55 protein-coding genes (2 of these 55 only partly in view) are annotated in these 55,396 nt (G+C 67.5%); 41 read left to right on the top strand and 14 right to left on the bottom strand.

The genetic code is table 11. The features are described from left to right. Positions 1-804, top strand: partial view of a hypothetical protein gene (locus ACYVKR_RS08210; protein ID WP_460480319.1) — the 3' portion only. The gene continues 603 nt to the left of window position 1, outside the view; 804 of the gene's 1,407 nt are visible here — the last part of the coding sequence; its start codon lies beyond the left edge, outside the window; its stop codon occupies positions 802-804. A gap of 268 nt (positions 805-1,072) precedes the next feature. Here ACYVKR_RS08210 and ACYVKR_RS08205 read toward each other — a convergent pair whose 3' ends face one another. Next, positions 1,073-1,984, bottom strand: a complete 912-nt coding sequence (locus ACYVKR_RS08205; RefSeq protein ID WP_460480318.1) for a LysR family transcriptional regulator — start codon at positions 1,982-1,984, stop codon at positions 1,073-1,075. Between the two features lie 111 nt (positions 1,985-2,095). Between ACYVKR_RS08205 and ACYVKR_RS08200 the strand changes: the two genes are divergently transcribed. From ACYVKR_RS08200 to ACYVKR_RS08185, 4 genes are all read left to right on the top strand, one after another. Beyond that, a complete protein-coding gene (locus tag ACYVKR_RS08200) occupies positions 2,096-3,082 on the top strand; it encodes a tripartite tricarboxylate transporter substrate binding protein BugE (RefSeq protein WP_460480317.1) in 987 nt (328 codons plus the stop codon). Further along, positions 3,082-3,972, top strand: a complete 891-nt coding sequence (locus tag ACYVKR_RS08195) for an N-formylglutamate amidohydrolase (protein WP_460480316.1) — start codon at positions 3,082-3,084, stop codon at positions 3,970-3,972. The genes ACYVKR_RS08200 and ACYVKR_RS08195 overlap by 1 nt, the downstream gene beginning before the upstream one ends. Positions 3,973-4,032: 60 nt before the next feature. Further along, positions 4,033-5,148, top strand: coding sequence for a 2Fe-2S iron-sulfur cluster-binding protein (locus ACYVKR_RS08190; RefSeq protein WP_460480315.1), 1,116 nt, complete (start codon positions 4,033-4,035; stop codon positions 5,146-5,148). Positions 5,149-5,278: 130 nt separating this feature from the next. After that, positions 5,279-6,253 (top strand): Bug family tripartite tricarboxylate transporter substrate binding protein, encoded by a 975-nt coding sequence (locus ACYVKR_RS08185; RefSeq protein WP_460480314.1) that lies wholly within the window; start codon positions 5,279-5,281, stop codon positions 6,251-6,253. A gap of 146 nt (positions 6,254-6,399) precedes the next feature. Here ACYVKR_RS08185 and ugpQ read toward each other — a convergent pair whose 3' ends face one another. The 5 genes from ugpQ to ugpB all read right to left on the bottom strand — a co-directional run bounded on the left by ugpQ (position 6,400) and on the right by ugpB (position 11,436). Continuing rightward, on the bottom strand, positions 6,400-7,173 hold the full coding sequence (gene ugpQ, locus ACYVKR_RS08180) for a glycerophosphoryl diester phosphodiesterase (RefSeq protein ID WP_460480313.1): 774 nt from the start codon (positions 7,171-7,173) through the stop codon (positions 6,400-6,402). After that, positions 7,170-8,177, bottom strand: coding sequence for a P-loop NTPase family protein (gene ugpC, locus ACYVKR_RS08175; protein ID WP_460480312.1), 1,008 nt, complete (start codon positions 8,175-8,177; stop codon positions 7,170-7,172). Before ugpC ends, ugpQ begins: the two co-directional genes overlap by 4 nt. A 50-nt stretch (positions 8,178-8,227) precedes the next feature. Beyond that, positions 8,228-9,076 carry an ABC transporter permease gene (gene ugpE, locus ACYVKR_RS08170; protein WP_460480311.1) on the bottom strand — a complete coding sequence of 283 codons (849 nt, stop codon included), beginning with the start codon at positions 9,074-9,076 and terminating at the stop codon, positions 8,228-8,230. Between the two features lie 2 nt (positions 9,077-9,078). Continuing rightward, entirely contained in the window at positions 9,079-9,960 is an 882-nt protein-coding gene (ugpA, locus tag ACYVKR_RS08165; RefSeq protein WP_460480310.1) for an ABC transporter permease, read from the bottom strand. Between the two features lie 168 nt (positions 9,961-10,128). Next, positions 10,129-11,436 carry a type 2 periplasmic-binding domain-containing protein gene (gene ugpB, locus ACYVKR_RS08160; protein WP_460480309.1) on the bottom strand — a complete coding sequence of 436 codons (1,308 nt, stop codon included), beginning with the start codon at positions 11,434-11,436 and terminating at the stop codon, positions 10,129-10,131. Between the two features lie 462 nt (positions 11,437-11,898). On the opposite strand from ugpB, the gene ACYVKR_RS08155 reads away from it, so the two are divergent. The 18 genes from ACYVKR_RS08155 (at position 11,899) to ACYVKR_RS08070 (ending at position 30,818) form a co-directional block, all read left to right on the top strand. Further along, positions 11,899-15,807 carry a DUF3683 domain-containing protein gene (locus ACYVKR_RS08155; RefSeq protein WP_460480308.1) on the top strand — a complete coding sequence of 1,303 codons (3,909 nt, stop codon included), beginning with the start codon at positions 11,899-11,901 and terminating at the stop codon, positions 15,805-15,807. Beyond that, entirely contained in the window at positions 15,804-16,247 is a 444-nt protein-coding gene (locus ACYVKR_RS08150) for an HIT family protein (protein ID WP_460480307.1), read from the top strand. The genes ACYVKR_RS08155 and ACYVKR_RS08150 overlap by 4 nt, the downstream gene beginning before the upstream one ends. Positions 16,248-16,256: 9 nt before the next feature. Then, entirely contained in the window at positions 16,257-16,670 is a 414-nt protein-coding gene (locus ACYVKR_RS08145; RefSeq protein ID WP_460480306.1) for a gamma-butyrobetaine hydroxylase family protein, read from the top strand. Between the two features lie 125 nt (positions 16,671-16,795). Further along, the gene (gene ubiE, locus ACYVKR_RS08140) at positions 16,796-17,527 is read left to right on the top strand and encodes a class I SAM-dependent methyltransferase (protein WP_460480305.1); all 732 of its coding nucleotides are present in this window, start codon (positions 16,796-16,798) and stop codon (positions 17,525-17,527) included. A gap of 141 nt (positions 17,528-17,668) precedes the next feature. Then, a complete protein-coding gene (locus tag ACYVKR_RS08135) occupies positions 17,669-18,685 on the top strand; it encodes a Tim44 domain-containing protein (RefSeq protein ID WP_460480304.1) in 1,017 nt (338 codons plus the stop codon). A 50-nt stretch (positions 18,686-18,735) separates the two neighbouring features. Continuing rightward, positions 18,736-19,323: a hypothetical protein gene (locus ACYVKR_RS08130; protein ID WP_460480303.1), complete on the top strand. Its 588-nt coding sequence runs from the start codon at positions 18,736-18,738 to the stop codon at positions 19,321-19,323. After that, positions 19,320-20,885, top strand: coding sequence for a ubiquinone biosynthesis protein UbiB (gene ubiB, locus ACYVKR_RS08125; protein WP_460480302.1), 1,566 nt, complete (start codon positions 19,320-19,322; stop codon positions 20,883-20,885). The genes ACYVKR_RS08130 and ubiB overlap by 4 nt, the downstream gene beginning before the upstream one ends. A 119-nt stretch (positions 20,886-21,004) precedes the next feature. Continuing rightward, positions 21,005-22,489: a high affinity choline transporter 1 gene (locus ACYVKR_RS08120; protein WP_460480301.1), complete on the top strand. Its 1,485-nt coding sequence runs from the start codon at positions 21,005-21,007 to the stop codon at positions 22,487-22,489. A 47-nt stretch (positions 22,490-22,536) separates the two neighbouring features. Then, positions 22,537-22,836, top strand: a complete 300-nt coding sequence (locus tag ACYVKR_RS08115) for an FmdB family zinc ribbon protein (protein WP_460480300.1) — start codon at positions 22,537-22,539, stop codon at positions 22,834-22,836. Positions 22,837-22,866: 30 nt separating this feature from the next. Further along, positions 22,867-23,484, top strand: a complete 618-nt coding sequence (locus tag ACYVKR_RS08110; RefSeq protein ID WP_460480299.1) for a DUF502 domain-containing protein — start codon at positions 22,867-22,869, stop codon at positions 23,482-23,484. Between the two features lie 48 nt (positions 23,485-23,532). Beyond that, complete coding sequence (aspS, locus tag ACYVKR_RS08105) at positions 23,533-25,332, top strand: aspartate--tRNA ligase (protein ID WP_460480298.1); 1,800 nt, start codon at positions 23,533-23,535, stop codon at positions 25,330-25,332. Positions 25,333-25,431: 99 nt separating this feature from the next. Next, positions 25,432-26,259, top strand: a complete 828-nt coding sequence (locus tag ACYVKR_RS08100) for a CsgG/HfaB family protein (RefSeq protein ID WP_460480674.1) — start codon at positions 25,432-25,434, stop codon at positions 26,257-26,259. A gap of 5 nt (positions 26,260-26,264) precedes the next feature. Further along, positions 26,265-26,723: a dihydroneopterin triphosphate diphosphatase gene (nudB, locus tag ACYVKR_RS08095; protein ID WP_460480297.1), complete on the top strand. Its 459-nt coding sequence runs from the start codon at positions 26,265-26,267 to the stop codon at positions 26,721-26,723. Then, positions 26,723-27,493 (top strand): endonuclease/exonuclease/phosphatase family protein, encoded by a 771-nt coding sequence (locus ACYVKR_RS08090; RefSeq protein WP_460480296.1) that lies wholly within the window; start codon positions 26,723-26,725, stop codon positions 27,491-27,493. Before nudB ends, ACYVKR_RS08090 begins: the two co-directional genes overlap by 1 nt. 110 nt (positions 27,494-27,603) lie before the next feature. Beyond that, positions 27,604-28,335, top strand: a complete 732-nt coding sequence (folE, locus tag ACYVKR_RS08085) for a GTP cyclohydrolase I (RefSeq protein WP_460480295.1) — start codon at positions 27,604-27,606, stop codon at positions 28,333-28,335. Positions 28,336-28,382: 47 nt separating this feature from the next. Further along, the gene (locus ACYVKR_RS08080; RefSeq protein ID WP_460480294.1) at positions 28,383-29,273 is read left to right on the top strand and encodes an EamA family transporter; all 891 of its coding nucleotides are present in this window, start codon (positions 28,383-28,385) and stop codon (positions 29,271-29,273) included. Then, positions 29,270-30,127: a DUF429 domain-containing protein gene (locus ACYVKR_RS08075; RefSeq protein WP_460480293.1), complete on the top strand. Its 858-nt coding sequence runs from the start codon at positions 29,270-29,272 to the stop codon at positions 30,125-30,127. The genes ACYVKR_RS08080 and ACYVKR_RS08075 overlap by 4 nt, the downstream gene beginning before the upstream one ends. Positions 30,128-30,158: 31 nt before the next feature. Then, on the top strand, positions 30,159-30,818 hold the full coding sequence (locus ACYVKR_RS08070) for a LysE family translocator (protein WP_460480292.1): 660 nt from the start codon (positions 30,159-30,161) through the stop codon (positions 30,816-30,818). 7 nt (positions 30,819-30,825) lie between these two features. On the opposite strand, the gene ACYVKR_RS08065 is transcribed toward ACYVKR_RS08070, so the two are convergent. Next, on the bottom strand, positions 30,826-31,740 hold the full coding sequence (locus ACYVKR_RS08065; protein ID WP_460480291.1) for a LysR family transcriptional regulator: 915 nt from the start codon (positions 31,738-31,740) through the stop codon (positions 30,826-30,828). A 115-nt stretch (positions 31,741-31,855) separates the two neighbouring features. On the opposite strand from ACYVKR_RS08065, the gene ACYVKR_RS08060 reads away from it, so the two are divergent. Further along, positions 31,856-33,190 (top strand): nucleobase:cation symporter-2 family protein, encoded by a 1,335-nt coding sequence (locus ACYVKR_RS08060; RefSeq protein WP_460480290.1) that lies wholly within the window; start codon positions 31,856-31,858, stop codon positions 33,188-33,190. Between the two features lie 41 nt (positions 33,191-33,231). Then, positions 33,232-33,738, top strand: coding sequence for a nucleoside deaminase (locus tag ACYVKR_RS08055; RefSeq protein ID WP_460480289.1), 507 nt, complete (start codon positions 33,232-33,234; stop codon positions 33,736-33,738). 31 nt (positions 33,739-33,769) lie between these two features. Here ACYVKR_RS08055 and queF read toward each other — a convergent pair whose 3' ends face one another. From queF to ACYVKR_RS08035, 4 genes are all read right to left on the bottom strand, one after another. After that, positions 33,770-34,630 carry an NADPH-dependent 7-cyano-7-deazaguanine reductase gene (gene queF / locus ACYVKR_RS08050; RefSeq protein ID WP_460480288.1) on the bottom strand — a complete coding sequence of 287 codons (861 nt, stop codon included), beginning with the start codon at positions 34,628-34,630 and terminating at the stop codon, positions 33,770-33,772. 51 nt (positions 34,631-34,681) lie between these two features. Beyond that, entirely contained in the window at positions 34,682-35,563 is an 882-nt protein-coding gene (locus ACYVKR_RS08045) for a prolyl 4-hydroxylase family protein (RefSeq protein WP_460480287.1), read from the bottom strand. Between the two features lie 43 nt (positions 35,564-35,606). Next, the gene (gene yaaA / locus ACYVKR_RS08040; RefSeq protein WP_460480286.1) at positions 35,607-36,395 is read right to left on the bottom strand and encodes a YaaA family protein; all 789 of its coding nucleotides are present in this window, start codon (positions 36,393-36,395) and stop codon (positions 35,607-35,609) included. A gap of 130 nt (positions 36,396-36,525) precedes the next feature. After that, the gene (locus ACYVKR_RS08035; protein WP_460480285.1) at positions 36,526-39,552 is read right to left on the bottom strand and encodes an Rne/Rng family ribonuclease; all 3,027 of its coding nucleotides are present in this window, start codon (positions 39,550-39,552) and stop codon (positions 36,526-36,528) included. Positions 39,553-40,112: 560 nt separating this feature from the next. Between ACYVKR_RS08035 and ACYVKR_RS08030 the strand changes: the two genes are divergently transcribed. The 4 genes from ACYVKR_RS08030 to ACYVKR_RS08015 all read left to right on the top strand — a co-directional run bounded on the left by ACYVKR_RS08030 (position 40,113) and on the right by ACYVKR_RS08015 (position 43,335). After that, positions 40,113-41,177 carry an RluA family pseudouridine synthase gene (locus ACYVKR_RS08030; RefSeq protein WP_460480284.1) on the top strand — a complete coding sequence of 355 codons (1,065 nt, stop codon included), beginning with the start codon at positions 40,113-40,115 and terminating at the stop codon, positions 41,175-41,177. Positions 41,178-41,271: 94 nt separating this feature from the next. Beyond that, complete coding sequence (locus ACYVKR_RS08025) at positions 41,272-41,928, top strand: HAD family hydrolase (RefSeq protein ID WP_460480283.1); 657 nt, start codon at positions 41,272-41,274, stop codon at positions 41,926-41,928. Positions 41,929-41,930: 2 nt separating this feature from the next. Next, on the top strand, positions 41,931-42,320 hold the full coding sequence (locus tag ACYVKR_RS08020) for a Rieske (2Fe-2S) protein (RefSeq protein ID WP_460480282.1): 390 nt from the start codon (positions 41,931-41,933) through the stop codon (positions 42,318-42,320). 1 nt (position 42,321) lies between these two features. Further along, positions 42,322-43,335 carry a S49 family peptidase gene (locus ACYVKR_RS08015; RefSeq protein WP_460480281.1) on the top strand — a complete coding sequence of 338 codons (1,014 nt, stop codon included), beginning with the start codon at positions 42,322-42,324 and terminating at the stop codon, positions 43,333-43,335. 79 nt (positions 43,336-43,414) lie between these two features. On the opposite strand, the gene ACYVKR_RS08010 is transcribed toward ACYVKR_RS08015, so the two are convergent. The 3 genes from ACYVKR_RS08010 to ACYVKR_RS08000 all read right to left on the bottom strand — a co-directional run bounded on the left by ACYVKR_RS08010 (position 43,415) and on the right by ACYVKR_RS08000 (position 45,567). Continuing rightward, on the bottom strand, positions 43,415-44,017 hold the full coding sequence (locus ACYVKR_RS08010) for a hypothetical protein (RefSeq protein WP_460480280.1): 603 nt from the start codon (positions 44,015-44,017) through the stop codon (positions 43,415-43,417). 183 nt (positions 44,018-44,200) lie between these two features. Next, positions 44,201-44,983: an SAM-dependent methyltransferase gene (locus ACYVKR_RS08005; RefSeq protein WP_460480279.1), complete on the bottom strand. Its 783-nt coding sequence runs from the start codon at positions 44,981-44,983 to the stop codon at positions 44,201-44,203. Continuing rightward, on the bottom strand, positions 44,980-45,567 hold the full coding sequence (locus ACYVKR_RS08000) for a Maf family protein (RefSeq protein ID WP_460480278.1): 588 nt from the start codon (positions 45,565-45,567) through the stop codon (positions 44,980-44,982). The genes ACYVKR_RS08005 and ACYVKR_RS08000 overlap by 4 nt, the downstream gene beginning before the upstream one ends. 28 nt (positions 45,568-45,595) lie before the next feature. Here ACYVKR_RS08000 and ACYVKR_RS07995 point away from each other — a divergent pair, with 28 nt between their 5' ends. The 12 genes from ACYVKR_RS07995 to ACYVKR_RS07940 all read left to right on the top strand — a co-directional run. Beyond that, the gene (locus tag ACYVKR_RS07995) at positions 45,596-46,147 is read left to right on the top strand and encodes a YceD family protein (protein ID WP_460480277.1); all 552 of its coding nucleotides are present in this window, start codon (positions 45,596-45,598) and stop codon (positions 46,145-46,147) included. A 147-nt stretch (positions 46,148-46,294) separates the two neighbouring features. After that, complete coding sequence (gene rpmF / locus ACYVKR_RS07990; RefSeq protein ID WP_460480276.1) at positions 46,295-46,477, top strand: large ribosomal subunit protein bL32; 183 nt, start codon at positions 46,295-46,297, stop codon at positions 46,475-46,477. Positions 46,478-46,573: 96 nt separating this feature from the next. Then, positions 46,574-47,617, top strand: a complete 1,044-nt coding sequence (plsX, locus tag ACYVKR_RS07985) for a phosphate acyltransferase (RefSeq protein ID WP_460480275.1) — start codon at positions 46,574-46,576, stop codon at positions 47,615-47,617. 5 nt (positions 47,618-47,622) lie between these two features. Next, positions 47,623-48,600 carry a beta-ketoacyl-ACP synthase III gene (locus ACYVKR_RS07980; RefSeq protein ID WP_460480274.1) on the top strand — a complete coding sequence of 326 codons (978 nt, stop codon included), beginning with the start codon at positions 47,623-47,625 and terminating at the stop codon, positions 48,598-48,600. Positions 48,601-48,651: 51 nt separating this feature from the next. Next, positions 48,652-49,602, top strand: a complete 951-nt coding sequence (fabD, locus tag ACYVKR_RS07975) for an ACP S-malonyltransferase (RefSeq protein WP_460480273.1) — start codon at positions 48,652-48,654, stop codon at positions 49,600-49,602. Further along, positions 49,599-50,345, top strand: a complete 747-nt coding sequence (gene fabG / locus ACYVKR_RS07970; RefSeq protein WP_460480272.1) for a beta-ketoacyl-ACP reductase — start codon at positions 49,599-49,601, stop codon at positions 50,343-50,345. Before fabD ends, fabG begins: the two co-directional genes overlap by 4 nt. Before the next feature lie 113 nt (positions 50,346-50,458). Then, positions 50,459-50,698: an acyl carrier protein gene (acpP, locus tag ACYVKR_RS07965; protein ID WP_460480271.1), complete on the top strand. Its 240-nt coding sequence runs from the start codon at positions 50,459-50,461 to the stop codon at positions 50,696-50,698. Positions 50,699-50,858: 160 nt separating this feature from the next. Continuing rightward, entirely contained in the window at positions 50,859-52,103 is a 1,245-nt protein-coding gene (gene fabF, locus ACYVKR_RS07960) for a beta-ketoacyl-ACP synthase II (RefSeq protein WP_460480270.1), read from the top strand. A 131-nt stretch (positions 52,104-52,234) separates the two neighbouring features. Next, complete coding sequence (locus tag ACYVKR_RS07955) at positions 52,235-52,687, top strand: hypothetical protein (RefSeq protein WP_460480269.1); 453 nt, start codon at positions 52,235-52,237, stop codon at positions 52,685-52,687. 121 nt (positions 52,688-52,808) lie between these two features. Beyond that, complete coding sequence (rpoE, locus tag ACYVKR_RS07950) at positions 52,809-53,450, top strand: sigma-70 family RNA polymerase sigma factor (protein ID WP_460480268.1); 642 nt, start codon at positions 52,809-52,811, stop codon at positions 53,448-53,450. Positions 53,451-53,484: 34 nt separating this feature from the next. Then, the gene (locus tag ACYVKR_RS07945) at positions 53,485-54,192 is read left to right on the top strand and encodes a sigma-E factor negative regulatory protein (RefSeq protein ID WP_460480267.1); all 708 of its coding nucleotides are present in this window, start codon (positions 53,485-53,487) and stop codon (positions 54,190-54,192) included. A 199-nt stretch (positions 54,193-54,391) separates the two neighbouring features. Then, positions 54,392-55,396 carry the 5' portion of a Do family serine endopeptidase gene (locus ACYVKR_RS07940; RefSeq protein WP_460480266.1) on the top strand. Its footprint extends 468 nt past the window's final position, so only the first 1,005 of its 1,473 coding nucleotides appear in the window; it begins with the start codon at positions 54,392-54,394; the stop codon falls past the right edge of the window.

Genomic DNA, 55,396 nt, shown 5'->3' with positions numbered 1-55,396 from the left:
GTGCCGGCGCTGGTGCTGGCCTGCGTGTGGGGGGCGGGCCGCTGGCAACGCCTGGTGCCGGACAAGCAGCTGCTCAGGCGCCTGCTGCTGGTGCAGGTGCTGTGTCTGGTGCCGCTGCTGATGGGCAAGCACGCGGCCCTCAATGCCTACCATGGCGTGTACCTCGGCTCGTACATGGTGCTGTCGCCCGCGCAGCTGGACGTGATTGGGGTGCCGGCTGATTTGCGCAGCTGCATTGGCGTGGACGCCTGGGGCCACGAGCTTTCGGGCCCGGGCGGCACCCAGGTGCGGCACGTCGATCGCCTCTGCCGCCCCAAGATCCTGAAGCTGAGCAAGCGCGACGTCGTGTGGCCCTACCTGCGGTTTCCGGAGACCTTCTTCCACCTGCTTCAGTACGCGCTGCCATACCACTTCACGGTGCACTATTTCCATGTCTATCCCGACAGGCGCTACCTAGAGCGGCTGGATGGCGGCACGCAGCCGGTGACCAGCCTGCTGGTGCGCATGACGGAGTTGCGCGAGAGGCTCGTCACCCCGCTGGCGCCGCTGTTCCTGCTCGGCAGCCTGGTGTTCTTTGCCGCCAGCCGCCGTGCCGGCGACGGCCTGCGTCGCCTGGCCCTGGCCGGGCTGGTGCTGGGCCTGTTCATGGTCACCCAGGTCGTCATCGCGCTGCTGGGCGAAGGTGTGCGCGACCTGAGCAAGCACCTGTGGGGCGCCCAGCTGGGGTTGGACATGCTGGTCGTGCTGACCGCGCTGCAAGGCCTGGGCTGGCTGTGGCGGCGGCGCGGAGAGCCCGCCGCCTAGGGCCTGTTCACCTAAAACTGGGAGTGCGAAGGACGGATGCCGGGATGCAGCGCTAGGCGCGGTGCCCAGCCAATAGCCGTAGCTATTGGTTGGGTGCCGCAACGCCGCAATGCGCCCGGCATTCGTCCTTCCCTTCGGGTTGCCCCGCCGTGGGGCGCCTGCTTTGTCGCCCGGTATGCCCCATAGCTACGGCTATGGGGAATACCGGGCTTCGCGCATCCATCCCCACGGCGGGGCAACGCATCTCCCAGTTTTAGGTGAACAGGCCCTAGGTTGTGGAAGGCACCGCCTGCGGCGCGGCCTGCTGCAGCACCCAGGCGCGGAACTGCTCCAGGGCGGCGGACGGCGCGCGCGCCGCGGGACGGCACAAAAAGTAGCCGCGCTCGATGTGCACCGGCGCATCCAGCGCCAGCGCCACGCGGCCGCCGGCCAGGTCCTGTTCGACCAGGCAGCGCTGCACCACGGCCACGCCCAGCCCGGCGGCCACGGCCTGCGTCAGCAGGGCGACGGTCTCGAAATCGGCCGCCGGCGGCGGCAGCGCCGCATCCACGCCCATGTGGGCGAACCAGCGCGCCCAGTTGCCGGGGTAGTTGGTGTGGAACAGCAGCGGGCGCTGCAGCAGGTCCTGCGGCGTGCGGATGGGCTGCGGCTCCAGCAGCTCGCACGGGTGGCAGATGGGCACCAGGTCGCGGCCGATCACATAGTCCGCCGCCACCGGCGCGGGCCAGGGCTCGCTGCCCACGCGGATCCAGCCGTCGATCTCGGGCGCGGTCAGCGGGTCGTCGCGGCGGTAGGGCGCGAACGACAGCAGCACCTCGGGGTGGCGGGCGCGGAAGTCGGGCAGGCGCGGGATCAGCCAGTGGCTGAACAGCGTGGGTGCCACCGACAGCCGCAGTTGCGGCCCCGCCTGGCGCCGGCGCGCCGCGGCTGAGGCGGCCTCGATGGCCTGGATGGCCGGCTCCACCGCCTGCAGGTAGTCGCGGCCGGCCGGCGTCAGCACATTGCGCCGGCCCTGGCGCTCAAACACCGCGAAGCCCAGGTGTTCTTCCAGCCGCGCGATGGAGCGGCTGATGCCGCCCTGCGTCACATACAACTCCTGCGCCGCCAGGGAGAAGCTGCCCAGCCGCGCCGCCGCCGCGAAGGCGTGCAGTTCGGACAGCGAGGGGGAGTGCATGCGCATGATGGCGCGAATTATGACGGCTGGTAATACCTGCGTGCCGTCTTGTCGCTTTTCAGCGGGCTCGGCGCTGCGCAGAATGCGCGCCATCGATCAATGAAAGGAAACCCACCCATGGTGATGCGCCGCGTCGTCCTGTCCGCCCTGGCTGCCTGCGCAGCCGGCCCCGTGCTCTCCACTGCCGCCTGGGCGCAGGCCGACGACTACCCGGCGCGCCCGATCCGCCTGGTGGTGCCGTTCGCGCCTGGCGGCTCGACCGACATGGTCGCGCGCCTGCTGGCCGAGAAGATGAGCGGCGTGCTCGGCAAGTCGGTGGTGGTGGACAACAAGGGCGGCGCCGGCGGATCGATCGGCGCGGCCGAGATCGCCCGGGCCGCGCCCGACGGATACACCATCGGCATGGCCACCGTGAGCACGCACGGCTCCAACCCGGCCATCTTCCGCAAGCTGCCCTACGACGCCGTCAAGGACTTCGCGCCCATCACCAACGTGATGAGCGTGCCCAGCGTGTTCGTGGTCAACCCCAGCGTGCCGGCCAAGACCATGAAGGAGTTCATCGCGCTGGCCAAGGCCCACCCTGGCAAGTACAGCTTTGCGTCGCCGGGCACGGGCTCGCTGGGCCATGCCAACATCGAGAACTTCATGAACCTCGCCGGCATCGACCTGCTGCACATCCCCTACAAGGGCGCGGGCCAGGCCATCACCGATGCGCTGGGCGGCCAGGTGAATGCGATGACCGACAACCTGCCGTCCACGCTGCCCCACATCAAGGAAGGCAAGCTGCGCCCGCTGGCCGTGCTGGCCTTGAAGCGCACCGAGGTGCTGCCCGACGTGCCCACCTACACCGAGCTGGGCTTTGCGCCCATGGGCGACGGCGGCTGGTTCGGCCTGGTGGCGCCCGCGGGCACGCCGCGCGCCATCATCGACAAGCTCAACGCCGCGGCCCACAAGGCCATGGCCATGCCCGACTACCTGGAAAAGCAGAAGTCCATCTCGGGCGAATCCATGGGCAACACGCCCGAGCAGTTCGCCAAGCAGATCAAGGCCGCCATCGAGCGCTACACCGCCGTGGCCCAGCGCGCCAACATCAAGCTCGACTGATGGAGCGCGCCGACTTCCTGCGCCCGCGGCCGGACGAACCGGTCGTGGTGCACCTGCCCACGGCCGACGCGCTGCCCCTGGTCTGCGATTCGCCGCACAGCGGCACGGCCTATCCCGAGGACTTCGGCCATGCCGTGCCCCTGCGCCTGCTGCGCCGCGGCGAGGACACGCATGTGGCCGCGCTGTGGGACCGGTGGCCGGCCTTCGGCGCCACGCTGGTCGAGGCGACCTTTCCGCGCACCTACATCGACCCCAATCGCAGCGAGGCCGACCTGGACCCCGCGCAGATCAATGGCGAGTGGCCCGTGCCGCTGGCGCCCAGCGCCAAGACCCAGCAGGGCCTGGGCCTGATCTGGCAGCGCATCAGCCAGGCGGGCGTGGCCACGCCGCTGTACGAGCGCAAGCGCACGGTGGCCGAGATCGAGCGCCGCATCGCCGGCTACTGGCGCCCCTACCACGCGGCGCTGGCGCAGGCCATAGACGCCAGCGTGCAGCGCTTCGGCCGCGTCTGGCACGTCAACCTGCATTCCATGCCGAACGACGTCTACCAGCGCCTGGGCCGCACCGATGCGCCGCCGCTGGCCGACTTCGTGCTCGGCGACCGCGACGGCACGACCTGCGCGCCGGAGTTCATACGCCTGATCGGCGACACCCTGCAGGGCTTTGGCTACAGCGTGGCCTACAACGAGCCCTACAAGGGCGTGGAGCTGATCGGACGCATCGGCCAGCCGCAGCTCGGACGCCACAGCCTGCAGATCGAGATCCGCCGCCCCGTCTACATGGACGAGGACACGCGCGAGCCCAACGCCGGCTTCGAGCCGCTGCGCCAGCACCTGCGGCAGCTGATGCAGGTCGTGGCCGACCATGTGCGCGGGCAGATGAAAAACTAGGGCGCGCGGCCGTTTGCAAACAGTAACATGTCGGCTCCAACAACAGAGAGGGAGACCCACATGGATATTCACCTGCATTACGGCGGCCAGCGCGTGGCGCCGCTGGAGGGCGAAAGCGCGCTCGATGCGCTGCTGCGCGTGGGCATCGCCGCGCCTTTCTCGTGCAAGGGCGGCTCGTGCCACACCTGTTTGATGCAATGCACCGAAGGCAGCATCCCGGCGCGGGCGCAGCGCGGCCTGCCCGAACACCTGGCGCGCATGCACTACCTGCTGCCCTGCCAGTGCCAGGCCGAGAGCGACATGCACCTGCGCCCGCCGCAGCCGCAGGACCTGGTCACGCCCTGCATGCTGTGCGAGGCCACCGGCCACGATAGCGGCGTGGTGCAGCTGCTGTTCGAAGCGCAGGCCACGCTGCGCTACCACCAGGGCCAGACGCTGCGCGTGGTGACGGACGGCGGCGTGGAGCCCGAGATCGTGCTCACCTCCAACCCCGACACCGACCTGGTGCTGCAGGGCGAGCTGCGCCTGCCCGATGGCGCGGTGCTGCCGGCCGCGCTGGCGCCGGATGCCGAGTTCGGCACCGAGTTCCAGGTGCGCGGCCCCTTCGACGGCCGGCCCGCGCAGGAGCTGCCGGCCCCCGGCACCGACCCGCAGCTGTGGCGCGAGCTGGGCGACGGCGCCACGGTGCGCGCCGTGCTCGAGGCCTTCTACCCCAAGGTCTATGCCGATGCGCGGCTGGCGCCGTTCTTCAAGGGCACGACGATGCAGCGCGCCATCGACAAGCAGTACGTCTTCCTGCGCCAGGGCATGACTGGCGAGAAGACCGATTTCGTCGACACGCCGCGCAACACGCACCACTGGATGATCGTCACGCACGAGCTGTTCGAGCTGCGCCAGTCGCTGATGGAGCAGACCCTGCGCGAGCACGGCCTGAGCGAGGCCCAGCTGCGCCGCTGGACGCGCTTCGAGGAGCACTACCGCCCCGACATCGTCAAGAGCAGCGTCTGGCCGCGGCTCGAAGGCGGCGTGGAGGTGATGAACGAGGGCTTTGCCCGCGAGGTGCTGCTCGAGGCCACGCTGTGCGACCATTGCGGCGCCGAGGTGGACCGCGGCGTCGAGGTGCTCTACCACCGGCGCACCGGCGCCGTGAGCTGCCCGGAGTGCGCGCCGGCCTGAACCAGCCTTGCGAAAAAGTGAGCTGCTTGCGCTCGCACCTGCTGGATTTCAGCGAGTTTTGTATTGCAAAATAAGGCAGAGCAAGCGCTACCAGCTTCCTTTTTGATAACAACCCAGAGGAGATACCTTCATGCACAAAATCCTGCGCGCCTGCATCGGCGCCGCCGCCGTCCTGTCCTGCGCCTTCGCCGCGCAGGCGCAGCAGCCGTTCCCTTCCAAGCCGCTGCGCGTCGTTGTCGGCTTTCCGGCCGGCGGCCCGCTGGACCAGCATGCCCGCCTGCTCACCGACAAGCTGCAGGGCGTGCTGGGCCAGCCCATCGTCGTGGACTACAAGCCCGGCGCCGGCGGCGCCGTGGGCGCGCAGGACGTGATGAAGTCGCCCGCCGACGGCTACACGCTGATGCTGGCCAACACCGGCGTGATGGTCATCAACCCCGCGCTGTATCCCAAGCTGCCCTACAGCACGCTGAAGGACTTCACGCCCGTGGCGCGCACGGCCATGCAGCCGCTGGCGCTGCTGGTCAACAACAAGGTGCCGGCGCAGAACCTGGCCGAATTCATCGCCTACGCCAAGGCCAACCCCGGCAAGGTCAACTTCGGCTCGGCCGGCAACGGCGGCATCAGCCACCTGGTGCCCGAGATGTTCAAGAGCGCCGCCGGCGTGGACCTGGTCCACATCCCCTACAAGGGCAGCGCGCCGGCCTTCACCGACCTGATCGGCGGCCAGGTGCAGTTCATGGCCGAGAGCATTCCGCAGGCCGCGGCCTACCACAAGCAAGGCAAGGTGCGCGCGCTGGCCGTCACCAGCAGGCAGCGCAACCCCGCGCTGCCCGAGGTGCCCACCGCCATCGAGAGCGGGCTCAAGGGCTTCGAGGTCGTGGGCTTCTACGGCTTCCTGGCGCCGGCCGGCACGCCCCAGGACGTGGTGGCCAAGCTCAGCGGCGCCTTCCAGCAGGTGATGAACCTGCCCGAAGTGAAGAGCCGCATGGTGGAGCAGGGCGCCGATCCGGCCTTCCTGGGCGCTCAGGACTTCGCCAAGTTCCTGGCCGGCGAGCTGCCGCGCTGGGCCGATGCCGTGAAGGCTTCGGGCACGAAGATGGATTGAGGCGCGGCGCCCAGCAAAAAGAAAGCCCGGCGGTGCCGGGCTTTTTGTTGCTATCTTATGAGGAGCTGTTTGCGCTCATCACAGGCTGCTTTCAAAGGTGTTTAGTATTTAATATGCCGTGAATCAAGCGCCAGCAGCTTCTGTTTTCATAGCGCCGGGCCATCCTGCGCGGGGCTGAACAGATCCACGCGGTCGGTGATGATGCCGTCCGTGCCCAGATCGATCAGGCGCTGCGCGGCCCATTCGTCGTTGACGGTGTAGCTGCTGCAGTACAGGCCCGCGCCATGCACCTTGGCGACCAGCGCGGCATCCCATAGCGCATGGTTCAGCACCAGGGCCACGCAGCCCAGTTCCCGGGCGATCTTCAGGTCTGCATCACCCGTGCCATCGGCAAGCTTGTCCACCAGCAGGCCGCGCGGAATGTGCGGCGCCGCGTCGCGCGCGCCCTGCAGCGCCTCGGGCTTGAACGAAGTGAACAGCGGCTGCACGATGTCCCGGGGCCAGATGCGGTTCATCAGCGTGCCGCAGGCGCGGCCGGTGGCTGCTTCCTCGCCGGGCGTGGGCTTGATCTCGACGTTGAGCTGCAGGCGGTTGGCCAGGCACCAGCGGGCCAGGGCTTCGAGCGTGGGCAGCGGCTCGCCCGCATAGGCGCGCGAATGCCAGCTGCCGGCATCGAGCTGGGCCAGCGCGCCCATGGCCAGGTCGCCGCCGGTGCCGCGGCCGTTGGTGGTGCGCTCCAGCGTGGCGTCGTGCATCAGGAAGAGCACGCCGTCCTTGGACAGCTTGGCGTCGCATTCGAACATGCGGTAGCCGTGCAGCGCGCCCAGGCGGAAGGCGGCCAGCGTGTTCTCGGGCGCGAGCTTGCCCGCGCCGCGGTGGGCCACCCAGCGGGGGTAGGGCCAGGGGGCGGGCGTGCTCATGCGCGCTTGCCCGTCTCGGCGTGGAACCAGTGCAGGCGGTCGGGGCGCGGCGCCACGCGCAGCGTCTCGCCGGGCTGCGGGTAGGGCTTGCCTTCCTCGATGCGCACGGTGATGGCGTCGCCGCCCACGCTGCCGTAGACCAGGCGCTCGGCGCCCAGCAGCTCGACGGTGTGGACCTGCACTTCCCAGCCGTCGCCGGCGGTGACATCGATGTGCTCGGGGCGGATGCCCAGGATGTGGCCGGCCTTGCCGCCGGGCGCGTTCTTCAGCAGGTTCATCGGCGGCGAGCCGATAAAGCTGGCCACGAAGGTGGACGCGGGCTGGTGGTAGACCTCCTCGGGCGTGCCGAACTGCTCGACATAGCCGCCGTTCATCACGATCATGCGCTGGGCCAGCGTCATGGCCTCGACCTGGTCGTGGGTCACGAACAGGCTGGTGATGCCCAGGTCGTGGTGCAGCTTCTGGATCTCGATGCGGGTCTGCGCGCGCAGCTTGGCGTCCAGGTTGGACAGCGGCTCGTCGAACAGGAAGACCTTGGGCTGGCGCACGATGGCGCGGCCCATGGCCACGCGCTGGCGCTGGCCGCCCGACAGCTCGCGCGGCTTGCGCTCGAGCAGGTGCGACAGCTCCAGGATCTTGGCGGCCTTGTCCACGCGGCGCTTGATCTCGTCGGCCGGCACCTTGGCGATCTTCAGGCCATAGGCCATGTTCTCGTAGTTCGACATGTGCGGGTACAGCGCGTAGTTCTGGAACACCATGGCGATGTCGCGCTTGGCCGGTTCCACGTCGTTGACCACGGCGTCGCCGATCAAGAGCTCGCCGCCGGAGATTTCCTCCAGCCCGGCCACCATGCGCAGCAGCGTCGATTTGCCGCAGCCCGAGGGCCCGACGATGACGATGAACTCGCCGTCCTTGATGTCGGCGTTGACGCCATGGATGACCTGGTTGGCGGCTGGGCCCTTGCCGTAGCGCTTGATCAGGTTGCGAAAGGAGATGGATGCCATAGGAAAAACCTGTTTCTTGTAGATATGGTGCTTGCGAGGTGCTATGGAAATTACTTTTCCGTATCGACCAGGCCCTTGACGAACCAGCGCTGCATCAGCACCACCACCACGGCGGGCGGCAGCATGGCGAGCAGGGCGGTGGCCATCACCACGTTCCAGTCGTTGCCGGTGTCGCCGCTGGCGACCATGCGCTTGATGCCGATCACCACGGGGTACATGTCCTCGGTGGTGGTGACGAGCAGCGGCCACAGGTACTGGTTCCAGCCGTAGATGAACTGGATCACGAACAGCGCGGCGATCGAGGTCTTGGACAGCGGCACCAGCACATCCTTGAAGAAGCGCATCGGGCCGGCGCCGTCGATGCGCGCGGCCTCGACCAGCTCGTCGGGCACCGTCAGGAAGAACTGGCGGAACAGGAAGGTGGCCGTGGCCGAGGCGATCAGCGGCACCGTCAGGCCCGCGTAGCTGTTGAGCATGCCCAGCGTGGACACCACTTCGTACGTGGGGCCGATGCGCACCTCGACGGGCAGCATCAGCGTCACGAAGATCAGCCAGAAGCACAGCTTCTTGAACGGGAACTTGAAGTACACCAGCGCAAAGGCCGACAGCAGCGAGATCGCGATCTTGCCGACGGTGATGATCATCGCCGACACGAAGCTGATCCACATCATGCGCGCCACGGGGGCGCTGGAGCCGGGGCCCGAGCCGCCGAACAGCGCGGCCTTGTAGGTCTCCCAGAAGTTGCCGCCGGGCACCATGGGCATGGGCACGTTGATGATGTCCTGCGGCGTATGCGTGGACGCGACGAAGGCGAGGTAGATCGGGAAACCGACGATCACCACGCCCAGCACCATGATCAGGTGCGAGAAAAAGGTCAGGAGGGGACTGCGTTCGACCATGATCAGTATTGAACCTTCTTCTCGACGTAGCGGAACTGGAGCACGGTGAGGCCGATCACGATCAGCATCAGCACCACCGACTGCGCGGCCGAGCCGCTCATGTCCATGGCCTTGAAGCCGTCGTGGTAGACCTTGTAGACCAGGATGGAGGTGTCCTGGCCCGGGCCGCCCTGGGTGGTCGCGTCGACGATGCCGAAGGTATCGAAGAAGGCATAGACCACGTTCATCACCAGCAGGAAGAAGGTGGTGGGCGACAGCAGCGGCACCTGGATGTCCCAGAAGCGGCGCACGGGGCCGGCGCCGTCGATGGCAGCGGCCTCGATCAGCGACTTGGGGATGGATTGCAGGCCGGCCAGGAAGAACAGGAAGTTGTAGGAGATCTGCTTCCACACGGCGGCGATCACGATCAGCGTCATCGCGTTGGTGGAGTTGAGCAGGTGGTTCCAGTCATAGCCCGTCTGGCGCAGCAGGTAGGCCACCACGCCCAGCGACGGCGAGAACATGAAGGCCCACAGCACACCCGCGACGGCCGGCGCCACCGCATACGGCAGCAGCAGCGCGGTCTTGTAGGCCATGGCGCCGCGCAGCACGCGGTCGGCGAAGATGGCCAGCACCAGCGAGATCGCGATGCCGAAGAAGGCCACCAGCACCGAGAACAGCGCCGTGGTCTTGAACGAGGCCAGGTACGAGGGGTCGTCCCACAGGTGCTGGAAGTTGGCCAGCCCCACCCACTCGGTGGAGAAGCCGAACGTATCCTGTGCCTGGAAGGATTGGATGATCGCCTGGCCCGCGGGCCAGAAGAAGAAGACCAGCACGATGGCCATCTGCGGCGCTATGAGCGCCCAGGGCAGCCAGCTGGAGGGGAATTGAACGCGTTTTTCCATGGCGTACTCTTGAAAAATGACACCCCACGCTCCCCACTTCGTGTGGTTCGCTGCCCCTCCGTGAGGGGCGCTTTTTGCCTGGGGGCGGCCCGGCGGCAAAAAGAGAACGAAACAGCCCGCAACCCTCTTGTCGGGTTGCGGGCCAGAGAGCGGGATACCAGTTTGTGCTTACTTGTTGGCCTTGGCGAAGCGGGCCAGCTGCTCGTCGCCGCGCTTGACGGCGGCGTCCAGTGCCTGCTGGGGCGTCTTCTTGCCGGTCCAGATCTGCTCGGTTTCCTCGTCGACGATGGTGCGGATCTGCACGAAGTTGCCCAGGCGGATGCCGCGCGACTTGTCGGTGGTCTTGCGGATCATCTGCGTCACCGCGGTGTCGGTGCCGAGGTTCTTCTCATAGAAGCCCGAGGCCTCGGTCAGCTTGTAGGCCGCGGTAGTCACCGGCAGGTAGCCGGTGCGCTGGTGGCTGGCCGCCTGCACCTTGGTGTTGTTCAGGAAGTTGAAGAAGTCGGCCACGCCCTTGTAGTGGTCGGCGCTCTTGCCGGCCATCACCCACAGCGAGGCGCCGCCGATGGCGGTGTTCTGCGGCGCGCCCTTCACGTCGGCATAGTAGGGCAGGGCCGACTGGCCGAAGGCGAACTTGCCTTCCTTGACCACGCGGGCATACAGGCCCGACGAGCCGGTGATCATCGCGCACTCGCCCGAGGCAAAGGCGGCGTCCGGCACGTTGCCGCGGCCCTTGTAGACGAAGCTGCCGTCCTTGGCGGCCTTGGCCAGGTTGTCGAAGTGCTTGACGTGCAGCGGCGAGTTGAACACCAACTTGGCGTCGGTGCCGTCGAAGCCGTTGTTCTTGGTGGCGAACAGGGTGTTGTGCCACAGCGAGAAGCTCTCGAGCTGGGTCCAGCTCATCCAGCTGGTGGTCAGCGCGCAGCGGTGGCCGCTGGCCTTGATCTTCTCGGCGGTGGCGAATACCTCGGGCCAGGTCTTGGGCGGCTTGTTCTCGTCGAGGCCTGCCTTCTTGAAGGCGTCCTTGTTGTAGTAGAAGATGGTGGTCGAGCTGTTGAGCGGGTAGCTCATCATCTGGCCGTTGGGGGCGGTGTAGTAGCCGGCCACGGCGGAGATGTACTCGTCGGGGTTGAACTTGAAACCGCCGTCGTTCATGACCTTGGTGACGGGGACGACGGCGCCCTTGGAGGCCATCATCGTGGCGGTGCCCACTTCGAACACCTGCAGGATGTCGGGCGCATTGCCGGCGCGGAAGGCGGCGATGGCGGCGGTCATCGATTCGTCGTACTGGCCCTTGTAGGTGGGCACGATCTTGTAGTTGGTCTGGCTGGCGTTGTACTGGTTGGCCAGATCGTTCACCCAATCGCCCAGGGCGGCGCTCATGGAGTGCCACCATTGGATCTCGGTGGCGGCATGGGCGGACAGGCTCGTGGAGGCGGCGATTGCCGCCGCAATGGCCAAGCGCTTGAATTGCATGGAAACTCCTAGGGTAAGGAAGGGTGAAAAACGCACAGAAAGGAATCGTATCTGGCGTCGATGAAAGTTTCGTGACTTTGTCGCATATTGCCGTAGCGGCCGCAAGCAGGGCATTCCCTGCATTGGTGCAGCAACTCTCAGCAAATACATGGTCTTACGATTGTAGTGCGGCGGCGGGGGCGGCAGATGAAAACCCTGAGCCGGCGCCGGCATCGGCGCAAAAAGATCGACAAACTGTCACATTCGGTGTCGGGTAGAAGAGATTGTGTGCAGGATGCGGCCCGGCAATCGATCTCAATGAATCAAATAAGAAAAAAAACGAATCCGCAATTCCGCATACCTGCTATGTCCGCCCGCGCCCAGCGCCTTTACCGGAGCCGGCGCCTGTGCAAAGGCCCGCTCACTTAGAATTTGCATCCCCACCGATCCCCGAGGCGCCGCGCCTCGCAGAAGACTGATCCCATGAATGCACCGATTGCACTGGCAACCCTTCAGGCCCAAGTGGAAGGGCCGGCCCGGCTCCGTGAAATTCCCTACAACTACACCTCGTTCTCCGACCGGGAAATCGTCATTCGCCTGCTGGGCTCCGCGAGCTGGGACCTGCTGAACCAGCTGCGCCAGGAGCGCAAGACGGGCCGCTCCGCCCGCATGCTGTACGAGGTGCTGGGCGATATCTGGGTGGTGCAGCGCAACCCCTACCTGCAGGACGACCTGCTGGACAACCCCGGCCGCCGCAAGCAGCTGGTCGAGGCCCTGCACCACCGCCTCGGCGAGGTGCAAAAGCGCCGCACGCCACAGGCGGATGCCGCGCGCGACGCGCTGGTGGGCCAACTGATCGACGCGGCCCAGACGGCGGTGGCCGAGTTCGACGCCACGCTGCAGGAGGCCGCCAGCCTGCGCCGCAAGGTGACGCGGGCGTTCAAGTCCATCACCGCCAAGGACAATGTCAAGTTCGACGGCCTCTCGCGCGTGAGCCACGTGACGGACGCCACCGACTGGCGCGTCGAATACCCCTTTGTGGTGCTCACGCCCGACTCCGAGGAAGAGATCGCCTCGCTGGTCAAGGCCTGCATCGAGCTGGGCCTGACCATCATCCCGCGCGGAGGCGGCACCGGCTACACCGGCGGCGCGATTCCGCTGACCTGGCGCAGCGCCGTCATCAACACCGAGAAGCTCGAGCGCATGACCGAGGTGGAGGCCGTGCGCCTGCCCGGCGTGGAGCGCGAGGTGCCCACCGTCTGGTCGCAGGCCGGCGTGGTGACGCAGCGCGTGGCCGACGCGGCCGAGCGCGCGGGCTTCGTGTTCGCGGTCGATCCCACCTCCATCGAGGCCTCGTGCATCGGCGGCAACATCGCCATGAACGCCGGCGGCAAGAAGGCCGTGCTCTGGGGCACGGCGCTGGACAACCTGGCCAGCTGGCGCATGGTGACGCCCGATGGTGAGTGGCTGGAGGTCACCCGCCTCGACCACAACCTGGGCAAGATCCACGACGTGGAAGTGGCGAGCTTCGAGTTGCAGTACTTCCGCGCCGACGGCAAGACCTCGATCCGCACCGAGCGCCTCGACATCCCCGGCAGCGTGTTCCGCAAGGAAGGCCTGGGCAAGGACGTGACGGACAAGTTCCTCTCGGGCCTGCCGGGCGTGCAGAAGGAAGGCACGGATGGCCTGATCACCAGCGCGCGCTGGATCGTGCACCGCATGCCCTCGCACACCCGTACCGTGTGCCTGGAGTTCTTCGGCAACGCCAAGGATGCCGTGCCCAGCATCGTCGAGATCAAGGACTACATGTTCGCCGAGCAGAAGCGCTCGGGCGTGCTGCTGGCCGGCCTGGAGCACCTGGACGACCGCTACCTCAAGGCCGTGGGCTACGCGACCAAGAGCAAGAAGCATGGCGGCCTGCCGAAGATGGTGCTGTTCGGCGACATCGTGGGCGACAACCCCGACGACGTGGCGCGCGTGACCAGCGAGGTGGTGCGCATCGCCAACTCGCGCAGCGGCGAGGGCTTCATCGCCATCAGCCCCGAGGCGCGCAAGAAGTTCTGGCTCGACCGCAAGCGCACCGCGGCCATCTCCAAGCACACCAACGCCTTCAAGATCAACGAGGACGTGGTGATCCCGCTGCCGCGCATGGCCGAGTACAGCGACGGCATCGAGCGCATCAACATCGAGCTGTCGCTGCAGAACAAGATCAAGCTCTGCGACGAGCTGCACGCCTTCTTCGCCAACGGCAACCTGCCGCTGGGCAAGCAGGACGACGCCAGCGAGATCCCCAGCGCCGAGCTGCTGGAGGACCGCGTGGGACAGGCCCTGGTGCTGATCACCGAGGTGCGGCGCGAGTGGCAGGGCTGGCTGGCCCATGTGGGCGAGCAGTTCCGCCAGCTGCAGGACCACACGCTGCGCGCGAGCTGGAAGGCCGCGCTGCGCACGCCGCTGGCCGCGATCTTCGCCGGCTCGGCCTACCAGCCCATCATGGACGAGGTGGTGGCCATCCACCAGCGCGTGCTCAAGGGCCGCGTGTTCGTGGCGCTGCACATGCACGCGGGCGACGGCAACGTGCACACCAACATCCCCGTCAACAGCGACGACTACGAGATGCTGACCACGGCGCACAAGGCCGTGGCGCGCATCATGGACCTGGCGCGCAGCCTGGGCGGCGTGATCTCGGGCGAGCACGGCATCGGCATCACCAAGCTCGAATTCCTGTCGGACGAGGAGCTGCGCCCCTTCGCCGAGTACAAGGCCCGCATCGATCCCCACGGCCACTTCAACAAGGGCAAGCTGCTGCGCATCGAGGAGCGCAAGGTGCTGCTGGCGCAGACGCACGAGGGAGGTCCGCGCCAGTCGCTGATGTATGCCGACCTGACCAATGCCTACACGCCGAGCTTCGGCCTGATGGGGCACGAGTCGCTGATCATGCAGCAGAGCCACATCGGCGCCATCGCCGACAGCGTGAAGAACTGCCTGCGCTGCGGCAAGTGCAAGCCGGTGTGCGCCACGCACGTGCCGCGCGCCAACCTGCTGTACAGCCCGCGCAACAAGATCCTGGCCACCTCGCTGCTGGTCGAGGCCTTCCTGTACGAGGAGCAGACGCGCCGCGGCGTGTCCATCAAGCACTGGCAGGAGTTCGAGGACGTGGCCGACCACTGCACCGTGTGCCACAAGTGCGCCACGCCGTGCCCGGTCAAGATCGACTTCGGCGACGTGACCATGAACATGCGCAACCTGCTGCGCCAGATGGGCAAGAAGAGCCTGCGCCCCGGCAACAAGCTGGCCATGGCCATGCTCAACGCCACCAACCCGGACACGATCAAGTTCATGCGCTCGGCCATGGTGGGCGTGGGCTTCAAGGCCCAGCGCGCCGCGGTCGACCTGTTCAAGGGCCTGGGCCGGCGCCAGGCTGCGCACCCGCCGGCCACGGTGGGCACCGCGCCCATCAAGGAGCAGGTGATCCACTTCATCAACAAGAAGCTGCCGGGCGGTCTGCCCAAGCAGACGGCGCGCGCGCTGCTGGACATCGAGAACAAGGACTACGTACCGATCATCCGCGACCCGAAGGCCACGACGTCGGAGACCGAGGCGGTGTTCTACTTCCCCGGCTGCGGATCGGAGCGTTTGTTCAGCCAGGTGGGTCTGGCCACGCAGGCCATGCTGTGGCATGCCGGCGTGCAGACCGTGCTGCCGCCGGGCTACCTGTGCTGCGGCTACCCGCAGCGCGGCAGCGGCCAGAGCGACAAGGCCGAGAAGATGATCACCGACAACCGGGTGCTGTTCCACCGCGTGGCCAACACGCTGAACTACCTGGACATCAAGACCGTGGTGGTGAGCTGTGGCACCTGCTACGACCAGCTGCAGGGCTACCAGTTCGACAAGATCTTCCCCGGCTGCCGCATCATTGACATCCACGAGTACCTGCTTGAAAAGGGCATCACGCTGCAGGGCAAGGGCGCGTATCTGTACCACGACCCCTGCCACACGCCGATGAAGCTGCAGGACCCGATGAAGACCGTCAAGGCGCTGGTGGGCGACAACGTGCTCAAGAGCGAGCGCTGCTGCGGCGAGTCGGGCACGCTGGGCGTCACGCGCCCCGACATCTCCACGCAGATCCGCTTCCGCAAGACCGAGGAGATCCTCAAGGGCGAGGCGGCGCTGAAGGACAGCGGCGCCGTGAGCGCCAAGGACAACGTCAAGATCCTCACCAGCTGCCCGAGCTGCCTGCAGGGCCTGAGCCGCTACCAGGACGACCTGCAGAACGGCCTGCTCGAGGCCGACTACATCGTCGTCGAGATGGCGCGCGAGGTGCTGGGCGAGAACTGGCTGCCCGAGTACGTGCAGCGCGCCAACAACGGCGGCATCGAAAGGGTGCTGGTATGACCTGCCCCCTGTGTGATGCAGATGGCGGCACGCTGATTTGGCGCGGCGACCAACTGCGCGTGATCCGTGCCGACGAGGAGGGCGAGCGCGGCTTTCCGGCCTTCTACCGCGTGGTGTGGAACGCGCATGCGGCTGAGTTCTCCGAGCTGTCGGCCGCCGGGCGCACGCATTGCATGGACGCCGTGGCCGTGGTCGAGCAGGCGCTGCGCGAGCGGCTCGCGCCGACCAAGATCAACCTCGCCGCGCTGGGCAACATGGTGCCCCACCTGCACTGGCATGTGATTGCCCGCTTCGACTGGGACAGCCACTTCCCGTCGCCGGTCTGGGCCGCCGCCCAGCGCGAGCGCGACGCCGCCCGCGAGGCCGAAGTACGAGCCGCGCTGCCGGCCGCCGAGGCACGGATGCGCGAGCGCCTGGCCGCCCTGGCCCCCAAGAGCTGAAAGATACCTATGGCTGGCTTGACGCAGCAGACCCCGACCCCCACCGAACTCACCGTGCACGGCACCTCGCGCGTACTGGAAGTGGCCTATGCCGACGGCGCGCGCTTCCGCCTGCCGTTCGAATTCCTGCGCGTGTACTCGCCGTCGGCCGAGGTGCAGGGCCACGGCCCGGGCCAGGAGGTGCTGCAGACCGGCAAGCGCGACGTGGGCATCGTGCAAATCGAGCCCGTGGGCAACTATGCGATCAAGCCGGTATTCACGGATGGGCATGAAAGCGGCCTGTACAGCTGGCAGTACCTGTACGAGCTGGGCAGCCGCCAGGATGAGCTGTGGGCCGAGCACCTGCAGCGCCTGCAGCAGGCCGGGCTCGATCGCGACCAGCCCATGGCGCCCAAGGGCGGGCACGGCTGCTCGCACCACTGATATCGATTTGATAGCGGGTTGCGCCCGCTGATAGCGCGCCAGCGGCCGATATGGCTTGAGCCATACCCTGTAGCACGGCGGGGTTGTATCCGCTCGCGGGACAAATGCTGGTTAGCATTGGAACCATGACCACCACCCATTTTGGATTCGAGACCGTTGACGAGCAGGACAAGGCGCGCAAGGTGCGCGGCGTGTTCGATTCCGTTGCCAGCAAATACGATGTGATGAACGACCTGATGTCGGCCGGGCTCCATCGCGTCTGGAAGCAGTACACGGTGATGGTGGCGAACCTGCAGCCCGGCCAGAAGGTGCTCGACATCGCGGGCGGCACCGGCGACCTGTCCATGGCCTTTGCCAAGAAGGTGGGGCCGACCGGCCAGGTGGTGCACACCGACATCAACGAAGCCATGCTGCGCGTGGGGCGCGACCGCCTGATCGACAAGGGTCTGGTGCTGCCCACGCTGGTCTGCGACGCCGAGGAACTGCCGTTCCCCGACAACCATTTCGACGTGGTGAGCGTGGCCTTCGGCCTGCGCAACATGACACACAAGGACCAGGCGCTGGCCGAGATGAACCGTGTGCTCAAACCGCGCGGCCGGCTGCTGGTGCTGGAGTTCTCGAAGGTGGCCAAGCCGCTGACCAAGGCCTACGACCTGTACTCCTTCCAGGTGCTGCCGCGCATCGGCAAGCTGGTGGCCGGTGACGCCGACAGCTACCGCTACCTGGCCGAGTCCATCCGCATGCACCCGGGGCAGGACGAGCTCAAGCGCATGATGCAGGCGGCGGGCTTCGGCCACGTGGACTACCACAACATGTCGGCGGGCATCACCGCGCTGCACGTCGGCATCAAGTGCTGAATCTGGCTTTCTGATGGTCGAAAGATGCGCGTTTTCCCCAGCGCGTATTGAAATACAACACAAAAGGCATCAGATGGCGAAGCATGGGGCATACAGGAAGGCGGCGCGAGCCCGGCCTTCGCAAACAGGAGAAACGGAACGATGAAAACGAAGATCTGGTCGATGGTGCTGGTGCTGCTGCTGGCAGTCGTGCACCTGGATGCGGACGCCAAACGCATGGGGGGTGGCAAATCCATGGGCCGCCAGTCCAGCAACGTGACGCAGCGCGAAGCCGCGCCGGCACAGGCGCCCGGCAGCACCGCCGCGCCCGCGCAGAGCGCACAGAGCCGTCCGGCCACGCCGCCGGCACAGACGCCGGCCGCCGCACCCAAGAAGCCCTGGGGCGCCATGCTGGGCGGCCTGGCCGCTGGCCTGGGCCTGGCCTGGCTGGCCAACTCGCTGGGCCTGGGCGCAGCGTTCGGCAACATCCTGCTGATCGCACTGCTGGCGCTGGCCGCGTTCGCCATCATCGGCATGATCATGCGCCGCAAGGCAGGTGGCGCGGCGGCGAGCCAGTCGCCGTTTGCCTACCAAGGGGCGGGCGCATCTCCAAGCGCCGCCGACAACGCGCCGCAGAACGCACCGGTGGCACGCCAGTACAACCCCGAGAAGATCGGCAACGACGCCTCGGCGCGCCCCTGGGAGCAGGGCGCCGCGGTGGGCAGCGCCGGCGGCAGCATGATCGGCTCGGGCCTGGCCGGCTCGCAGAACTGGGGTGTGCCGGAAGGCTTCGACACGCAGGGCTTCCTGGAAGCCGCCAAGCGCAACTTCATCACGCTGCAGGCTGCCTGGGACCGCAACGACGTCACCACGCTGCGCTCGATGATGACCGACGAGATGCTGAGCGAAGTGCGCAGCCAGCTCGACGACCGCGAGCAGCACCGTGGCGCCCCGCAGCAGGCCGGACAGCCGAACCAGACCGACGTGGTGATGCTCGATGCGCAACTGCTCGGCATCGAGGACATGGGCCATGCCTACATGGCCAGCGTGGAGTTCTCGGGCATGATCCGCGAGGAAAGCCACACCGGCCCCAGCCCCTTCCGCGAAGTCTGGAACATGACCAAGCCCAAGGACGGCACCAGCGGCTGGCTGGTGGCAGGCCTGCAGGCGCTGCAATGAACGGTTTTTGCCGTTAGGCCGCTAGTGCGGCACAGATAAAATGGGGGACTATGGCAACACAGTCCCCTTTTTCTTTGGCTGGCGATCTGGTCCAGCGTGTGCTCGCGTCGGCGCGGCCGCCCGAGTGGCTGGCGCATGAGCTGCAACACCGCGTGGTGCTGTTCCTCAACCATGTGCTGATGCAGGAGGCCGAGGCCATGGACCGCCTGGCGCGCCAGAGCGGGCGCGTGGTGCATGTGCAGTGGCGCGCCATCAGCCTGGCGCTGCAGATCACGCCCGCGGGGCTGCTCGACCTGGCCCCTGCCTCGGCCACGCCCGACCTGCGCGTGCATGTGGCTGACGAGTCGCCGCTGGCGCTGGCCGGCAGCGTGCTGCAGGGCGAGCGCCCGGCCATCCGCATCGATGGCGACGTGCAGTTCGCCGCCGAGATCCAGTGGCTGGTCGACCATGTGCGCTGGGACGTCGAGGAAGACCTGGCGCGCGTGATCGGCGATACGCCGGCGCACTGGATCGCCTCGGCCGGCGAGCGCGTGGCGCAGGCGCTGCGCCAGTTCGTCGCGGCCGGCATGCGCACCGTGGCTTCGCGCCGCCAGCCCGGCCGGCCCGAGGCACCCGCAGCTCCCTCGTCCGATTCATGAAGCGCTTCTTTCGTGGCTTCACCATCCTGTGGGTGGTGTTTCGGTACGGGCTGGACGACATGGTGCTGTCCAGCTTCAGCCACCCCTGGCTCAAGCGCCTGAGCTCTGTCGCGCGGCTCGGCCGCAGCTGGCACGAGCCGCGCGGCGTGCGCCTGCGCGAGGCGCTGGAGCGGCTCGGGCCCATCTTCGTGAAGTTCGGCCAGGTGCTGTCCACGCGGCGCGACCTGATGCCGCCCGACATCGCCGAAGAGCTGGCGCTGCTGCAGGACCGCGTGCCGCCCTTCGATTCGCGCATCGCCATCGCCACCATCGAGCGGGCCTTCCGCAAGCCGATCGGCGAGGTCTTCGTGCAGTTCGACGAGCAGCCGGTGGCCAGCGCGTCGATCGCGCAGGTGCACTTCGCCACCATCCGCACCCGCGAGGGCGAGCTGCGCGAGGTGGCGGTCAAGGTGCTGCGCCCCGGCATGCTGCCGGTGATCGACAGCGACCTGGAGCTGATGCGCACGATGGCCGCCTGGGTCGAGCGCCTGTCGGCCGACGGCAAGCGCCTCAAGCCCCGCCAGGTGGTCGCCGAGTTCGACAACTACCTGCACGACGAGCTGGACCTGATGCGCGAGGCCTCGAACGCCGCGCAGCTGCGCCGCAACATGGAGGGGCTGGACCTGGTGCTGATCCCCGAGGTGTTCTGGGACTTCTGCCACCAGGACGTGATGGTGATGGAGCGCATGCAGGGCGTGCCGATCAACCAGGTCGAGACGCTGCGCGAGGCGGGCGTGGACATCCCCAAGCTGGCGCGCGACGGCGTGACCATCTTCTTCACCCAGGTGTTCCGCGACGGCTTCTTCCACGCCGACATGCACCCGGGCAACATCATGGTGAGCCTGGCGTCGCAGTCCTTCGGGCGCTACATCTCGCTGGACTTTGGCATCGTCGGCACGCTCACCGAGTACGACAAGGAATACCTGGCGCAGAACTTCACCGCGTTCTTCAGGCGCGACTACAAGCGCGTGGCCGAGCTGCACATCGAGAGCGGCTGGGTGCCGCCGACCACCCGCGTGGACGAGCTGGAATCCGCCATCCGCGCCGTGTGCGAGCCGTACTTCGACCGGCCGCTCAAGGAGATCTCGCTGGGCATGGTGCTGATGCGGCTGTTCCAGACCTCGCGGCGCTTCCAGGTCGAGATCCAGCCGCAGCTGGTGCTGCTGCAGAAGACCCTGCTCAACATCGAGGGCCTGGGCCGCCAGCTCGACCCCAACCTCGACCTGTGGAGCACGGCCAAGCCCTTCCTCGAGAAATGGATGCTGGACCAGATGGGCCCGCAGCGGCTGTGGCGCGAGCTGCGCGCGCAGGCGCCGCGCTACGCCAAGCTGCTGCCCGACATGCCCCGCCTGCTGCACCGCTACCTCGAGCGGCAGGGCGAGTCGCACGAGGTGCTGATCCGCGAACTGCTGGAGCAGCAAAAGCGCACCAACCGCCTGCTGCGCATGATCGTGTGCGGCGGCGTTGGCTTCGTGCTGGGGCTGGTCGTGGTGCAGCTGGTGATCCGGCTGCGGCTGTTCTGAGCCACGATGGAACTCAAAAATGATAGCTTCTAGCGCTCGTTGATCAAAGACTTCAATGTGAAATCCATTTGAAATCATTGATGGACAAGCGCCAGCAGCTCCTGAATTTGATATAGACCATGAACCACTTGATGACGTGGGTGATCGCCTACCTGTTCGCCACCATCGCTATCGGCCTGTGGGCCGCGCGGCGCGTGAAGAACACGGCCGACTTCGCCATTGCCGGCCGGCACCTGCCGATGTACATGATCATCACCACCACCTTCGCGACCTGGTTCGGCTCCGAGATCGTGCTCGGCGTGCCGGCCAAGTTCATCGGCGGCGGCCTGCACGCGGTGGTCGAGGACCCGTTTGGCGCCGGCATGTGCCTGATCCTGGTGGGCCTGTTCTTCGCGGCCAAGCTCTACCGCATGACGCTGCTCACCATCAGCGACTACTACCGCACGCGCTACGGCCGCAGCATCGAGATCATCTGCTCGCTCATCATCATGCTCAGCTACCTGGGCTGGGTGTCGGCCCAGGTCACGGCGCTGGGCCTGGTGTTCAACCTGCTGTCGGGCGGCGCGATCGGCATCTCGATGGGCATGTTCATCGGCGTGGTCTCCATCCTGGCCTACACGCTGTTCGGCGGCATGTGGTCGGTGGCGGTGACGGACTTCATCCAGATGATCATCCTCGTCGTCGGCCTGCTGGTGCTGGCCTTCTTTGCCAGCGACATGGCCGGCGGCGCCGCGCGTGTGATCGACCTGGCGGTGAGCCGCGACCTGTTCAAGTTCTGGCCCGAGCCGACCTGGCACCAGATGGTGTTCTTCTTCGGCGCGGCCATCACCATGATGCTCGGCTCCATCCCGCAGCAGGACGTGTTCCAGCGCGTGATGTCGGCCAATACCGAGAAATCCGCCGTGCGCGGCACGGTGATCGGCGGCAGCGCCTACATCCTGTTCGCCTTCGTGCCCATGTTCCTGGTCGCCAGCGCGCTGCTCATCATGCCCGAGCAGACGGCCTCGCTGCTCAAGGACGATCCGCAGAAGGTGCTGCCCACGCTGGTGATGGAGCGCATGCCGCTGCTGATGCAGGTGCTGTTCTTCGGCGCGCTACTGTCGGCCATCAAGTCCTGCGCGTCGGCCACGCTGCTGGCGCCCAGCGTCACCTTCACCGAGAACATCTGGCGCCAGTTCCGCCCGCACATCAGCGACCGCGAGAACCTGCTGACCATGCGCATCAGCGTGCTGGTGTTCGCCAGCTGCGTGCTGGCCTACTCGATCCGGATGCAGGGCACGCCGATCTACGAGCTGGTGTCGGGCGCCTACCAGGTGCCGCTGGTCGGCGCCTTCGTGCCGCTGGCCTTCGGCCTGTACTGGAAGCGCGCGACCACGCAGGGCGCGCTGGCCGCGGTGCTGCTGGGCATAGGCGTGTGGCTGTCCGGCCTCAACATGGCCTGGGGCGCGCAGTTCCCGGCGCAGCTGGCGGGCGTGCTCGCCGCGATGGCCGGCATGGTGGCCGGCTCGCTGCTGCCGCAGTGGGTGCGCAACCAGCACACGCCCGTCGAGCCGTTCGAGCCCGAGGAGCCCCGCGGCGGCGCAGGGGCCGCACCGGTGCAGTGACGCTACCGTCTATAATCAAGGGTTTTCCTCGATTTTGATGTAGCGACATGCCCATTTACGCATACAAGTGCGGTGCCTGCGGCTTTGCCAAGGACGTCCTGCAGAAGGTGTCGGATGCGCCGATCACGCAGTGTCCCTCGTGTGGTGAAGCGCATTTCTCCAAGCAACTGACGGCGCCCGGCTTTCAACTGAAAGGCACGGGCTGGTACGCCACGGACTTCAGCGGCAAGGCCAAGGCCCCCGCTGCTGCGCCCACAGCCGCACCGGCAGCCGGCGCTGCGGGCGCCGATGCCGCGGCCCCGGCGCCCGCGCCTGCACCCGCTGCGGCTCCCGCCGCCTCGGCCTGACGCGGCGCACGGAAAGGGCAGGGAATACCGATGGCTACGCTGCGCAAATGGCTGCTGACCGGCATGCTGGTGATCGTGCCCGGCGTGATCACCGTCTGGGTGCTGAGCTGGATCGTCGGCACGCTGGACCAGACGCTGAACATCCTGCCCGACCGCTGGCAGCCCGATGCGCTGCTGGGCCTGCACATCCCCGGCTTCGGCGTGCTGCTGACGCTGGGCATCCTGCTCGCCGTGGGCGGCATCGCCAGCAACTTCGTCGGCCGCAAGCTCGTCTCGTGGGGCGATGCGCTGGTCAGCCGGATTCCGGTGGTGCGCTCGATCTATTCGAGCGTCAAGCAGGTGTCGGACACGGTGTTCTCGGACAGCGGCAACGCCTTTCGCACGGCGGTGCTGGTGCAGTGGCCGCACCCCGGCATGCGGACCATCGCCTTCGTGACCGGCACACCCGCCGCCGAGGTGGCGCAGCATCTGGACGAGGAGTTCGTCAGCGTTTTCGTGCCCACCACGCCCAACCCCACGGGCGGCTACCTGGTGACGGTACCCAAGCGCGACTGCGTGGAATTGAGCATGAGCGTGGACGAAGCGCTCAAGTACATCGTATCGATGGGAGTCGTGGCCCCTGAGCCGCGCCCCGCAGGTTCCAAATAAATGAATCGGGCGCCCACGAGGCGCCGTACTAGAAGGCGTAGAAACAAAATGGCAATGCGTTCCCAATACTGCGGTCTGGTGACCGAGGCCCAGATGGGCGAAACCGTGACGCTGTGCGGCTGGGTGAACCGCCGCCGCGACCACGGCGGTGTGATCTTCATCGACCTGCGCGACCGCGAAGGCTATGTGCAGGTGGTGTGCGATCCCGACCGTGCTGAGATGTTCAAGACCGCCGAAGGCATCCGCAACGAGTTCTGCGTACAGATCAAGGGCCTGGTGCGCGCGCGCCCCGCGGGCACGACCAACGACAAGCTCAAGAGCGGCCAGATCGAAGTGCTGTGCCATGAGCTGACCGTGCTCAACGCCTCGGTCACGCCGCCGTTCCAGATGGACGACGAGAACCTGTCCGAGACCGTGCGCCTCACGCACCGCGTGATGGACCTGCGCCGCCCCGCCATGCAGCGCAACATGATGCTGCGTTACAAGACCGCGATCCAGGTGCGCAACTTCCTCGACAAGGAAGGCTTCATCGACATCGAGACGCCCATGCTGGGCAAGAGCACGCCCGAAGGCGCGCGCGACTACCTCGTGCCCAGCCGCGTGCACGACGGCCAGTTCTTCGCGCTGCCTCAGTCGCCCCAGCTGTACAAGCAGATGCTGATGGTGGCCGGCTACGACCGCTACTACCAGATCACCAAGTGCTTCCGCGACGAGGACCTGCGCGCCGACCGCCAGCCCGAGTTCACGCAGATCGACTGCGAAACCTCGTTCCTGAACGAGGAAGAGATCCGCGCCATCTTCCAGCGCATGATCTCCGAGGTGTTCCAGACCCAATTGGGCGTGGACCTGGGCGAGTTCCCCATCATGACCTACCAGGACGCGGCCTTCCGCTTCGGCTCGGACAAGCCCGACCTGCGCGTCAAGCTCGAGTTCACCGAGCTGACCGAAGTCATGGCCGACGTGGACTTCAAGGTCTTCTCGACCCCCGCGACGACCAAGGGCGGCCGCGTGGTGGCCCTGCGCGTGCCCGGCGGCGCCCAGATCTCGCGCGGCGAGATCGACGGCTACACCGAGTTCGTCAAGATCTACGGCGCCAAGGGCCTGGCCTGGATCAAGGTCAACGAAGTCGCCAAGGGCCGTGACGGCCTGCAGTCGCCCATCGTGAAGAACCTGCACGACGCGGCCATCGCCGAGATCCTCAAGCGCACCGGCGCCCAGGACGGCGACCTGCTGTTCTTCGGCGCCGACAAGGAAAAGATCGTCAACGACTCCATCGGCGCGCTGCGCCTGAAGGTGGGCCACAGCGAATTCGGCAAGGCCCATGGCCTGTTCGAGGACCGCTGGGCGCCGCTGTGGGTGGTGGACTTCCCGATGTTCGAGCACGACGAGGAAAACGACCGCTGGGCGGCCGTGCACCACCCCTTCACTTCGCCCAAGGACGGCCATGAAGACCTGATGGACACCGATCCCGGCAAGTGCATCGCCAAGGCCTACGACATGGTGCTGAACGGCTGGGAGCTGGGCGGCGGCTCGGTGCGTATCCACCGTGCAGACGTGCAGAGCAAGGTGTTCTCGGCGCTGAAGATCTCGGCCGAAGACGCTCGCGCCAAGTTCGGCTACCTGCTGGACGCGCTGCAGTACGGCGCACCCCCGCACGGCGGCCTGGCCTTCGGCCTGGACCGCCTGATCACGCTGATGACCGGCTCCGAGTCCATCCGCGACGTGATCGCCTTCCCCAAGACCCAGCGTGCGCAAGACCTGCTGACCCAGGCGCCTTCGCCGGTGGACGAAAAGCAGCTGCGCGAGCTGCACATCAAGCTGCGCAACGTGCAGCCCGCCGCGCAGTAAACTGCCAGGGCACCCGGCAAAAAACGCCAAGGTCTTTCGGGGCTTTGGCGTTTTTTTCATCGCGGGGCCATCTGAATATTCCAGAATGGGTGTTCCATGATGTTTGACCTCCACCAGAACAAGCTCCCCTGGGCAGGTGTGCTGGCCGCCGTGCTGGCGCTGGCCGGCTGCGGCGAGAAGAAGACCGAACTCGGCCAGGGCGGCTCGGAGATCTCCGGCTCGGCCGGGCCGGCCGGCGCGCAGAGCGCCCATGCCTCGCTCGAACACTGCGATGCCCCCATCGCCACCGTGGCGCTGCTGGAGAACCCGCACGGCTACGTGATGCCGTCGGTGGTCAACCTGCCGCCCACGCCGGTACCGCTGGTGCGCCTGCTGATGCAGCAAAGCGGCTGCTTTCGCGTGGTGGACCGCGCCGGCGGCCTGCAGGGCACGATCCGCGAGGGCGAGCTCAAGGACGCCGGCGTGCTGCGGCCGAACGGCACGGTGGCCAGGTCCAAGGGCTACGAGGCGCAGTACACCATGGTGCCCAATCTGACCTTCAGCGAGCAGGACGCGGGGCGCGGGCTGGCCGGCATCATCGCGATGGTCCCGGTGCTGCGCGACATCGTGGGCCTGGCCGGCGTGGCCGAGCAGGTCAAGCTCAAGGAGGCGCAGACCGCGCTGTTCCTCACCGACAACGAGACCACCGAGCAATTGGCCGCGGCCACCGGCTCGGCGCGCGCCACCGACCTGGGCGTGGGCGGCGTGCTGCTGGGGCGCCTGGGCGGCGGCGCGGGCGCCGGCTGGAGCAACACCAACGAGGGCAAGGTGATCGCCGCCGCCTTCCTCGACGCGCACAACCAGATGGTGCGGCAGGTGCGCCTGCTGCAGGCCAAGCCGCTGCCGCCGGCCGTGCCCGCCAACAAGCCTGCGGCGCGCAAGGGGTGAGTGCGGTGCAGCGTCCGTGGAAGATCCCCGAATCGGTGCTGGTCATCATCCACACGCCTGCACTGCAGGTGCTGCTGATCCGCCGCGCCGATGCCGACGAATACTGGCAGCCGGTCACCGGCAGCAAGGACGCGCTGGAGGAGGGCTGGGCGCAGACCGCGGTGCGCGAGGTGCATGAAGAGACCGGCATCGACGCGCTGGGCGCCGGCTGCGTGCTGCGCGACTGGAACCTCGAGAACGTCTACCCGATCTACCCGCAGTGGCTGCACCGCTATGCGCCGGGCGTGCGGCTCAACACCGAGCACGTGTTCAGCCTGCAGGTGCCCGAGGGCACGCCGGTGCGCCTGAGCCCGCGCGAGCACACGGCCCATGCCTGGCATGACTGGCGCGAGGCCGCGGACCGCTGCTATTCCATTGCGAACGCGGAAGCCATACTATGGTTGCCGCGATTCCTGGCGCCATGATGCAAGACGAACACCACCCCGACCACGCGCACGACCACCCGGTGCTGCGCGTGGCCACCTACAACATCCACAAGGGCGTGCAGGGGCTGGGGCCCACGCGGCGGCTGGAGATCCACAACCTGGGGCTGGCGGTGGAGCAGATGGATGCCGACATCGTCTGCCTGCAGGAAGTGCGCAAGATAAACCACCGCGAGGCGGCGTACTTCCGCAACTGGCCCGTGCAGCCGCAGGCCGATTTCCTGGCGCCGCTGGGCTACGAGGCGGTCTACCACACGAATGCCCGCACCCGCTGGGGCGAGCACGGCAATGCGCTGCTGTCGCGCTGGCCCATCCTGGCGACCGCGCACATGGACATCTCGGACCACCGCTTCGAGCAGCGCGGCCTGCTGCACGCCGAGCTGGATGTGGCCGGGCACCGCGTGCACACCATCGTGGTGCACCTGGGCCTGGTGCATGGCAGCCGGCTGCGCCAGGTGGCGCAGATCCACGGCTACATCAAGCGCCATGTGCCGCCCGACGCGCCGCTGGTGGTGGCGGGCGACTTCAACGACTGGGGCCTGCAGGTCAAGCGCATGCTGGCGGGCTTCGGCCTGTTCGAGCACAACGAGCGGCCCGTGATGACCTACCCGTCGCGCCTGCCGGTGGTGCAGCTCGACCACGTCTACGCCCGCGGCCTCACGCCCTGCGGCTGGATGGTGCCGCGCGGCCGCATCTGGAGCCGCATGTCGGACCACCTGCCGCTGATCGCCGAGTTTCGCCTGCGCGACTGAGTGCAGCTTGATTGCTATAAAATATATAGCTTATAGCGCTTGTCATGATTGCGCTACAGCCCAAAAACACCAATAACCGAGGGGCCGGCATTCGCTGGTACCATGCCGCTATGTTTACAGAGCTTACCGATCCGAACCAGGCTCCCGCTTCCAGTGAGGGCGTGCCTGTCTCCGTCAAGATCCGCGAGCGGATCGTGGCTGCGCAAAAGCGCTTCCATGCGAACGACAACATCGCCGAGTTCATCCATCCCGGCGAACTGGAGCAACTGGTGGACGAGGTGGCGCACCAGATGCAGGGCGTGCTCGACAGCATGGTCATCGACACCAAGGGCGACCACAACACGCACAGCACCGCGCGGCGCGTGGCCAAGATGTATGTGAACGAGGTGTTCAAGGGCCGCTACGTGCCGCAGCCGGCGGTGACGGCCTTCCCCAACGCCGAGCACCTGAACGAGCTGATGATCGTCGGCCCCATCACGGTGCGCAGCGCCTGCAGCCACCACCTGTGCCCGGTGATCGGCAAGGTCTGGATCGGCGTGCTGCCCAACAAGAACACCAACGTCATCGGCCTGTCCAAGTACGCCCGCCTGGTGGACTGGGTGCTGGGCCGCCCGCAGATCCAGGAAGAGGCCATCGTGCAGCTGGCCGACCTGATCATGACCAAGACCTCGCCCGACGGCCTGGCCGTGGTGCTCGAGGCCTCGCACTTCTGCATGTCCTGGCGCGGCGTGCGCGAGATGGACTCGAAGATGCTCAACTCGGTGATGCGCGGCGCCTTCCTGACCGACCCGAACCTGCGCCGCGAATTCCTGTCGCTCATCCCCAGCCGCCAGGCGGGCTGAGGCGCAGCAACCCAAATACCAGGCCCTGCGGGGCCGATTTTTTTGACGTGTCTTTCCAAGCATTTGCCCTGGTCCTGCTGGCGGGCGTGATCCATGCCGGCTGGAACATCGTGGCCAAGAAGGCGGGTGGCGACGCGCGCTTCTCGCTGTTCACCTCGCTGTGCATGGCCGTGGTCTGGGCGCCGCTGGGCTGGTGGCTGGGGCGCGATGCCGTGCCGCTGTGGGGCGCCACCGAATGGGCGCTGGTGGCGGCCAGCGCGGTGCTGCACGTGCTGTATTTCGTGGTGCTGCTGCGCGGCTACCGCGTGGCCGACCTCACCGTGGTCTACCCGCTGGCGCGTGGCACCGGGCCGCTGCTCTCGTCGCTGGTGGCGGTGCTGCTGCTGGGCGAGCACCTGTCGGCGCTGGGCGCCGCCGGCATCGCGGGCGTGGTGGTCGGAGTGTTCCTGATCGCGGGCGGCCCGCGCATGCTGCGCGCCGCGACGCACCCGGTGTCGCAGCAGGCCCGGCAGCGCGTGCTCGCGGGGCTGTACTACGGCGTGCTCACCGGGCTGTTCATCGCGGCCTACACCGTGGTCGACGGCTATGCCGTCAAGGTGGTGCTGCTGTCGCCCATCCTGCTCGACTACGTGGGCAACCTGCTGCGCTGCGTGGTGCTGGCGCCGGTGGGCCTGTTGGACCTGCCTGCCGCCCGGCGGCTGTGGCGCGAGCAATGGCGCTTTGCGCTGCTGGTGGCCATCTTCAGCCCCGTGGCCTATGTGCTGGTGCTGTATGCGGTGCAGACGGCACCCATCTCGCACGTGGCGCCGGCGCGCGAGGTGTCGATGCTGTTCGCGGCGCTGATCGGCGGCCGCCTGCTGGGCGAGGACGACCGGGGCCTGCGCATCGTCGGCGCGGTGCTGATCGCCGCCGGCGTGGTGGCGCTGGGGCTGGGGTGACGGACGCGCTGTCGGCGCAGGTCCTGGGCTGCGATTTCAGCAGCAGCCCGTCGCGCCGCAAACCGGTGGTGGTGGCGCTGGGGCAGTTGCAGGGCGGCGTGGTGCGGCTCGATGGCTTCGAGCGTTTCACCGACCTGGACGAGTGGGCCCGCTGGCTGGCGGCCGATGGTGCCTGGACCGGCGGCTTCGACCTGCCCTTCGGCCTGCCGCGCGAGCTGATGCAGGAGCTCGGCTGGCCGCAGGACTGGCAGGCCTGCATGCAGCACTACGCCGGCCTGTCGCGCGCCGAGATCCGCGACACCTTCGCCGCGTTCTGCCAGCGGCGCCCGGCGGGCGGCAAGTTCGCCCACCGCGCCACCGATGGGCCGGCGGGCTCCAGCCCGTCGATGAAGTGGGTGAACCCGCCCGTGGCCTTCATGCTGCATGCCGGGGTGCCGCGGCTGCTGCGAGCGGGCCTGCACCTGCCCGGCCTGAATGTGACGGACAGCCCCAAGGTGGCGCTGGAGGCTTACCCCGGCCTGTTGGCCCGCGCCATCGTCGGCCGCGCCAGCTACAAGAGCGACGATGCCACGCGCCAGACCGCGGAGCGGGCCGGGGCGCGCCAGCGCATCGTGCAAGCCGTGCTCGACGGCGCGCACCCGCTGCAACTGGCGCTGCAGGCCGGTGCAGAGCAGCAGGCGCTGCTGGTCGACGACGCCTCGGGCGACCACCTGGACGCCGTGCTGTGCATGCTGCAGGCCGCCTGGGCGCTGCGCCGGCGATTGGCGGGCGATGTGCTCTACGGCCTGCCCGCCGGCATGGACCCGCTGGAGGGCTGGATCGTCTCCGCGCCCTGGCCGCCGGGCGCGGGATAATCGCGCCATTCCTTTGCACACCGAGAGTCCCATGCCTGCCCTCCAGACCCTGTTTGCCTTCTTCGGCGTTGCCGTGCTGCTGGCCCTGTCGCCCGGGCCGGACAACCTGTTCGTGCTGATGCAGTCCATCCAGCGCGGCTGGCGCGTGGGCATCGCGGTGGTCGTGGGCCTGTGCCTGGGCATCGTGGTGCATACCGCGGCCGTGGCGCTGGGGCTGGCGGCGGTGTTCGCGGCCTCGGCCATGGCCTTCTCGGTACTCAAGTGGTGCGGCGCGGCCTACCTGGTCTACCTGGCCTGGGGCGCCTGGCGCGCGCCGGTTTCTAATGCCAAAAATGCCTCTGGCCCAGATGCAGCAAGCGCTGACAGCAATCAAATCGATAGCGCGCAGATGTTGCGCATGGTGGGCCGCGGCGTGGTGATGAACCTCACCAACCCCAAGGTGCTGATCTTCTTCCTGGCCTTTCTGCCGCAGTTCGCCGACCCGGCGCTGGGCCCGGTGGCGCCGCAGATCTTCGCCTTCGGTGCGGTGTTCATCGTCGCGGCCTTCCTGGTGTTCGGCGCCATCGCGGTGTTCTCGGGGGCTTTTGGCCAACTGCTGCTGCGCTCGCCCCGGGCCCAGCAGTGGCTGAACAAGGTCACGGCCGTGGTCTTCGTGGGGCTGGCGGTCAAGCTGGCGACGGCACAGCGCTGACCACGTTCTAGAACGTGGTCAGGTGCCCGGCGCTGTCGCGCTCGCTGATCTTGCTGCGCGCCAGCTCGTCGCGCAGCCAGCGCGCCGCCTGGCCCAGCGGCGCCGACTTGTTCCACAGCAGATCCACGCCCACCAGCCAGTCGGTGTGCGGATAGGCTTCCAGCCGCAGTTCCACCAGCTCGCCGCGCTCGATCTCGCCCAGCACCAGGCGGCGCGGCAGCGTGGCCCAGCCGAGGCCTGCGCGCGTCATCTCCAGCAAGGCCAGGTAGCTCTCGGCGCGCCAGCAGCGCGGGCTGCGCAGGTATTCGGTGCTGGGCAGGCCCTCGCTGTGCGCGCTGAAGGCCAGGCGCCGGTGGCGGTGCAGCTCGGCAAAGCTCACCGAGTCCATGCGCGCCAGCGGGTGGCCGCTGGCTGCCACGTGCGACATCACCAGCTTGCCCAGCTGCACAAAGCCCAGCTCGCGCGGGTAGTTGGGCTGCGAGAAGGCCACGCCCAGCTGGGCCTGGCCCTGGCGCACCAGCGCGCTCACATCGCCGTCCAGCGGGTGGCGGATCTCCACATCGACAAACGGAAAGGCTTGGGCAAACGCGGCCAGCGGCTGCGTGATCGCGTCGTAGGGGATTTCGATGGCCAGCGTCAGCGCGGGCTCCACGCCCTGGTTCAGGCTGTGGGCGTGGTGCTCCAGGTCCAGGCAGCGGTCCAGCACCTCCGACACCTCGCGCAGCAGGCGCCGGCCGGCGTCCGTCAGCGTGGGTATCTTGGTGCCGCGGTCGAACAGCTCCATGCCCAGGTCCGTCTCGAGGTTGGCGATGGCGGTGCTCACCGTCGATTGCGGCCGGCGCAACTGGCGCGCCGCCGCCGAGAACGAGCCCGCGGACACCACGGTCGAGAAGATTTCCAGCTGGTCCAGTGAATAGCGCATGGCTGATTTTCCATCGGATTTTGCGATGGATACAAACTTGTTCTTGATGAATTTCCGATCAATCATGCCCGCACCTTCCCCGTTCAGAGGGATTGCCAGCAAGGAGACGAGATCCATGAAGCCATCGCCCACCGTCCATCCGGTCGACCAGATCCTGCCGCTGCAGCAGATGGCCAGCTACGGCCTGCAGCATGTGCTGGTGCTCTATGCGGGCGCCGTCGCCGTGCCGCTGATCCTCGGCGGCGCCCTGGGGCTGACGCCCGAGCAGGTGGTGGTGCTCATCAATGCCAACCTGCTGACCTCGGGCGTGGCCACGCTGATCCAGACCCTGGGTTTCTGGAAGTTCGGCGCGCGCCTGCCGCTGGTGCAGGCCTGCTCCTTCATCGCGCTGGCGCCCATGATCATGATCGGCAAGGAATACGGCCTGGCCCATGTGTTCGGCGCCGTGATCGCGGGCGGCGCCATCACCGTGCTGCTGGCCCCGGTGACCAGCCGGCTGCTGCGCTTCTTTCCGCCTGTGGTCATCGGCAGCCTGATCACCATCATCGGCATCTCGCTGATGCCGGCCGCCGCCATCTGGCTGGGCGGCGGCAACCCCGATGCCGCGAACTTCGGCAGCGCACCGAACCTGCTGCTGGGCCTGGCCACCATCGCCATCACGCTGTTCATCTATGCACGGTTTCGCGGCTTTCTGGGGAACCTGGCCGTGCTGCTGGGCCTGGTGGCGGGCACGGCCATCGCCGCGGCCTGCGGGCTCACCGACTTCGCCCAGGTGGGCAAGGCGGCCTGGTTCGAGCTGAGCCCGCCGTTCGCCTTCGGCATGCCGCAATTCGGGCTGGCGCCCACGTTGATCATGGCATTGGCGATGATGGTCATCATGGCCGAGACCACGGGCAACTGCCTGGCCATCGGTCAGATCGTGGGCCGCCCCACCAGCCAGCAGACCCTGGGCAATGCCTTCCGCGCCGACGGCCTCGCCACCATGATCGGCGGCGTGTTCAACAGCTTTCCGTACAACGCCTTCACGCAGAACACGGGGCTGATCGCGCTGTCCGGCGTCAAGAGCCGCTATGTGGTGGCCAGTGCCGGCGCCATCATGGTCCTGATGGGGCTGTTTCCCAAGCTCGGCGCGCTGATCGCCTCGGTGCCGCGCCCGGTGCTGGGCGGCTGCGCCATCGTGATGTTCGGCATGACCACGGTGGCCGGCATCCAGGAGCTGTCGCGGGTGCGCTTCGAAGGCACGCGCAATGCGCTGGTGGTGGCCGTCTCGGTCAGCGTGGGCGTGCTGCCCATGTCCTTCCCGGCGCTGTTCGCCCACGCCAGCGGGCCGCTGAAGCTGGTGCTGGAAAGCGGCATCTTCCTGGGCGCCATCACCGCCGTGCTGCTCAACCTGATTCTCAACCGCGGCGCGCAGGCGCAAGAGCCGGAGACGGCAAGCACTGCACACTGAGCCGCCCGCATTTCCCCATCCATCCCTACCGGAGCCAATAGATGCAAACCAACGAAACCGTTCTGTCCCATCCCCGCGACCTGGAGCTGCTGCGCGAGACCATTGCGCTGTCCGAAGAATCCAAGCAGCGCGGGCGCCACCCGTTCGCGGCCCTGGTGGCCAATGAGCACGGCGAGATCGTGGCCCAGGCCGGCAACAACTCGATGCCACCCGAGGGTGACCCCACCCAGCACGCCGAGCTGGCGGCCGCCGCGCTGGCCGCGCGCAGGCTCTCGCCCGAGGAACTGGCCCGATGCACGCTCTACACCAGCGCCGAGCCCTGCTGCATGTGCGCGGGCGCGGTGTACTGGACGGGCATCGGCCGCGTGGTCTATGCGCTGTCGGAGCACGCGCTGCTGGGTCTGACCGGCGACCACCCCGAGAACCCGACCTTCTCGCTGCCCTGCCGCGAGGTCTTTGCCCGCGGCCAGCGGCGCGTGGAGGTGGTGGGCCCGCTGCTGGAGGACGAGGCCGCGGCGCCGCACCGCGGCTTCTGGGTCAAGGACTGAGCCGGCGGCCAGCGCCTGCCGGTTCCGGAGCCTACTGCCGCGCCGTGCGCACGTTGGCCGGCAGGCGCTGCGGGTGGCTGGTGCGGATGGGGTTGATGTCCAGCCCGCCGCGCCGCGTGTAGCGGGCGTAGACCGTGAGCTTGATGGGCGTGCAGCGCGTCCAGATGTCCATGAACATGCGCTCCACGCACTGCTCGTGGAACTCGTTGTGGTTGCGGAAGCTCACGATGTACTGCAGCAGCCCGGCCTGGTTGATCTCGGGGCCGCTGTAGCTGATCTGCACGCTGCCCCAGTCGGGCTGGCCGGTGACCAGGCAGTTGCTCTTGAGCAGGCCGCTGGTCAGGGTCTCGGTGACGGGCGGTTCGTCGAACAGCGCGGTGAGCAGCTGCGGCGCGGGCTGGTAGTGCTCGCACTCCACGTCCAGGCGATCCAGGCTCAGGCCGTCCAACTCGTGCAGCGGCTGGCGGTCGAAGGCCTCGGGGTCGATCAACTGCACGCCCACGCCGGCGGCATGCGGCGCGCCGCGCCACACGGCCTCGGCGATGTCGGCCTGCAGCTTGGCGCGCACCTCGGCGGCCGAGGCGAAGCGCGTGTTGTTGAAGCTGTTCAGGTAGAGCTTGAACGACTTGCTCTCGATGATGTTCGGCGTCTCGCACGGGATGGTGAAGCTTGCCAGCGCCACCTGCGGCTTGCCGCGCAGGTTCAGCCACGACAGCTCGTAGGCCGTCCACAGGTCGGCGCCGAAGAAGGGCAGCTGGCCATCGTCGGCCAGGCCCAGCTCGGCGCGCTTGGTGGCACGCGGCAGCGGAAACAGCAGCGTGGCGTCGTACTGGTCGATGTAGGCCGAGGCCTGGCCGAGCGGCGACTGCTCGGGGGTAGGGGTGGTAGACATATTGAAAATGATAGCTGCCAGCGCTTGTTGCATAAGCGCTGGAGGCAGTTTTTACTTGAATTCGCCCTCGCGCAGCCACTTGGTGGCCACCCACTTCTCGCCGCGGATGACGGGCGTGCCGCCATGCAGCGACTTGCTCGCGGGATCGGGCGTGGCGTAGCTGAAGAACACGGCGTTGCCGCGGCGCGGCGCGACCTCGAGCTGCACGTCGGGAAACACGGTGCCGCCGCCGGCCTCGGGGTTGTTGAGGTACATGACCAGGGTGCCCACGCGCTGGCCGCCGCGCTTGAGGATGGTGGGCGTGCCGGGCTGGCTGGGATCGAAATAGTCGTAGTGCGGCTTGTACTCGGCGCCGGGCCGGTAGTGCAGCACCTGCAGGCCCTCGCCGTACTCGAGCGGCCAGTTCAGCAGCCGGGCGATACGCGCCTCGATACGGGCGACGATCGGCGTCTCGCCGCGCGTGAAGAACATGCCGTCGCTGGTGCGGTCGGCATTGATTTCCTCGCCACCGGTCTTGTTCTCGACGGTGAGCGAGCGCTTCATGCGGGGATCGGCATCGTTGATCAGCGCCTCGCATTCCTCGTCGGACAGCAGGTTGCCGAAGACCACGATGCGCGGGTGCTTCACGGCGAACAGCACGGTGACCTCGCGGTCGCCGGCATCGAGGGTGCCGGGCGAATCATGCAGAGCGGGCTCGGGCAGCGGCACGCCCTGTGCGGGCTGCGCCGCCGCGGCGGCCGCCTGCGTGCGGCTGTCGTGCAGCGCGGACAGGTGCTCGGACAGCACCTGCTCCATGGCGTCCTCGGCCACGTCGGGGTTCCAGCCGGCGTCGCACATGGCCTTGAATACGGCGTCGGCACCCACTCCCGCGCTGGCCTGCTCGATGATCCAGGTGCGCAGTTCGGGCGTGATGGGCTGGATGGCGGCGGACATGCGGGACTCTCCTTGGGTTCGGGCAGGTGGCGTTCGGTCGATGTTAAGCCACCCGGCGGCGGAACACCAAATGGTCGGCAGTGGACACGTCGGCAGCGAAGGCATAGCCGTCCGCGTCGAACTTCTTCAGCGCGGCCAGCGTGCCGGCGCGGTGCTGCACGGCGTGGCGCGCCATCAGGCCGCGCGCCTTCTTGGCGAAGAAGCTGATGATCTTGTACTGGCCGTTCTTCCAGTCCTCGAACGTGCAGTCGACCACGCGGGCGCGCAGCACGCGGCGGTCCACCGAGCGGAAGTATTCCTGCGACGCGAGGTTGACCACGATGGGGCGCTCCTCGCCGGCCTGCTGCTGGTTCAGGTAGTCGGCGATGCGGCTGCCCCAGAAGTCGTACAGGCTCTGGCCGCGCCCGGTGGCCAGGCGCGTGCCCATCTCCAGGCGGTAGGGCTGCATGAGGTCGAGCGGGCGCAGCACGCCGTACAGGCCGCTGAGGATGGCGACATGCTGCTGGGCCCATTCGAGCTGTTTGGGGGTGAGGCTTCGGGCCTCCAGGCCATCGTAGACGTCGCCATTGAAGGCCAGCACGGCCTGGCGTGCATTGCCGGCGTGAAAGCGCGGCTCCCAGGCGGCGTAGCGTGCGGTGTTGAGCGCGGCCAGCTTGTCGCTGAGGTCCATCAGGCCGGCGATCTGCGCGGGCGTCTTGGCGCGCAGCACCTCGATCAGCTCGGCCGACTGCGGCACGAACTGGGGTTCGGTGGCGGGGAGTTTCTTGGCCAGCGCCGGCGGCAGCGGGCTTTCGTAGTCCAGCGACTTGGCGGGGGACAGCAGGAACAGCATGGGCGGAACACTCCGGAATCCGTGCTGCTCTTGTTGTTTAAGCCTAGTGGCCTCTAGCCCTTATGTATCAAGCGCTGGCAGCTCTTGTTTTTGATGAAATCCGGGGGCCGAGGCCCCCGGAGGCGCCCGGTCAGGCGCGGCTTTCCTGCTCGAAGGGCAGCACCAGCGCGTTCAGGTCGCGGCGGGTTTCCACCAGCACCAGCGGGCCTTCGTCGAGGACCACCAGCGGGGGCCGCTCGCGGGGCACGCGCACGGGTGCGGGCTCGGCGGCGATGGCGGCCTGCACACGGGCGACCTTGTCGGCGTCGGAGTTGACCCACTGCAGGCCGGCCTGGGTGGCGATGCCTTCCAGGTCGGTCAGCGGCAGCACGTAGTGGCCGATGCGGGGCAGGCCAACGGCTGGTGCTGCAGGCGCGGCGGCCGGCGCCGGGGCGGCGACAGGCTCTGCCACGGGCGCTGCGGCGACCGGGGCTGCCACGGGGGCGGCTACCGGTGCTGCTGCGGCAGGTGCTGCGGCTTCGGCGGCCGGTGCCGGCTCGGCCACCACCGGTGCTGCGGGCGCCGGTGCTGCTGCTGCATTGCTGTCGAAGTAGCTGCGGCGCGGCGCGGATGCCTCGGCGGCCTCGCTGGCGGCGGACTCGGGCTGCACGTCGGCATCGGCGTCGGCCGTCAGCTCGTCGCGCTGGTCGTCACGCGGACGGTCGGCGCGCTCGCCACGGTTGCGGCGGTCGCGGCCGTAGCGGTCGCGGGAGCGGCGCTCGCGGCGCTCGCCGTTGGCGGCTGCGCCGTCGTCCGAAGCCGCGGTGCCGTCGCCCAGGTCCAGCGAGGGCAGGGCGGCGATCGCGGCGGCGCCGGCATCGGCCAGGGCGGCCGGGTTGGCGGCCTGGGCTTCGTCCATGGCGGGGCGACTGTCGGCACGGTTGTCGGCGCGCTCGGCACGGTCACCGCGCTCGCCACGCTCACCGTTGCGCTCGCGGCGGTTGTCGCGCGGGGCACGCTCTGCACGCTCGGGGCGGTCTGCGGCTGCCGGTGCGGCGTCCATCGGCGCCTGTGCGGAGGCGTCATTCACTACCGTGTCGGCATCGCGGCGGCTGCGCTCGGGACGGTCGCCCCGGTTGCGGCGGCTGTCGCGGCCACCGTCACGGCCTTCGCCGTCGCGGCCCTCGCGTCGGTCTTCGCGCTTGTCGCTGCGGCCATTGCGGCCGTCACGGCCTTCGCGCGGTTCGCGGCCTTCGCCGGCCTCGGTGCGCTCGCCACGTTCCGGGCGGGGCGGGCGGTTGCCGTCGCGGCTACCATCGCGGCCACCGCTGCGGCGGTTGCCGCCACGGCCTTCACGGTTGCCTTCGCGGCGCGGCTCCTTGGCTGCCTCGGGCACGGCCGGGGCAGGGGCTGCCACCGGTGCCGGCGCGGGGGCCAGGCCCAGCAGGCGCTTGATCCAGGCGAGCAGGCCGGTTTCCTGCACCGGCGCGGGTGCGGGGGCCGGTGCCACGGCGGGCGCAGGCGCGGGGGCGGCCTTTTCGGCGCGCGGCGGGCGCGGCTCGGCCACGGGCGCGGGCGCGTCGGGCAGCACGCCCTTGATCACCGGGGTCTGCTTGTTGGTGGGCTCCTGCGAGCGGCGGGTGAAGGTGAGCGGCTCCTCGGTCTCGTCGGCGAGCTTGTAGCTCGATTCCTGCGAGTCGAGGCGGGCGTCGTCGTGCTTCAGGCGCTCGAGCTTGTAGTGCGGCGTCTCCAGCGAGCGGTTGGGGATGATGGTGACCGAGACGCGCTGCTTGATCTCCAGCTTCTGGATCTCGGTGCGCTTTTCGTTGAGCAGGAACGAGGCCACTTCCACCGGCACCTGGCATTGCACGGCGGCGGTGTTGTCCTTCATCGCCTCTTCCTGGATGATGCGCAGGGTCTGCAGGGCGGAGCTTTCCGCGTCGCGGATGTGGCCGGAGCCGCCGCAGCGCGGGCAGTTGATGTGCGCGCCTTCGGAGAGGGCGGGCTTGAGGCGCTGGCGGCTCATCTCCATCAGGCCGAACTTGCTGATGGTGCCGAACTGCACGCGGGCACGGTCCTGGCGCAGCGCGTCGCGCAGGCGGTTCTCGACCTCGCGGCGGTTCTTGCTCTCCTCCATGTCGATGAAGTCGATCACCACCAGGCCGCCCAGGTCGCGCAGGCGCATCTGGCGCGCCACTTCGTCGGCGGCTTCCAGGTTGGTGCGGGTCGCGGTTTCCTCGATGTCGCCGCCCTTGATGGCGCGGGCCGAGTTCACGTCGATGGAGACCAGCGCCTCGGTGTGGTCGATCACGATGGCGCCGCCGGACGGCAGGGTCACGGTGCGCGAGTAGGCCGACTCGATCTGGTGCTCGATCTGGAAGCGCGAGAACAGCGGCGCGTCGTCGCGGTAGCGCTTCACGCGGGCGGCATGCTCGGGCATGACGTGCGCCATGAACTGCTGCGCCTGCTCGTAGATGTCATCGGTGTCGATCAGGATGTCGCCGATGTCGTTGTTGAAGTAGTCGCGGATGGCGCGGATCACCAGGCTCGATTCCTGGTAGATCAGGAAGGCGCCGTTGCTGGACTTGGCGGCGCCATCGATGGCGTTCCACAGCTTGAGCAGGTAGTTCAGGTCCCACTGCAGCTCGGGCGCGGTGCGGCCGATGCCGGCGGTGCGCGCGATGATGGACATGCCCTTGGGGTACTCGAGCTGGTCCATCGCCTCCTTGAGCTCGGCGCGGTCCTCGCCCTCGATGCGGCGGCTTACGCCACCGCCGCGCGGGTTGTTGGGCATCAGCACCACGTAGCGGCCGGCCAGCGAGATGAAGGTGGTCAGCGCCGCGCCCTTGTTGCCGCGCTCTTCCTTCTCGACCTGGACGATCATCTCCTGGCCTTCGCGGATCACGTCATTGATGCGCGCCTGGCTGGGCGAGACGCCTTCGGCGAAGTACTGCTTGGAGATTTCCTTGAACGGCAGGAAGCCGTGGCGGTCCTCGCCATAGTCGACGAAGCAGGCTTCGAGCGATGGCTCGACGCGCGTGACCACGGCCTTGTAGATATTGCCCTTGCGCTGTTCGCGGCCCTCGATCTCGATCTCGTAGTCCAGCAGCTTCTGGCCGTCGACGATGGCAAGGCGGCGCTCTTCGGCCTGGGTAGCATTGATCAGCATCCGTTTCATGATGCGGGTCCTCTTTTATGCGGGGCAGACGCTCAGCCTCTGGCGGGCGTCTGCCTCCAATTCCTTACAAATACAGCCCTCAGTGGAGCCACAGATGCCGGGACGGACGCAGAGAAACGAATGGAATAACAGGGCGTGCCATGGTGGTGCTGAGGATACTCATGTCAGCGAAGGTGGCTTGGGCACGCGGGAGAGAGCGCAGAGATCACCGGCCAGCCAATGCTTGGTTGTTATCGGCCGGGTGTCAGGCTCTGGGGACGGGAACATGGCGCGGACCAGGACGACAGCGGGCGCACGCTTGATCGTGCGCCAGAGACTGACCATCCATGTCCAAAGTATCAACATGTTCGCGGTTGGGGGACGGACAGCGCGCCCCGCATGCGGGCGGACTGTCGGTCGGAATGCTGTTTATTCGATTGTTTCTCAGTGTCTGTCCGCTGTGCCAAGCCGCAAACCGGCGGGCACTTGGGCATCGACCTGCCTGCGCGGGCTCACTACAGGGGCATGACGGGTGAATTAAACTGCTCACCGGTCAACCAATCCACTTTTGTGACGCGCAGGTGAAACACATTATAGGGGGCAATCCGGGCCATGCCCGCGCAGCTGATGCATCCCCGGCTTCTTCCCCCGAACCCGCAGCGGCGAACGTGCGGCAAATCCTGGTCCACGCGGACGACGCAGGCCAGCGCCTGGACAACTTCCTGATGCGCCACCTCAAGGGCGTGCCCAAGACGCATGTCTACCGCATCATCCGCAGCGGCGAGGTGCGCATCAACAAGGGCCGCACCTCGGCCGACGCCCGCGTGCAGGGCGGCGATGTGGTGCGCATCCCGCCGGTGCGGGTGGCCGAGCGGCTCGCGGACGCGCAGCCGGCCGTGCCGGGGCGCGAATTCCCGCTGCTGCTCGAGGACGAGGTGATGCTGGCCATCGACAAGCCGGCCGGCGTGGCGGTGCACGGCGGCAGCGGCGTGAGCTTCGGCGTGATCGAGCAGTTGCGCCGCGCCCGCCCCGAGGCGCGCTTCCTGGAGCTGGTGCACCGGCTGGACCGCGAGACCTCGGGCATCCTGCTGGTGGCCAAGAAGCGCTCGGCGCTGACCCACCTGCAGGACCAGTTCCGCGAGCGCGAGACGGGCAAGACCTACCTGGCGCTGGTGATCGGCGAATGGCCCTTGAACAAGAAGGTGATCGACGTGCCGCTGCGCAAGTACCTGCTGCCCGACGGCGAGCGGCGCGTGCGCGCCACCACGGCGGACGATCCCGAGGGTATGCGCTCGGTGTCGCTGGTGCGGCGCCGCCAGGTGCTGCCGGCGCGCCACGCGCAGGGCCTGCCGGCGATGAGCCTGCTCGAGGTCACGATCAAGACCGGGCGCACGCACCAGATCCGCGTGCACCTGGCCAGCCAGGGCCACGCCATCGTGGGCGACGAGAAGTACGGCGATTTCGAGCTGAACCGGCGCGTGGCCAGGCACGGGCTCAAGCGCATGTTCCTGCATGCCTGGCGGCTGCAGTTCACGCATCCGCAGTCGGGCGAGCGCGTTGCCCTCAACGCCGAGCTGCCGCCGGAGCTGGCGGCGTTCGTGCCGCCCGGCGAAGCGGCCACGGCGCCGCCTGCTGAAAAACCATAGCTGCCAGCGCAGGTATTGACTTGGTTCTGAAGTAAAAACTATTTAGAACCGTTACTGAATGAGCGCGAGGCGCTCTCGTTTTTGATAGGCAACCATGAGCCGACGATTTGACCTGATCGCTTTCGACTGGGATGGCACCCTGTTCGATTCCGCCGCCGCCATCGCGCTGAGCATCCAGGACGCGGTGCGCGACCTGGGCGGCACCGTGCCCACGCTGGAGCAGGCCAAGTACGTCATCGGCATGAGCCTGAACCGCGCGCTGGCCCATGCCGCGCCCGACGTGCCCGCCGAGCGCCATGCCGAGCTGGGCAACCGCTACCGCTACCACTACCTGCGCCGGCAGGAGGAGGTCACGCTGTTCGACGGCGTGCTGCCGCTGCTGGAGGAGCTGGCCGGCCGTGGCCACCTGCTGGCCGTGGCCACCGGCAAGAGCCGGCGCGGGCTCGACGAGGTGCTGGCGTCCACGCTGCTCAAGGGGCGCTTCCACGCCTCGCGCACAGCCGACGAGACCGCCGGCAAGCCCAGCCCGCTGATGCTGCAGGAGCTGATGGCCGAGCTGGACGTGGCGCCGGGGCGGCTGCTGATGGTGGGCGACACCACGCACGACCTGGAGATGGCCGTCAACGCCGGCTGCGCCAGCGTTGGCGTGAGCTACGGCGCCCACGATCCGGCCGGCTTCGAGGCCTTCCGCCCGCTCTACGTGGCCCAGACTGTTGCGCAGTTGCAACGCTGGATGGCTGACAATGCATAGCCATGGAGCAGGCGACGACGGACACCGACAGGCGGCAGATCCCGCTGTGCGATAGCGCGCAGTTGAGCGACGGCGGCCGCGCCGTGGCCTTCGACGTGCTGCTCGCCGGCCAGGCCTGCCGGGCCTTCGCCATCCGCTACCAGGGCGCCGTGCACGCCTATCTCAACCGCTGCACCCATGTGGCGATGGAGATGGATTACCAGGAAGGGCGCTTCTTCGACGACAGCGGCGAATGGCTGCTGTGCGCCACCCACGGCGCGGTCTACCAGCCCGACACGGGCGACTGCGCTGGCGGCCCATGCCGGGGCGGCTTGGTCAAGATAGCCCTGCTGGAGCGCGATGGCATGGTGTACTGGTGCCCTGACGATCGTTTGAAACCTGTCGAGTTCTGATATGAATGCTTCGCAAACCCCCGACGGCAGCACCGCGCCTGATCTGTGGGGGCAGGCCGCGCCCAAGACCGAGGCGACCGCTGCCTCCAGCGAGCTGCGCGAGCGCCTGGCGCTGGAGCGGCTGGCGTCCGACTGGCTCAAGGAGCAGCGCGCCGCGCGCCGCTGGAAGATCTTCTTCCGCCTGTCGTGGCTGCTGCTCTTCATCGCCGTGGCTGCCTACCTGTTCAAGTCCGAGGCACCGGCCACCAATTCGCCCAACCACACGGCCGTGGTCGAGCTCAAGGGCGAGATCGCCTCGGGCGCGGACGCGAGCGCCGAATTCGTGATCGCCGCGCTGCGCTCGGCCTTCGAGGACCCCGGCTCCAAGGCCGTGGTGCTGCTCATCAACTCGCCCGGCGGCAGCCCGGTGCAGGCCGGCATGATCAACGACGAGATCGTGCGCCTGAAGGCCCTGCACAAGAAGCCGATGTATGCCGTGGTGGAGGAAACCTGCGCTTCGGCCGCGTACTACATCGCCGCCGCGGCCGACAAGATCTACGTGGACAAGGCCAGCATCGTCGGCAGCATTGGCGTGCTGATGGACGGCTTCGGCTTCACCGGCACCATGGAGAAGCTCGGCGTCGAGCGCCGCCTGCTCACCGCCGGCGAGAACAAGGCCATGCTCGACCCGTTCAGCCCGCTCAATGACAAGCAGCGCGCCTTTGCGCAGAACATGCTCGACCAGATCCACAAGCAATTCATCACCGTGGTCAAGGAAGGGCGCGGCAACCGCCTCAAGGAAACGCCGGACACCTTCAGCGGCCTGTTCTGGACCGGTCAGCAGGCAGTCGAGATGGGTCTGGCCGACGGCCTGGCCAGCGTGGACCATGTGGCCCGCGACGTGGTGGGCGCCGAGGAGATCGTCGACTACACCCGCCGCGACAACGTGGCCGAGCGCCTGGCCAAGCGCTTTGGCGCGGCCATGGGCGCCGGCGCGGTGCAGACCATGAAGGGCGCGCTGCCCACGCTGCGCTGACTCCGGCCCTGCCAGGGGACGAAACAACAAGGGCGGTGATCATCACCGCCCTGGTTGTTTGGGGTTGCGGCCGGTGCCGTTACTGGCCGAAATCCATCTTGGCCTTGGCCACGCAGGCCACCTTGGCGTCGCCCGACAGCGTGTCGCAGCGCTCCTGGGCGGCCTTGTACTCGGCCTCGCGGGTCCGGGTGGCCGCCTGTTCCTTGGCACCCTGCACCTGGGCGTCCTTGCGGGCGGCGGGGACCGCAGGCTCGGTCGCCGCGCGCTGGATCTTGGCTGCTTCGACGGCCTTCACATGGGCGGCCTTGGCGTCCTTCTGGCAGACATCCTTGCTGTTGCCCGACAGGTCATCGCACTTTTCCTTGGCCACGGCGTACTCGGCATCCGCACGGGCCATGCGCACCTTCTCGTCGGCGCGCGGGCCGGGCTTGTACTGCGCTTCCAGCTCGGCCTTGGCGACCGACTCCTGGCCCTTGGCCACTTTCTCGCAGACATCCTTGGCATTGCCGGTCTGCGGCTTGCACTGTTCCTTGGCGGCCTTGTAGTCGGCCTCGATGCGGCCGTTTGCGGCCTGGTGGTCGGCCCGGCTCATGGCGGTGCCGCTCTGCGCGAAGGCCGCGCCAGCGGCCAGGGCCGCAACGATGGGGCCCAGACGCAGGGCGGTGGTGATGGTCTTGTGCATGCTGACTCCTTGGCTGGTTGGCGACAGGGTCGGCAGTGCTTCCGAAATGGGGCTGGATGTGGCTGCCTGTGCGCTGTCGGTTGAACAGGCTTTCACTGTAGGCCGGGCCCGCGGCTGGCAGCGTCGGCCTGGGGGCGCGCTGCCTGTCGGACGTTCTCGACCGGCCGCGTCGTCGATGCCCGATCAGCGCCCGATGGCGAACACCATCGGCGTGCGCCCGTCCAGCGTGGGTTTGTCCGCCTTCCACTGGCGCACGGTCTGGCTCTGCGTGCGGGCGCCAGCCAGCGTCAGCCCGCTGGAGATCGACAGGCGCGTGTGCGGCTGCAGGGTCTGCAGCAGCGCCTGCAGCAGCGCGGCGTTGCGGTAGGGCGTCTCGATGAAGAGCTGGGTCTGGCCCTGGCGCAGCGCCAGCTGCTCCAACTCGCGCAGCCGTGCGGTGCGCTCCGTCGCGTCGCTGGGCACATAGCCGACGAAGGCGAAGTTCTGTCCGTTCAGCCCGCTGGCCGCCAGTGCCAGCAGCAGCGACACCGGCCCGACCAGCGGCACCACCGGCGCGCCCGCTTCGTGCGCGGCGCGCACGATGGAGCTGCCCGGGTCGGCCACCGCCGGCATGCCGGCCTCGCTGACCAGGCCCATGTCGTGGCCGGCCAGCAGCGGTGCCAGCAGCGCCGCCGCATCGAAGCTGGCGCTGCCTTTAACGCCGTGGTCGCCCTTCTTGTGCGCCTCGCGCGGCAGCTCGGCGATCTGCTGCTGTTGCAGCGGCGCGGCCAGCGGGTGCAGCGCATCGATGCGCTTGAGGTAGGCGCGGCAGCTCTTGGCGTTCTCGCAGACCCAGTGCGTCAGCCGCGCGGCGGTGCGCAGGCTGTGCTCGGGCAGCACGTCGGTGAGCGGCGCGGCCTCGTCGCAGCCGAAGTCCAGTGGTGCGGGCACCAGGTAGAGCGTGCCGGGAGTGATGGGGTTGCTCATGGCAGAACGACTCCTGCCGCGCGCAGCATGCGGGCGGTGCGGATCAGCGGCAGCCCGACCAGTGCGGTGGGGTCGTCGCTGTCCATGGATTCGAGCAGCGTGATGCCCAGGCCCTCGCTCTTGGCGCTGCCGGCGCAGTCGTAGGGCTGTTCGGCGCGCAGGTAGCGTTCGATCTCGGCGTCACCGAGCGCGCGGAAATGCACGCGGATCACGGCGGTGTCGCTTTGCTCGAAGCCGGCGGCCTGGCAGACCACGGCCACCGCGGTATGGAACAGCACGGTGTTGCCGCGCATGGCCTGCAGCTGTGCCACGGCCTTCTCGTGCGTGTGCGGCTTGCCCAGCGGCTGGCCGAGCAGGTCTGCAACCTGGTCGGAGCCGATCACGATCGCCTCGGGGTGCAGGGCAGCCACCGCACGGGCCTTGGCCAGCGCCAGCCGGCTGGCCAGCGCAGCGGGCGCTTCGCCAGCGTGAGGGGTTTCGTCCACATCGGGAGCCACCACGTCGAAGGGCAGCCGAAAACGCTCCAGCAGCTCGCGGCGGTAGCGCGAGGTGGAGCCCAGGATCAAGGGGCGTTGCACGGTCATGGGGGCAGATTCTCTTACACTGCCGGGCATGACGAAGGAATTTTCTGCGGATCGCCTGGACATCAACGCATTCGCCAAGCAGCAGGGTCACCTAGACGGCGACGAGCCGCTGGCGCGCTTTGCCCGCCTGGCGCAGGAGCAGGTGGAGGGCGCGCCCGAGGCGCAAGTGCACTGGCAGGCCGACGGTGAGTGGCAGGCCGAATCGGGTGCTGCCGGCCATGCCTGGTTGCATTTGCACGCCATTGTGGAGCTGACGCTGACCTGCCAGCGCTGCCTGAAGCCTGCGCTGATACCGGTGGAGGCGGACCGCTCCTTCCGCTTTGTGGTCGACGAGGCCACCGCGGCGCTGGAGGACGAGGACAGCGACGAGGATGTGCTGGTCGCCAGCCGCGACTTCGACCTGCATGGGCTGCTGGAGGACGAGTTGCTGATGGAAGTGCCCATGGTGCCCATGCACGAGCAGTGCCCCGACACCGTGCAACTCAGCGTTTCGTCGCCCGAATTCGAGGCTTCCGGCAGCGAAAAAGCGAATCCTTTCGCGGCGCTGGCCAGCCTGCGGATCGACAAGACCAAGGAATGATTGCCCGGACAAAAACATTCTTGTTATAATCCAAGGCTTCGCGCGAAACCCCCTCGTGTCTTTAATGGGCTGATCGCGTATTTTTCAGGCTTGTGCAGCGCCGCTGCGCGGGCCGTGTCACCAACCCTTCAAGACTCAGGAGCCACCATGGCTGTTCAGCAAAACAAGAAATCCCCTTCCAAGCGCGGCATGCACCGTTCGCACAACGCACTGAATGTGCCCGGCATCGCCGTGGAAACCACCACCGGTGAAACCCACCTGCGCCACCACATCAGCCCCAACGGCTTCTACCGTGGCCGCCAAGTGCTGAAGAACAAGTCGGAAGCCTAAGCTCAGACGCACTCAAGGCCCGCTGCTACATTTGATGTAGCGCGGGCCTTTGTTTATTCTGCGGCAGAATAGTCAGCTTTAGCTTCTCGTCCACATATGATCACTTTGGCTGTTGACTGCATGGGAGGGGACGCCGGCCCGCCGGTGACCCTGGAGGCCTGCAAGCGTTTTCTCGATAACCACCCCGAGGCGCATTTGCTGCTGGTGGGGCAGGCGGAGCGCCTGCAATCGTTCCAGCATGACCGCGCCACCGTCGTGGTGGCGAGCGAGGTCGTCACCATGGACGATCCGGTCGAGGTGGCGCTGCGCAAGAAGAAGGATTCGTCCATGCGCGTGGCCATCTCCCAGGTGAAGTCCGGCGCCGCGCAGGTCGCGGTGTCCGCCGGCAACACCGGCGCGCTGATGGCGATCGCCCGCTACCTGCTCAAGACGCTGGACGGCATCGACCGCCCGGCCATTGCCACCCAGATGCCGCAAGCCAAGGGCGGGGCCACCACGGTGCTCGACCTGGGCGCCAACGTGGACTGCTCGGCCGAGCACCTGCTGCAGTTCGCGGTGATGGGGTCGGCCCTGGTCAGTGCGCTGCAGGACAAGGACAACCCCAGCGTGGGCCTGCTCAACATCGGCGAGGAAGCCATCAAGGGCAGCGAGACCATCAAGCGCGCCGGCGAACTGCTGCGCGCAGCGGGGCAGGCGGGCGACCTGAACTTCTACGGCAACGTCGAGGGCAACGATATCTACAAGGGCACCGTGGACATCGTGGTCTGCGACGGCTTCGTGGGCAATGTGGCGCTCAAGGCCAGCGAGGGCGTGGCCAGCATGATCGTTGGCGGGCTCAAGCAAGAGTTCAAGCGCACCATCTTCACCAAAATGGCGGCCATCGTCGCCTATCCGGTGCTATCTGCACTGATGAAGCGCATGGACCACCGCCGCTACAACGGCGCGGCGCTGCTGGGCCTGCGCGGCCTGGTGTTCAAGAGCCATGGCTCGGCCGACGTGCTGGGCTTCGAGCAGGCGCTCAACCGTGCCTACGAGGCGGCGCGCAACGACCTGGTCGGGCGGGTGCAGGCCAAGATCGAGCATGCAGCGCACCTGCTGGTGCCCGCGGGCGCTATAGTCACGGAATCGTCATCCTCCTGAATTCGATGCAAACCTATTCCCGCATAACCGGAACCGGCAGCTATCTGCCGCCGCGCCGGGTGACCAACGATGAGCTGGCGGCCGAAATGGCAACGCGCGGCCTGGAGACTTCCGACGAGTGGATCGTGGAGCGCACGGGCATCAAGGCCCGCCATTTCGCGGCTCCCGACGTGACCAGCAGCGACCTCGCGCTGGAGGCCTCGAAGAACGCCTTGCAGGCCGCCGGCCTGCAGCCCACCGACATCGACCTGATCATCGTCGCCACGTCCACGCCGGACATGGTGTTTCCCTCGTCTGCCTGCATCTTGCAGAACAAGCTGGGCGCCAACGGCTGCCCCGCCTTCGACGTGCAGGCCGTGTGCAGCGGCTTCGTCTATGCGCTGTCGGTGGCCGACGCGATGATCAAGGCGGGTACCGCCAGGCGCGCCCTGGTGGTGGGTGCCGAGGTCTTCAGTCGCATCATCAACTTCAACGACCGCACCACCTGCGTGCTGTTCGGCGACGGCGCGGGCGCCGTGGTGCTCGAGGCCTCCAGCGAGCCGGGCATCCTGGCGAGCGACCTGCATGCCGACGGCAGCCACGTGGGCATCCTCTGCGTGCCGGGCAATGTCTCCGGCGGCCAGGTGCTCGGCGATCCGCTGCTGCGCATGGACGGCCAGGCCGTCTTCAAGCTGGCCGTGGGCGTGCTGGACAAGGCGGCCCGCGCCACGCTGGCCAAGGCCAATCTGACGGAGTCCGACATCGACTGGCTGGTGCCGCACCAGGCCAACCTGCGCATCATGCAGGGCACGGCCAAGCGGCTGAAGCTGCCGCTCGACAAGGTGGTGGTCACGGTCGACCAGCACGGCAACACCTCGGCGGCCTCGATCCCGCTGGCGCTGGACCACGCCGTGCGCGCGGGCCAGATCCAGAAGGGCCACCATGTGCTGCTCGAAGGCGTGGGTGGCGGCTTCACCTGGGGTGCGGTGCTCCTGAAGATGTAGCTATCAGCGCTTGCTATATAAGCGATTGATGCACTTTTTATACTAAGAATCATGACGAAGTTCGCATTTGTATTCCCGGGCCAGGGTTCGCAATCCGTGGGCATGCTCGATGCCTGGGGCGACCACCCTGCCGTGCGCGAAGCCGTGCAGGAAGCCTCCGATGCCCTGGGCGAAGACCTGGGCACCCTGATCCACGACGGCCCCAAGGAAGCCCTGGCGCTGACCGCCAACACCCAGCCGGTGATGCTGCTGGCCGGCGTGGCCGCCTGGCGCGTCTGGCGTGCCGAAGGCGGCGCGCTGCCGCTGGCCGTGGCAGGGCATTCGCTGGGTGAGTACTCGGCCCTGGTGGCTGCCGGCGTGCTGACGCTGGCGCAGGCCATTCCGCTGGTGCGCCTGCGCGGCGCGGCCATGCAGGAGGCCGTGCCCGTGGGTGCGGGCGCCATGGCCGCCGTGCTGGGCATGGAGGCCGACAAGGTCATCGCCGGCTGCCGCGAGGTGACCGCCTCGTTCGGCCCCGGCTCCACGGAAGTGGTCGAGGCCGTGAACTTCAACGATCCGGCCCAGACCGTGATCGCCGGCACCAAGGCCGGGGTGGACAAGGCCTGCGAGGTGCTGAAGGCGGCTGGCGCCAAGCGCGCGCTGCTGCTGCCGGTGTCGGCGCCCTTCCATTCCAGCCTGATGAAGCCCGCGGCAGAGAAGCTCAAGGCCGCGCTGGCCGGGCTACAGCTGCAGGTCCCGCAAATCCCTGTGGTCAACAACGTTGACGTGGCCGTGGTGCAGGACGCGGACGCCATCCGCGACGCGCTGTACCGCCAGGCCTTCGGCCCGGTGCGCTGGGTCGAATGCGTCAAGCAACTGCGCCAATTGGGCGCCACGCATCTGGTAGAGTGCGGCCCAGGCAAGGTGCTCACCGGCATGACCAAGCGCATCGACGCGGAATTGGTCGGCGCCGCCATCTTCGACCCCGCCACGCTGAAAGAAACCCAGGAACTCCTCGCATGACCGAAACGACAGCAACCCTGCAAGTGGCCCTGGTGACCGGGGCGTCCCGTGGCATCGGCGCGGCCATTGCCAAGGCCCTGGGCGAAGCCGGCTACCAGGTGGTGGGCACGGCGACCACCGACGCCGGCGCGGCCCGCATCGGCGAGGCCCTGGCGGCCTTCCCCGGCTCGCGCGGCGTGAACCTGAACGTGAACGACGGCGCCGCCGTCGAAGCCTTGATCGACGACATCGTCAAGACCCAGGGCGGCCTGCACGTGCTGGTGAACAACGCCGGCATCACCCGCGACACCCTGGCCATGCGCATGAAGGACGACGACTGGGATGCGGTGCTGAACACCAACCTCAAGGCCGTGTTCGGCGCCAGCCGCGCCGCCATCCGCCCGATGATGAAGCAGCGCTACGGCCGCATCATCAGCATCACCAGCGTCGTGGGTGCCTCCGGCAATGCCGGCCAGGCCAACTACGCGGCCGCCAAGGCCGGCGTCGCCGGCATGACGCGTTCGCTGGCCAAGGAGCTGGGCAGCCGCAGCATCACGGTAAACTGCGTGGCGCCGGGCTTCATCGAGACCGACATGACCGCCGAGTTGCCCGAAGAGCAAAAGAAAGCGCTGCAGTCGCAAATCGCGCTGGGCAAGCTCGGTCAGCCACAAGACATTGCCAACGCCGTGGTCTACCTCGCCTCGAAGGGCGCGGGCTATGTGACCGGGCAGGAACTGCATGTCAACGGCGGCATGTATATGTGATTCCTGAGTAATCGGGAAAAGTCAATGCCGTTTCCTCGCGTCGGCAGCTTGCGCTCAGGTATTCCTGGTGCAGCTAGAATCGCGGGTTCATTCACAACCCCCAGAGGGAAACCATGAGCGATATCGAAGCACGTGTCAAAAAAATCATTGCCGAACAACTCGGCGTGGAAGAGTCTCAAGTCACCAACGAAAAAGCCTTCGTGGCTGATCTGGGCGCAGACTCGCTGGACACGGTCGAGCTGGTGATGGCCTTGGAAGACGAGTTCGAAATCGAGATCCCTGACGAAGACGCAGAAAAGATCACGACGGTGCAAAACGCCATCGACTACGCTACCAGCCACCAAAAGGCCTGATAGCGAAAGCGCTCTTTTCAGCGCTTTTTCTTCGTTCCTGTCGAGAAATCAGATTAGGACTTACGCACCGACGAGGGCGCTTTGGCGGCCGCGTTGCCAAGGCTGGCGCACTGCCTCAGCCTGTCTTGCGTAAGTCGTGCAGATCAGAAAGTTGTAACGCATGAGCCGTCGTCGCGTCGTCGTGACCGGCCTGGGTTGCATCAGCCCCGTGGGTAACACGGTGGCGGATGCCTGGGCCAATGTCCTGGCTGGTAAATCCGGCATTGACCTCATCACCAAGTTTGACACCACGGACTTCAGCTGCAAGATCGCGGGCGAGGTCAAGGGTTTCAACCTTGAGTCCTACATGAGTGCCAAGGAAGCGCGCACGATGGACACCTTCATCCACTATGGCATCGCCGCGGCCCAGGAGGCCGTGAAGGATGCGGGCTTGCCCACCGGCGAGGCCCTGGATGGAGAGCTGGCCACCCGCATCGGCTGCGTGATCGGTTCCGGTATCGGCGGCCTGCCGCTGATCGAGGACACCCACGGCGAGTACGCGCGCCGCGGTGCGCGCCGCATCACGCCTTTCTTCGTGCCCGCATCCATCATCAACATGGTGGCCGGCCACGTGTCGATGCGTTTCGGCTTCAAGGGCCCGAACCTGTCGGTGGTGACCGCCTGCACGACCGGGCTGCACAGCATCGGCGAAGCCGGCCGCATCATCGAGTACGGCGATGCCGACATCATGGTGGCGGGTGGTACCGAAGCCACGGTGTCGCCGCTGGGCGTGGGCGGCTTTGCCGCGATGCGCGCGCTGTCCACCCGCAACGATGACCCGCAGGCCGCTTCGCGTCCCTGGGACAAGGGCCGCGACGGCTTCGTGCTGGGCGAGGGCGCCGGCGTGGTGGTGCTCGAGGAATACGAGCACGCCAAGGCCCGTGGCGCCAAGATCTACGCCGAGCTGCTGGGCTATGGCATGAGCGCCGACGCCGGCCACATGACGGCGCCGAACATGGACGGCCCGCGCCGCGCCATGCAGAACGCGCTGCGTAATGCCGGCATCAACGCCGACCAGGTGGATTACCTGAACGCGCACGGCACGTCCACGCCGCTGGGCGACGTGAACGAAAGCAATGCCATCAAGGCGGCGCTGGGCGACCACGCCAAGAAGATGGTTGTCAGCTCCACCAAGTCCATGACCGGCCACCTGCTGGGCGGCGCGGGCGGGCTGGAAAGCGTGTTCACCGTGATGGCGCTGAAGGACCAGAAGATTCCGCCGACCATCAACCTGGTCGACCAGGATCCGGATTGCGACCTGGACTACTGCGCGAACACCGCGCGCGATGCCAAACTGGACATCGCCGTCAAGAACAACTTCGGTTTTGGCGGCACCAACGGCACGCTGGTGTTCAAGCGCGTCTGATCCAGCGCCTGTACCGCGCGGCGGCGTACTCTGAAAATGAGAGCTGTCAGCGCTTGTTTTATAAGGAATTGCGATTGAAATATATCTGCATTGCTTATGAATCAAGCGCTGGCAGCTCTTGTTTTTGAGGCATGGCTGCCGTCCGGCCTGCGGCGCCGGGGCTGTTGCGGCCTCAGGGCTACCCCGCTGTTGCCGGCCGCCACCTGCGCCGCTGGATCGCCATCCTGGGCGCGCTGCCGCTGGTTGTGCTGGCGGCCTGGGCGGCAGGCGGCGAGGGTTGGAGCTGGCGCGTGGCACTGGCCGCTCTGCTGTGGCTGGCCTGCTGGTGCTGGGCGCTGGCCGGCGTGGGCCATCCGGCGCCCACCCAGCTGTACTGGGATGGCGCCGCCTGGTGGCTGCGCGCGCCGGGCCAGTCGCCGGCCGCGCTTGCGGTGGCGGACCTGCGCGTCGCCATGGACGGCCAGCGCTGGCTGTTGCTGCGCCTGCGCCTCGATGGCGGCCGCGCCCGCTGGCTGGTCCTGCATGGCGCGGCAAATCCGGCGGCCTGGCTGGAGCTGCGCAGGTGCTTATACTCGTCAGCCTGATGCGTGCCGCAGCCAACCGGGGATGCTTCGCGCCTTCTTCCAGATTTATTTCCAGGGCAATTGCCATAACGACCGTGAATCCAGAACATCTTCCCCGCCGTGGGGATGAAAGCCGCCCTGCATGACGCCCTTGCCCGCCACTGCCGCGCGCGACAACTCCGCCGACAGCGACTTCCAGCTCGTGCGCCAGACGGTTGCCGGCGACCAGAAGGCTTTCGGCCTGCTGGTGGTGAAATACCAGCGCCGCATCGAGCGCCTGATCGCCCGCATGGTGCGCGACGTCGACCTGGTGCCCGACCTGGCCCAGGAGACCTTTCTGCGCGCCTACCGCGCCCTGCCGCAGTTCCGCGGCGAGGCCCAGTTCTACACCTGGCTGTACCGCATCGCCGTGAACACCGCCAAGAAGGCGATGGTGGACCTGAGCCGTGACCCGGTGATGACCGAAAGCGCACTGCGCAGCAGCAGCGACGACGACGATGAAACTTCTGTGCCGGGGCGGGAACTAATCAGCCAGGAAACACCCGAAACCGTCATGGCGGCGCAGGAAATCGCCGAGGCGGTGAACGCCGCGATGGCGGCGCTGCCGGAAGAGTTGCGCCAGGCCATCGTGCTGCGCGAGATCGAAGGCATGTCGTACGAGGATATTTCCGAGGCGATGGACTGCCCGATCGGTACGGTGCGGTCGCGGATTTTCCGGGCCCGCGAAGCGATATCGGCCAAGGTCAAGCCGATGCTGGAACGCCAGACCGGCAAGCGCTGGTAAGACCTGGAGCTAGAGGATGAATGCAATGAAACCGATGACAAGCACAGAAAATGCCACGTCCATCGAGGTGCAGGAGCAACTGTCGGCCCTGGTCGACGGCGAACTGGACGACCGGACGCTGGCGCAACTGCTGGCCCGCATGGAAGATGGCGAGGCCCAACTGCACATGCACCAGTCATGGCAGACCTACCACCTGATCGGCGCGTCCATGCGCCAGTCGGAGGGCGCGGCTGCGTCCATGGGGTCGCTGGACTTCCTGGAGCGGCTGAACGCACAGCTGGCGCTGGAGCAGCCCCTGTCGGCGCCGCAGCAGCTGCTGCAGGACGAAGCCCCGGCCCTGGCCGCCCGGCCCGTGCAGCTGCCTGAGCGCGAGGCCGCCAACCAGTCGGTGTTCCGCTGGAAGATGGTCGCCGGCCTGGCTTCGCTGGCCGTGGTGTCGCTGGTGGGCTGGAACGTGCTCGGCACGGGGCCATCCAACGGTGCGGCGCAGCAGATTGCCGCCAATACGAATACGCCGGTGGCTGGAGCCCCGGCGCAGACCCTGGTGCAGATGCCGGTCACCGTGGGGCAGAACGCCTCGGTCATGTTGCGCGACCCCCGGCTCGACGAGCTGCTGGCGGCGCGCGGCCAGATCGGCGGCACCGCCAACCTGCAGATGCCCGCGGGCTTCCTGCGCAATGCCACCTTTGCCGCCGAAAAGCGCAGCGGCAACTGCGCGGACCAGGCTTCGCGCTTGTGCTGAGCGCTTGATCGGCGCCCCTGTACCCCAAACTACCCAAAAGCACCTGGATACAGGTGCTTTTTCTATGGGCGCTTGAATCAGGCCTGGTCACTACCATATGCAAAGGCACGCGGCGGGCGGGGAACCATTTGCGTGCCCGGGTTTCATACCCTGCATTCAGAGGGCCGCGCGCCGGCCGCCACACAAGACAAGGAGTGCTATGTCGGGAAATCGTTGGAAGTCCATTCAGGTCAGTGCGCTGGCAGCCATGCTGGCGATCACCAGTGCCGCCATGCTGCCGGTGGCGGCCGAGGCCCAGGCGGCGCCGGCCGTGCGCGGGCTTCCTGATTTCACCGAGCTGGTGGAGCAGGTCGGCCCGTCAGTGGTCAACATCCGCACGATGGAGAAGGTGTCGAGTCGCCAGAGCGCGAGCGGCCTCGATCCCGACATGCTGGAATTCTTCAAGCGCTTCGGCATTCCGGTGCCCCAGGTGCCGCGCCAGCAGCAGCGGCCGCAGAAGCCCGATTCGGACGAGGAGCAGCCCAGTGGCCTGGGCTCGGGCTTCATCCTCACTGCGGACGGTTACGTGATGACCAATGCCCACGTGGTGGATGGCGCCGACGACGTCATCGTCACGCTGACCGACAAGCGCGAGTTCAAGGCCAAGATCGTAGGCGCCGACAAGCGCACCGACGTGGCCGTCGTGAAGATCGACGCCACCGGCCTGCCGGCGGTGAAGATCGGCGACGTGAACCAGCTCAAGGTGGGCGAATGGGTGATGGCCATCGGCTCGCCATTCGGCCTCGAGAACTCCGTCACCGCCGGCATCGTCAGCGCCAAGCAGCGCGACACCGGCGACTACCTGCCCTTCATCCAGACCGACGTGGCCATCAACCCCGGCAACTCGGGTGGCCCGCTGCTCAACATGCGCGGCGAGGTGGTGGGCATCAACAGCCAGATCTACTCGCGCTCGGGCGGCTTCATGGGCATCTCGTTCTCGATCCCGATCGACGAGGCGGTGCGCGTGAGCGAGCAGCTGCGTGCCACCGGCCGCGTGGTGCGCGGCAAGATCGGCGTGCAGATCTCGACGGTGAGCAAGGACGTGGCCGAGTCCATCGGCCTGGGCAAGGCCCAGGGCGCGCTGGTGACCGGCATCGAGGCGGGCTCGCCCGCGGAGAAGGCCGGCATCGAGGCTGGCGACGTGATCACCAAGTTCGACGGCAAG

The organism is Comamonas humi (assembly GCF_054782535.1).
This window is presented reverse-complemented; position numbering and strand designations above follow the sequence as displayed.

What these genes read in the sequence shown, in the direction of transcription:
- ugpB (WP_460480309.1), bottom strand. Translation starts at nt 11,436, where the DNA reads ATGCAATTCAAGCGCTTGGCCATTGCGGCGGCAATCGCCGCCTCCACG.
- ACYVKR_RS08055 (WP_460480289.1), top strand. Translation starts at nt 33,232, where the DNA reads ATGCAAACCAACGAAACCGTTCTGTCCCATCCCCGCGACCTGGAGCTG.
- ACYVKR_RS08090 (WP_460480296.1), top strand. Translation starts at nt 26,723, where the DNA reads ATGCAAGACGAACACCACCCCGACCACGCGCACGACCACCCGGTGCTG.
- ACYVKR_RS08025 (WP_460480283.1), top strand. Translation starts at nt 41,272, where the DNA reads ATGAGCCGACGATTTGACCTGATCGCTTTCGACTGGGATGGCACCCTG.
- ACYVKR_RS08120 (WP_460480301.1), top strand. Translation starts at nt 21,005, where the DNA reads ATGAACCACTTGATGACGTGGGTGATCGCCTACCTGTTCGCCACCATC.
- ACYVKR_RS08010 (WP_460480280.1), bottom strand. Translation starts at nt 44,017, where the DNA reads ATGCACAAGACCATCACCACCGCCCTGCGTCTGGGCCCCATCGTTGCG.
- queF (WP_460480288.1), bottom strand. Translation starts at nt 34,630, where the DNA reads ATGTCTACCACCCCTACCCCCGAGCAGTCGCCGCTCGGCCAGGCCTCG.
- ugpQ (WP_460480313.1), bottom strand. Translation starts at nt 7,173, where the DNA reads ATGAGCACGCCCGCCCCCTGGCCCTACCCCCGCTGGGTGGCCCACCGC.
- acpP (WP_460480271.1), top strand. Translation starts at nt 50,459, where the DNA reads ATGAGCGATATCGAAGCACGTGTCAAAAAAATCATTGCCGAACAACTC.
- ACYVKR_RS08205 (WP_460480318.1), bottom strand. Translation starts at nt 1,984, where the DNA reads ATGCGCATGCACTCCCCCTCGCTGTCCGAACTGCACGCCTTCGCGGCG.
- fabG (WP_460480272.1), top strand. Translation starts at nt 49,599, where the DNA reads ATGACCGAAACGACAGCAACCCTGCAAGTGGCCCTGGTGACCGGGGCG.
- ACYVKR_RS08020 (WP_460480282.1), top strand. Translation starts at nt 41,931, where the DNA reads ATGGAGCAGGCGACGACGGACACCGACAGGCGGCAGATCCCGCTGTGC.
- yaaA (WP_460480286.1), bottom strand. Translation starts at nt 36,395, where the DNA reads ATGCTGTTCCTGCTGTCCCCCGCCAAGTCGCTGGACTACGAAAGCCCG.
- ACYVKR_RS08060 (WP_460480290.1), top strand. Translation starts at nt 31,856, where the DNA reads ATGAAGCCATCGCCCACCGTCCATCCGGTCGACCAGATCCTGCCGCTG.
- plsX (WP_460480275.1), top strand. Translation starts at nt 46,574, where the DNA reads ATGATCACTTTGGCTGTTGACTGCATGGGAGGGGACGCCGGCCCGCCG.
- ACYVKR_RS08130 (WP_460480303.1), top strand. Translation starts at nt 18,736, where the DNA reads ATGGCAACACAGTCCCCTTTTTCTTTGGCTGGCGATCTGGTCCAGCGT.
- ugpE (WP_460480311.1), bottom strand. Translation starts at nt 9,076, where the DNA reads ATGGTCGAACGCAGTCCCCTCCTGACCTTTTTCTCGCACCTGATCATG.
- ACYVKR_RS08150 (WP_460480307.1), top strand. Translation starts at nt 15,804, where the DNA reads ATGACCTGCCCCCTGTGTGATGCAGATGGCGGCACGCTGATTTGGCGC.
- rpmF (WP_460480276.1), top strand. Translation starts at nt 46,295, where the DNA reads ATGGCTGTTCAGCAAAACAAGAAATCCCCTTCCAAGCGCGGCATGCAC.
- ACYVKR_RS07980 (WP_460480274.1), top strand. Translation starts at nt 47,623, where the DNA reads ATGCAAACCTATTCCCGCATAACCGGAACCGGCAGCTATCTGCCGCCG.
- ACYVKR_RS08005 (WP_460480279.1), bottom strand. Translation starts at nt 44,983, where the DNA reads ATGAGCAACCCCATCACTCCCGGCACGCTCTACCTGGTGCCCGCACCA.
- ACYVKR_RS08145 (WP_460480306.1), top strand. Translation starts at nt 16,257, where the DNA reads ATGGCTGGCTTGACGCAGCAGACCCCGACCCCCACCGAACTCACCGTG.
- ACYVKR_RS08115 (WP_460480300.1), top strand. Translation starts at nt 22,537, where the DNA reads ATGCCCATTTACGCATACAAGTGCGGTGCCTGCGGCTTTGCCAAGGAC.
- fabF (WP_460480270.1), top strand. Translation starts at nt 50,859, where the DNA reads ATGAGCCGTCGTCGCGTCGTCGTGACCGGCCTGGGTTGCATCAGCCCC.
- ACYVKR_RS07945 (WP_460480267.1), top strand. Translation starts at nt 53,485, where the DNA reads ATGACAAGCACAGAAAATGCCACGTCCATCGAGGTGCAGGAGCAACTG.
- ugpA (WP_460480310.1), bottom strand. Translation starts at nt 9,960, where the DNA reads ATGGAAAAACGCGTTCAATTCCCCTCCAGCTGGCTGCCCTGGGCGCTC.
- ACYVKR_RS08035 (WP_460480285.1), bottom strand. Translation starts at nt 39,552, where the DNA reads ATGAAACGGATGCTGATCAATGCTACCCAGGCCGAAGAGCGCCGCCTT.
- ACYVKR_RS08190 (WP_460480315.1), top strand. Translation starts at nt 4,033, where the DNA reads ATGGATATTCACCTGCATTACGGCGGCCAGCGCGTGGCGCCGCTGGAG.
- aspS (WP_460480298.1), top strand. Translation starts at nt 23,533, where the DNA reads ATGGCAATGCGTTCCCAATACTGCGGTCTGGTGACCGAGGCCCAGATG.
- ACYVKR_RS08200 (WP_460480317.1), top strand. Translation starts at nt 2,096, where the DNA reads ATGGTGATGCGCCGCGTCGTCCTGTCCGCCCTGGCTGCCTGCGCAGCC.
- ubiE (WP_460480305.1), top strand. Translation starts at nt 16,796, where the DNA reads ATGACCACCACCCATTTTGGATTCGAGACCGTTGACGAGCAGGACAAG.
- ACYVKR_RS08045 (WP_460480287.1), bottom strand. Translation starts at nt 35,563, where the DNA reads ATGTCCGCCGCCATCCAGCCCATCACGCCCGAACTGCGCACCTGGATC.
- folE (WP_460480295.1), top strand. Translation starts at nt 27,604, where the DNA reads ATGTTTACAGAGCTTACCGATCCGAACCAGGCTCCCGCTTCCAGTGAG.
- ACYVKR_RS08070 (WP_460480292.1), top strand. Translation starts at nt 30,159, where the DNA reads ATGCCTGCCCTCCAGACCCTGTTTGCCTTCTTCGGCGTTGCCGTGCTG.
- ugpC (WP_460480312.1), bottom strand. Translation starts at nt 8,177, where the DNA reads ATGGCATCCATCTCCTTTCGCAACCTGATCAAGCGCTACGGCAAGGGC.
- ACYVKR_RS08185 (WP_460480314.1), top strand. Translation starts at nt 5,279, where the DNA reads ATGCACAAAATCCTGCGCGCCTGCATCGGCGCCGCCGCCGTCCTGTCC.
- ubiB (WP_460480302.1), top strand. Translation starts at nt 19,320, where the DNA reads ATGAAGCGCTTCTTTCGTGGCTTCACCATCCTGTGGGTGGTGTTTCGG.
- rpoE (WP_460480268.1), top strand. Translation starts at nt 52,809, where the DNA reads ATGACGCCCTTGCCCGCCACTGCCGCGCGCGACAACTCCGCCGACAGC.
- ACYVKR_RS08110 (WP_460480299.1), top strand. Translation starts at nt 22,867, where the DNA reads ATGGCTACGCTGCGCAAATGGCTGCTGACCGGCATGCTGGTGATCGTG.
- ACYVKR_RS08015 (WP_460480281.1), top strand. Translation starts at nt 42,322, where the DNA reads ATGAATGCTTCGCAAACCCCCGACGGCAGCACCGCGCCTGATCTGTGG.
- ACYVKR_RS08065 (WP_460480291.1), bottom strand. Translation starts at nt 31,740, where the DNA reads ATGCGCTATTCACTGGACCAGCTGGAAATCTTCTCGACCGTGGTGTCC.
- ACYVKR_RS08135 (WP_460480304.1), top strand. Translation starts at nt 17,669, where the DNA reads ATGAAAACGAAGATCTGGTCGATGGTGCTGGTGCTGCTGCTGGCAGTC.
- fabD (WP_460480273.1), top strand. Translation starts at nt 48,652, where the DNA reads ATGACGAAGTTCGCATTTGTATTCCCGGGCCAGGGTTCGCAATCCGTG.
- ACYVKR_RS08155 (WP_460480308.1), top strand. Translation starts at nt 11,899, where the DNA reads ATGAATGCACCGATTGCACTGGCAACCCTTCAGGCCCAAGTGGAAGGG.
- ACYVKR_RS08195 (WP_460480316.1), top strand. Translation starts at nt 3,082, where the DNA reads ATGGAGCGCGCCGACTTCCTGCGCCCGCGGCCGGACGAACCGGTCGTG.
- ACYVKR_RS07995 (WP_460480277.1), top strand. Translation starts at nt 45,596, where the DNA reads ATGACGAAGGAATTTTCTGCGGATCGCCTGGACATCAACGCATTCGCC.
- ACYVKR_RS08100 (WP_460480674.1), top strand. Translation starts at nt 25,432, where the DNA reads ATGTTTGACCTCCACCAGAACAAGCTCCCCTGGGCAGGTGTGCTGGCC.
- ACYVKR_RS07955 (WP_460480269.1), top strand. Translation starts at nt 52,235, where the DNA reads ATGGCTGCCGTCCGGCCTGCGGCGCCGGGGCTGTTGCGGCCTCAGGGC.
- ACYVKR_RS08000 (WP_460480278.1), bottom strand. Translation starts at nt 45,567, where the DNA reads ATGACCGTGCAACGCCCCTTGATCCTGGGCTCCACCTCGCGCTACCGC.